Here is a 57671-nt window from a genome sequence, read left to right on the forward strand (position 1 = left end):
AAATCCTTGAACATCCATTTTCCGTCTTTACGGCGAATCAAAAGCGCCTGCGTATTGGAAATCGTATCGAGCTCAATACGTAGGTCAACAGATGATGATCTGCCGATTATGTTCTCCCAATGCGTGATTGGGAGTGTAACACCATCCTCAACAGATAGGTAACCCCAGACCTCTGGAGTCACCCTTGTTGAGAGTAGCGACATGATGGATTTCATAAGAATGTAAACTGCCAAAATTACAAAGACCCATCTCGATGCTGTCGTTATGTATTTTGCGAAAATAGGATTATTCTCGACAAAAGTAAGTACGGATGTAAATAAACTATCTATGGTCACCACCCCATTTACAGTAATCTCTATTTCTTCCAGGAGCTCTTGAGACTTACGATACTGTTAAACACCTTCTCGTAATCAGTCGTTAGCTCGCTATCCGCAATATAATACCCCTTGCGGAAGAACTGGAATCTCTCGCCAGCTTTGACATCAGAAACTGATGGCTCAGCATAGCCCCAGGTCTCGTGCAACGAATCAGGATTTAGTTCTAGATTGCCCTCTTCATTTTCAATCATGAGTGGCTGATACTCTCGTATCTTAATCTTCACTGCTGTAGAAGCCTCTACGAAGTGAATTGTGCCCTTTACCTTGCGATTTCCGCCTTCGGTTCCACTTTTAGTCTCTGGATCGTAAGTGCAGAGCAGTTCCTTGATGGAGCCATCTTCGTTCTTAACAACCTCCTTGCAGGTGATAAAATAACCACCCTTAAGTCTAACCTCGTTGCCAGGGAATAATCTGAAATACTTCTTGATAGGTACTTCCATAAAATCATCTCCGTCTATCCATAGCTCACGACCAAACGGAATTTTTCTCTCTCCAAGCTCTGGCGCATTTCTGTTATTCTCAACCTCGCAAGTCTCAATCTGACCTTCGGGATAGTTTGTAATCACTACCTTAATCGGATTCATTACAACATTGCGAGCTGCAACCTTAAACTGGAGATCGTCACGCACGCTAGTCTCGAGCTGTGCAAAGTCTACTGTCGAGTTGGACTTAGCTACACCGATATCGTCGCAGAAGCTTCTGATTGCCTCTGGTGTATATCCACGTCTTCTTATACCTGCAATTGTAGGCATGCGTGGATCATCCCATCCTGAAACAGTGCCTTCATCAACGAGTTTCTTGAGATATCTCTTACTCATAAGCATATTGGTAATATTGAGCCTTGCGAACTCAATCTGTCTTGGCTGTGGATTCCAGAAACCAACTTCATTGAGCACCCAATCGTACAGTGGTCTGTGATCCTCAAACTCGAGCGTACAGATAGAATGCGAGATTCCTTCAATCGCGTCTTCAATCGGATGTGCGAAATCGTACATCGGATATATGCACCATTTGTCTCCCGTATTGTGATGAGTAGCATGTGCAACTCTGTATATAATAGGATCTCTCATGTTGATGTTAGGTGAGCTCATGTCAATCTTGGCACGAAGCACCGCCTCTCCATCACTATACTTCCCAGATCTCATATCTTCAAATAGAGCTAGGTTCTCATCAATCGACCTATTTCTATACGGACTCTCCTTGCCAGGCTCAGTAAGCGTTCCTCTGTACTCCTTCATCTGCTCAGCTGTAAGCTCACATACATAAGCCTTGCCTTTCTTAATCAGCTCAATCGCTGCATCATACATTGTATCAAAGTAGTCAGAAGCCCATCTCTTCTCGTCCCACTCGAATCCGAGCCAGCGAACATCCTCCTCGATTGAATTTACGTATTCCATATCCTCCTTTACAGGGTTGGTGTCATCGTATCTTAGGTTGCATTTGCCGCCGTATTTCTTAGCAGTTCCGAAGTTAAGGCAAATGGACTTAGCGTGTCCAATATGCAGGTATCCGTTGGGTTCCGGTGGAAATCTCGTGTAAACCTCTTGGTACTTACCTTCCGCTAAATCCTCATCTATCATGTTGTGAATGAAATTGCTTCTCATCGTAGTTTCTGGTGAATGCTCTTTTTCGATAGCCATTACTGCCCTCCTCGGCTTAGTTTAGTGCATGTTCGCCAAGTCACGAACGCTAACCTCTACGCGGTTACCCGATGCGTCCACAACCTGGCGAATGCGTTAATTTTATTAAAATTATATCATAATCATGCAGCTTTCAAAAGCCGGAGCAACTCATAACCCCTAAAAACACTATGTAGATTATGTATCTATATATCCACCCTTGCCAATATCGCTGCCGGTGTCTTGCGCATCGTCTGGAAGACCGGCATCAATCCAACTATTAGGTTAAACAGTAGTAGAACTAGAAACGACAGAACTGCAACCCAAGGTGCAATATAAAACTTCGCTCCAAACAGTGCGGTGGTATGGCTGAGCACGTAATAGGTTGCTGCTATGCCTGGAATTGCTGTAATCATCGTTATTACTGCAATCTCACCTATAAACATCTTATAGATATCACGCTTCCTTAGTCCTATCGCTCTCATCGTGCCCACTTCCCTAATTCTAGAAAGTAATGATGACCTCAGCATCAGGAAAAGCTCTATTAGTGCAACTAAGATGATAATCCCTGCTGCGGTGACTGTACTTCTGAAGTTTTGCGCTTCTGAAAGCTTGTACTTCTCCTTATCTCGGTCATAATTGATTTGAACCGAATATCCCTGTTCGGTAAGTTTATCTGCAAGCGCACCTGGGTCATCTGAGTATACTGATACCACTCTCTGCTTTGATATATATCCTAGCAGGATAGTGTGATTAGTCGTGTAGTATGCATCATCATCCTGCGAATCTGTCGTGTAGTATCCGACTACCTTGAGTTTGTGATTATTTACCTTTGCGGTGATCTCCTTATTGAGTGGCATATCCTCTTCATGCGTATCGCGTACTACAACCTCGTAGTCGTTCGCTGGTGCCTTACCCTTCTTAATCTTAAGCGAAGAAGGTGCATAAGCATAATCTGTAATCGGATTATCGCTATCTTGATTGGATCCTTCATTCGCATCTTCTATTGGCATGCTAGAAGGTGCATCGAGTGTCGAGGTTGACTGGCTATACATGAGCACATCCTGGCAGCAGCTGTCTGCAAAGAATGCTGATGGCGAATTTATATTGGAGATTCCTGTAATTGTAAATTCTCCAAGATTCTTCACTTTAATTTTTCTTCCGATTAGGTCGGAGGTCTTAATCATACCTGCTTCCTGGACAACTCTCGATTTGAACATTTTGTCTACCAACATCTTGTCTATAACAATACCCTTATTGTCAGTCGGCAGTTTGCCTTTGTACAACTCTGATTTCTTGAGTACACTCACAGGTGTTATCGATGCTCCAAACTGCATCTCATAATTCGAAGTCTGAAGGTATTCAGTGAACGGCATCTTGAGTGTCACCTGCGTATTCCCTGCAAATGCAGCTCTCGCGCCCTCTACATTTCGCAGTGTTTCTACGAGTGTCTGATTCTTCTTGGTGTTATTTACAGTAATGTAGTTCGCATTAGTAGTGAGAAAATCTTTTTCTTTGATATCCAGTACTCCCAGCACATTACTTATAGCAATGAATGTAAATATCGAAGCAAACATAAATCCGATCAATAGCAGTTTCTTAAGTCTGTTGAATTTGGAGATTGTCCTTATCCCATTCGTAAACATCTTGATTGGCGAATAAAGCGAAGTGTATTTTGCCTTGTATCCTTCAGGCAGATACTTGTCATACTCGAAGCGATTGTTCTCGTAGATACTGGAATCCATCGCCGAGTAATGATCATCTATTAGTTCGATATTAGAATTCTCGTCTACCACGTTATATCTGCCACCTGTGTCTACGTACAGATTGCCAGCTCTAAGAACTAGCTTTATACCAGCCTCAGAAAGCCCGTCACTGTAAACATCAACCTGAATATCTTGTTTTCCATACGAATCATGCTTAGGCATGTCCTTGAGGTATATCTTATTCTCAAGCTGATAATCTAGATAGTTATCGGTATCATTTTCTCTATCACCAATTACCTTTCCATCCTTCATGTCTATGATTCTTGATGAATAGAACTCCGCTATTTTCTTCTCGTGTGTTACGAGCAGAACGAGTCTGTCCTTGGAAATAGTCTTGATGATGTTCATGACCTCGATTGTGTTCGCACTATCGAGGTTTCCGGTCGGCTCGTCGGCTATGATGATGCGCGGATTCTTGACAATGGCACGCGCGATTGCCACGCGCTGTCTTTGTCCTCCTGAGAGCGCATCGGTCGTCTTGTTTCTAAACTGATAGATTCCTACTGACTTTAGGCAGTAATTAACACGTTCTTTGATTACATGCTTATCTTTGATCCCAATCATTCTAAGCGCAATTGCGACATTTTCGAATACCGTCATCCTGTCAAGCAGATTGAAGTTCTGGAAAATATACCCTATCTTAGCATTGCGTATCGAATCTACCTTCGATGATCTCATCTTGGATATACACGCATCATCGATAAATATCTTTCCAGAATTAACCTTATCAAGTCCTCCGATAGCATTTAAAAGCGTCGTCTTGCCGCATCCAGATGGTCCGAGTAGCGCTACAATACCAGTCTCGGGTAACTCCAGAGAGGTGTCGTTAATTACATGTATTTCATTGGCTTTACGCTTATTGAAAAACTTATTTACATGCTGCAACTTAATCATTTTTAGTCCTCCTCTCTATAAATGTTCATCGCTGACTTCTTGAAAATTTTGCGCGAATATCTGTTTGCAATGAGAAGAGACATAAGCATAAGCGCTACCGTAAGAATAATATAATCCTTAAATTCTAGATATAATAGCGCATTTTTAAGTGCCTTTACGTTTACCAGTCCCTTCGAGGTAAGATAAATACCCACGAAATTTACCGCAAGCGCAATTACCATCATCATCAATAATTCGATGCGCAGAATCGCACTCGTATTCTTCCTCGTACCACCGAGAATTCTTAGTGTCGCATAGTACGAATTTCTCGACCTCATGATAAGTCTTATTATCATATAGGCGATAAAGAATAGCACCACAAACCCTATAGCCGTGAAAACAACCTGAACCAGTTTTACCAAGAATAGCTGTGGTAAAGGATCCTTGCTGATCATCTTCTTCATCGCGAATGTCTTGTATACGCCGAACCTGTCGATTGATGAAGCCAGAGTATTCACATTGAGGTCGTTATCTGCAAATACACTTATCTGATAATTCCCTCGATTGTATAAGGCGTTATAATCTTCAGGATTTATATAGACTCTCGCATTTTTTGTTTCATAATCATCCTTCGAAAGTCCGAGCAGCTTCTGTGCGCTACTCTTACTCACACTCTTTGTAGTTTTGAGTGTAATATCCGCAGAATAGTATATATTTGAGATTGAGATGTTAAGCGGTTTATTCTGCCATTTGTCGTCTTTGTAGTTCTTAGTCTGATCTTCATAGATGTATGATTCACCCTTTGGTACGTTGGAATTCGATTCTATATACGACCTAGCATTGGCTTTTTTAACCTTCTGACCGCTGAAGTCGACTACAGCACTTGACCTCGTGCTAAGTGTGTTCATTACTACTTTTCTCGCAAGCGCATCGCTGCAGTAGTACTTTACGGTTCCATTGCTTGGGTTGATTCCAGATTTAAATGTATCATCATAAACTATAACGCCCGTCACTCTGACCTTTCCAACTTGAAGGGTTTCTCCATCCTCGTCTCCCATAAGGTCAAATTCCTTGCCGAGAAGTTCGTCTCTATTACCCTTCAGCGCATCGTAGGTCATCGTAGACTTATCTGTTACCACGACTATGTCATTTTCCTGCTCGGGCAGCTTTCCATAGGTTAGTTCTTTAGCCTTTATCTTCTGCCCTGGATAGAGAAGTCCTGTCATAAAGATATTTGAATCAAGAGTAATTTTTGCATCCACAACTGGATCTTCCTTGATGATGCTTTTGACATGCTTTAGCTTTTTAATCTGTGCATAATCCTCATCCGTAAATGCAGAGTTATCTGACTTCTTTACGATGATTCGATCTGCACTAGTGTTGCTAAAATACTGATGACCAAGGCTATTGATATCTTGCCTGTGCAGTGACTCTTTCGTGGACGAATACTGTCCTAGCACCGATGTCGCAACGAATATATAGATTATGAACAATAGAATAAACTTGGTCGGTAGATTGAACGTATTCCTGATACCAAGTCTTAATTCATTACCTAGTCCCATCTCATCATGACGAGTCAATTTGGATGCATTATGCCCGGTTTTCTTATCACGCATTTCAGCGTACCTTTGAGATTCTACCCTCTCTGCCTTAACTTCCTTTTTCGCACCATCAGCCTCTTCAGCTTCTCTCTCCATACTTCTAGCCACTCTACCCCTACGCATAGGGGCTGGCGATACCTCATTGCCTTCAAGCTCTTCCCGTGTGATTCTATTTACAACGTCTGAGTATCTAGAATCTTCTGGCACGTCAAAATTGTTAGAATCTGCCGCTTCAAACTCGCCTTCCTCGACCCCAGGAATTATTAGTTCTGGTTCAAATGTATCGCTTTCCTTCTCTTTATTCTGACTAGTTTCTTGACTATGTCGCACCTCGCTATCCGTCTGTTCACCGGAACCCTGCTGCTCGTTATCCAGGGATTGCTCATTATCTGAATGGAACTCTATTGTTTGACGTTCTCTGACCTTTTTATCCTCTATTATCTTTCCGTCATGAACTGTTATCTTTCGGGTGATGAATTTTTCAACCTGCTCGTAGTTGTGAGTTACGATAACTACAAGCTTGTCCTTAGATATCCTGTAAAGTGTTTCAATAACCTTTGCAGCTGAAACCGTATCGAGATTGCCTGTTGGCTCATCCGCAACTATGATAGGTGCATCCTTGGCAAGCGCACGCGCAATCGCTACTCTCTGCTTCTGCCCGCCGGAAAGTCTCGATGCTTTAGTCCTTCTGTATTCACCGAGGTCTACGAGTTCGATAAGTTCATTTACATGGTCCTTGCACTCGCTGTGCTTCATACCGCACATCAGCATCGACAGCTCGATATTCTGATACACGCTATAGCTGTTCACAAGATTAAAATCCTGGAAAATATTTCCGATAAAGGTCTTCCTATATCTCTCGTAATCCTCCGTCTTGAAGGCGCTTGTGTCCTGTCCGCCAACGAACATTTCACCTTCTTCGTAAGTGTCAAGTCCAGAGATTACGTTAAGCAAGGTGGATTTACCGCTCCCACTTTCCCCTGTAATAGCAACGAACTCGCCCATGTCTAGGTTGAGATCTATTCTAGATAGTCCTGTACTGACGGTATCCTTGTTGGTGTAATACTTGGACACCTTATGCAGTTCAATCATGTGTGACATATGTTCCTCCTGCTCATAATTTAATAAAGAACACCCTCTGTTAATCCGATTGTAATGGGGGAAATAATTGTTTTCAACAAGATTCATATTCATTAATATATTGCTAATAGATTATTAATAATTGCATGTGATTCTTAATTATATGCACAGTGTTAATATTACGATTCATTCATTTGACCAACTCTGCCATTCGCAGTATAATTACATATGTAAACTCAATATCTATCTGCAGGTGTAGTTTAATGGTAAAATTCGAGCTTCCCAAGCTTGCGTCGAGGGTTCGATTCCCTTCACCTGCTCCATGCAAAGGAGGTGTAAATGCACCTCCTTTTTGTTATTCGTGTGGAATTGAATCCGAGACGCAAGCCATATAATCGGAGAGGAGGCGAATCTGGGTGTATCCTACCATAAGCAAACACCCAGAAAACCGCTGTCAAGGTGCGTAGCCCGCAGCGCGGCGCCGAAGGCGGCCTTGATAGTGGGATATTCCCTTCACCTGCTCCATGCAAAGGAGGTGCAAATGCACCTCCTTTTTGTTATTCCGATGGAATTACAACACCCTCCCTGCTGGATAGTTCAGTGGGGAGGGTGTTGTAATCTGTATTTTCTTATGCGCCTAGCGACTTATTTATTTCGATAATCTCTACGCAGATCCCCGTGCACTCTCTTTATCATATCTCCATACGGATTAAGAATATCGTCGATATCAAATTCATCGTATGGAAGCAGGCAGTAGTAATCATTTACACGAGTAGGTTCAGTAACACCTTTACGAGTTTCAGCAGACACTTCGCCTTTTCCAATTATGTATAGGACCTGAAACTCATCATCATAGATCATTTCCTCAATATCATCATCAGCTATGAAGAACGTGTACACCGTCAGCTTTTCCTGGTAGATGTAATAAATTCCTTCATCGCTCAACTCATATCTAACATTAAGTAATCCTTTAAAAGGCGGATTGCTGATTAGGTTGCGCTGTCTTCCAGCCATGAAAATTATGAGTGCCGCAGCCCAAATTGAAACATGTAGATACCACTGTGGAGCATTCACATGCTTAATTGTGTAATAAAGCATACCCAGAATTATTGCAGCTCCTAGTATGAGAGTCGCGCCTACAACGCCATTCTGCTTACTTCGGGTAGGATGTGCTTCTGCCCATCTATTGCATAGCATCTTTACCATTGGCAGCTGACAATAATATATATCACGTTCGTTGTTCTCCATTTTGACCTTTCTATTCATGTAAGTCGCATAGCTTTTGCTAAGCGTCCTTCATTGCTTTCAAATGCTTTTACCTTTTAAGCACGCATAAAAACTTACTTTTCAGCACCTGTCATCGCCATGAGATCTATCCACTCGCCGTATTCCTCGGCAGTGAATAGTCCAAGTGAAGTTCCAGCCTCGCACAGCGTCGAATTGTCTGCATGAGCTTTCTTTGCAACTTTTGCAGCATTCTCATATCCGATATACAGATTGAGCGCAGCAGCTACCATAAGCGAGCGGTGTGCATTTTCATCCATCTTATCTGTATTCACCGTGATGCCTCTTACACACTTTTCTTCGAGCGAAATTAGCGAATCAGCTAGTAGGTTAGCAGATTCTATAAATGCATCTATGAGCACTGGCATGAACACATTGAGCTCAAAGTTGCCCTGCGAGGCAGCCATTCCAACTACAGTGTCGTTGCCCATGACCCTTACAGCTACCATAGTTGCTGACTCCGTCTGAGTTGGGTTAACCTTGCCAGGCATAATCGAGCTTCCAGGTTCATTTTCAGGAATCTTAATCTCACCAAGTCCGCATCTTGGACCGCTAGATAGCCACCTAATATCATTAGCCATCTTCATCAAGTCCGCAGCAAGAGCCTTGAGCGCACCGTGGGCAAATACATACGCATCCTTGGAACTCAAGGAATGGAACTTGTTAGGTGCTGTGATAAATTCTTTCTTGGTCAGACTCGAAAGTGCTTCGGCAGCTCGCTCAGCAAATCCATCTGGTGCATTTAGCCCAGTACCCACTGCCGTTCCACCGAGAGCGATTTCTCTTAGTCCATCGAGCGACTTCTCAATGTTATCATAGTCATGCTCAAGCATCGACCGCCATCCACTTATTTCCTGCCCAAAGGTCATCGGAACAGCATCCTGCAGATGAGTTCTTCCAGTCTTTATGACTTTCATGTATTTCTCTTCAAGTGATTTGAGTGTCTCTATCATAGTAGTTAACGCTGGTAATACTCTATCTTCGAATACAAACACCGATGCAATGCTCATAGCTGTTGGGAATGTATCATTAGAGCTCTGTGACATATTGACATCATCATTTGGATGAAGTACCGCTACGCCAGCCATCTCCTTTGCACGTCCAGCAATGACCTCATTTACATTCATATTGGTCTGCGTACCGCTGCCAGTCTGGTATACGACGAGCGGGAAGTTATCATCTAACTCGCCATTCAGAATCTGATCGCAAACTATCATTATGTAAGAAGCCTTCCCAGGCGCAAGCCTGCCGAGATCCATATTGGCGCAAGCAGCAGCATTTTTAAGGTATGCAAATGCACGGATAACCTCAATTGGCATGCGCTTTCCAACCTTGAAGTTCATTGAACTGCGTTGTGTCTGTGCGCCCCACAGTTTATCTGATGGCACCTTTACTTCGCCCATCGTATCGTGTTCTATCTTGTATTCCATTTAGGCCTCTTTTCAAATTACTGGTAGAAAAATAGAGGATAGGCAATGCCACTCGACCTGGTCTTTGACCCCACACTTGCCTTGACCCGAGTTTCCCGGAGGACTTACTTCTAAGCTACGCCATGATCACTGCCATCTCCGCAGCAGCTTACGTGGATCCCTTTGCCCGTAGCTGGCTTGGACTTTCAACCACGAACATGCCCTTGCCATATCCTACTTGCTAGAATACCATTTTAAACACAGGTTTACAAACAGCATTTATACTGCCTCCTTTACCATGTCCGCTCCCGCCGCAAACGTCATGACGTCAACACGACTAACCCCTACCGCCTTGAGCAGCCTTGCGATTGAATCAACAGTTGCTCCAGTCGTGTAAATGTCATCGACTATAAATATATTTTTCCCGAAAATTTTCCGCCTCATCCCGTCATACACCTCAAATGCCGACCTCACATTGTTGAGTCGCTCCTCGGGTGAAAGCCTCTTCATCACCCCAGTGCTCTTGCACCGCATCACAATATCTGCTCTATACTCTATCCCCATTAGCCTCGCCAGTTCCTTGGCTATAAGTGCCGCTTGATTAAACCCTCGCTTTCGCTCCTTTGTCACATGCATGGGAACCGGGATTATGATATCTGGATATTCCTCAAGACCAGTCTCTTCAATCCGGTCATACATAATCTCTGCTATTATCGGTGCGATATACGTCTTGCGCTTATACTTTAGGTTAAATATAATCTCCTTCTCGTACATTCCGTACTCGGTGCATGTATGCCCTCTGTCAAAGGAGTGTCCGTGTTCCCTACAGTTATAACAAATTGAGAGAGGATTGTGGTCCCCGAGTAGCTTGCCACACTTGTCACAGGTCCGTATGTTCGCCCAGCTTATGTTATCTGAACAAGACTTGCAGAGACTGTATGGGACTGATGCGTCGATTAGCCTCCCACAGCAAATGCAATATAATGAGTGCGGATATATTAGATTTAATAAAGTATTTATCAATTAAAAAACCTCCTACGATATCATTTTCGATTCTATGATATCGTAGGAGGAATTCCCTTCAGTACAGATTTATATATGTGGCAATCAGAGTTTTACTTTCCAAGTGCTTGTACAACCTCTTCAACCGGTACATCATTGCTACAAAATACAACAGCATTATCGGAATTCATACCCCTTGTCTCCTTGTAAGTAACTCGATGGATATAACAACTTACGTGAAAGCACGCACTTATGGCTTATATGCACAGTATAAAATACCATCTTCTACACTTATTTAATAATATTAATTATATTAATTTTCTTACAAAAGACCGCCCATATCGACTTCCCTGAGCCTCGCCTCAAGTCCGGTATATCGCTCATCTATTCTGTTATTGTCAATCATCCTTTGCATGCGTTCCTCTGAACCGACTAGTATTACCAGCTTCTTCCCTCTAGTGATTGCTGTATATAGTAGGTTTCTCGTCGCTAGCATCGGCGGAAATCCTGATATCGGCATAATTACAACTGGGAATTCACAGCCCTGACTCTTGTGCACAGTTACCGCATATGCAAGCTCAAGCTCATCGAATTCCTCGCTATCGTAGGTCACAAATCTACCGTCAAAATCCACAACCATCTTGGCATTATCATTATCTATAGTATTGATTACGCCCATGTCACCGTTGAATATACCTCGACCACTCTGCCTACCGAGTTGCTGCCACTCCATCTGGTAGTTATTCCTAATCTGCATGACCTTATCGCCCTCGCGGAAAACCTTAGAACCAAACTTCCTTTCATTTATTTCTTCCGAAGCAGGATTAATTATGCTCTGCAGCATTTCGTTAAGGCTAGCAGTTCCAAGCCCACCTTTTCTAGTCGGTGTAAGCACCTGAATATCACCATTACCCCTAACGAAGTCGTAGTAACTTTCAAGCCTTCCAGTGACAAGTTCTTCGATCGTCTCTCTGATCTCTTCTTCGCCTCTTCTGTGCATGAAGAAGAAATCGCTATCTCTACCGCCCGATTCAGGATATTCGCCACTGTTAATCGAGTGTGCATTCACAACGATGCGGCTCTCACTCGCCTGTCTAAATATCTCCTCGAGTCTAATAGTTGGAACATAATCACTGTTAATCATATCTAGGAGCACGTTGCCTGCTCCAACAGATGGTAACTGGTCAGCATCGCCAACTATTATCAGTCTGCTCTCATCTTGTAGAGCGTTCAGAAAGCCGTCCATCAGCATAAGGTCAATCATCGAGGCCTCATCCACTATGAAGGAATCCTCTTCGAGTGGATTATCTGCATTTCTGCCAAATTCCATCTCGTTCTCATCCTCCGAGTACACGTACTCCAGAAGCCTGTGTATCGTCATCGCCTCAACCCCAGAGGTCTCCGTTATACGCTTAGCCGCACGTCCAGTAGGAGCAGCGAGTGCTACCGAGATACCCATTTGTTTGAAAATCCTTACGATAAGATTGATAATCGTTGTCTTACCTGTTCCAGGTCCACCCGTAATAATCGTAATCTTGTTGGTCAGAGCAGCACGAATTGCCCTTCTCTGATCACCAGATAGCTGAATCCTCTCTTCCGCTTCTGCGGCATTGATAAGGTTGTCTGGGTCAGCAGCAAGCGGCGGCATATAGCCATTCATAATCCTCTTGATATGATACGTCACGCTCTGCTCAGCCTGAAAGTAGAAATGCTGATACACGACAGGAACACCGTCAAGTGAATCAAGCTCTATCTCTCCACTAAAGGCAAGCGTCGTAAAATTTTCCTCGATTAACTCACTCGAGATATCGAGTAGCTTTATTGTATTTTCAAGCAAAATATCCTTAGGTACATAAGTGCTTCCGCTATTCGAAAATACCGACAGTGCATACTTGATGCCGCTCTGGATTCTAAACTCGCTCTCTGCCTCTATTCCAATTCTGCCCGCAATCTCATCCGCTTTATTAAAACTGATACCGTATATGTCTTCGACTAGTGTGTAGGGATTCTCCTCTACGACCTCGAGAGACTTATCTCCATATAGCTTGTATATCTTAACGGCCTGTGCCGGCTGAATTCCATACTCTCCGAGTCCGAGTGAAATCTTCGTAAATTCCCTTGACTCCTTGTAGGACTTTGCGATTTTCTCGACTGTCTTAGTCCCTAGACCATTTATGGATAGCAGCGCCTCTGGATTTTCCTCGATTACATCAAGCGCGTCTTTACCAAACTTATCGACAATTCTCTTGGCCATATTAGGACCTATTCCTCTGATGGCTCCCGATGCAAGAAATACCCTTATACCTTCCGTATCATCAGGAAGCTGTTCCACGTACGCGGACACGTTAAACTGCTCACCATAACGCGGGTGAATCTTGAAACTCCCCTCCAGCTTGTACGTTATCTCGGGATTTATCGCATGAAACATCCCAGAGATTTTAAACTGCTCATCTTCCGTCTCGAAAAGGCATATCGCAAAACCGTTGGATTCATTATTGTATATTACTTGCGTTATCTTACCGATCTTGGTTTCTGTCATTGCCATTAGTTGTTACTATGCCCCAATTTGTGTAAGCTGTGGTTTCAGCAGCATGCATCATTTATCTTGGTTCTCCACTAGAAAGTACGCTTATACAGCCTTCTATTATCTAGCGGCCACACACGGTCACCGAACTCACCGTCTGAAACTCCCTTGAGCCCTTCCTCCATATCGAACATCCTCGCATCGACAATGTCCAGGTAATGCAGCATTTCTGCCTCCGGGAACAGTGGCTTCTTAGGGCTTCCAAACTCGGGCTCGTAGTGATGAGATAGTATCATGTGTTCGAGCAGTACCGCCTTTTCTTCGTTGATACCGAGTTCCTTGCAAAGGTCATTTACAAGAGTAATTCCCTGTACGATATGTCCGAGCATCTGTCCCTTGAACGAATAGCCTGGCGATATGCCGTTCTTGTCCGACAGAATCTCATTAAGCTTCTCAATATCGTGAATCGCAACGCCAGCAACCAGAAGATCTCTGGATAGATTCGTATATACCTCGCACAGCTTGTTAGCACTCATCATCATGCGCTTGATGTGATAGAGCAGACCGCCGTACTCAGCATGATGGTTGGACATCGCCGCAGGATAGTACATGAGTTTCTCTTTATTGCCCTCATATAGATGCAGACATAGCTTCTTGAAATCTTCATCCTGCATAGCGTTGATCTCGCCGATAATGTATTCGTACATATCTATCGGCTTTTCAGGCGCTGACTTCACAAAATCACTCATATCTAGCTTATCCTCTTCAGTTGCAAGCCTAATCTGATTGATGCGCAGCTGAGTCTGTCCCTTCCAATCAGTCACAGACCCCCTCACCTTAACAAGGTCGCCGACCTTAAGTGACTTCAAAAATTCGATGTTATTCTCATCTACGTCCCATTTCTTGGCAGACAGGTCTCCTGTCGCATCGGTCAGCATCACATCCTGATACTCCTTACCGTTCGAGCCGACCTTAATCGAAGTGGCTTTAATCATAAAGAAGTCGGTGATGTTGGTGTTCGGTTTTATATCTATTACGTTCACATTTTTCATGTGTATACCTCCTAAATTCACCTTTTGATTATACAACACTTTTCTAGGTGTCGCCACACCACGCGCCCTCCATTGAGGGCAGTTTGGACATGTGGTAAAATTATAGGAATCATGAAGAAAGGGCTTGAAAATGGGATTAAATGATACTCCTTCGGGAAATAGATATACAATCGGATTATTCGGACCGAGAAATGTCGGCAAATCTTCGCTCGTAAATAAGCTTCTCGGGCAGGATTTAGTGCTTACCTCGGACGTTGCAGGTACTACGACAGACCCCGTCTCTAAAAGTATGGAACTCCTACCTATAGGACCAGTCTTGTTCGTAGATACTGCAGGACTCGACGATGAAGGCGAGCTCGGTCTGAAGCGTGTAGATAAGTCATATGAAACCCTCAGAAAGTGTGACCTGGCGCTGTTTGTGCTCGATGCGAGCAGGCAAAGCGGTAAATTCTCAGCGATGGCAGGACAATTCCTTAGAGAGTCTCGCAAGAGAAATATGCCTACTATAGTCGTGGTCAATAAATGCGAGAGTATAGAAGGTCATGTTTCATACAGAGAGTGCTTTGACATCCCTGCCGACGTCCCTATCGTCTGTACGGATGCACTCAGCGGTTCAGGCATCGAAGACCTTAAGCAGGCTATTATAAGATGTGCAAAGCAGGCTGACTCTCCTATCGGTTTAACGGATGGAATCGTCAATAAGGGTGATGTCGTTCTACTCGTCACTCCGATTGATTCTGCTGCACCTAAGGGAAGATTGATTCTACCTCAGCAGCAAGTCATTCGAGATATCCTGGATAAGGGGGCAATGGCTCTTGTGGTCAAAGAGACAGAAGTCAAGGCTGCTATTACTGCTCTCGGCAAGGCTCCAGATATCGTAATCACCGACTCACAGGCGTTTAAGTCAGTGGCAAACGACATACCATCTGATATGCCACTTACGTCTTTTTCTATTATATTTGCAAGACAGAAGGGCGACCTAGCGCAGCAGCTTCAAGGCGCACGTGCACTTGATGCACTCGAGGCAGGTGATAGAATTCTCATCAGCGAAGGCTGTACTCACCACCGCCAGTGTAACGATATCGGCACCGTCAAGATACCTAAGCTAGTTCGTAAGATTCAGCCAGATGTAGAATTCGACTGGACTTCAGGTGGCGAATACCCACGTGACCTCAGCAGTTATAAGCTCATAATTCACTGTGGTGCTTGCATGCTGAACAGGCGCGAGATGCAGTATAGACTCGGCGAGGCGGACACGCAGGGCATCCCAATCGCGAACTACGGAATGGTAATTGCATACTGCAACGGAATACTTGAGAGGGCGATTCGCCCGTTTTGAATATAGGAGGACATTATGGATTTTGATGCAAAAAAAGCTGTTGATGCAACCGTAAAATGGATCAGCGATTGGTTTCAGGTGAACGGCCCCGGCTGTAGCGCAATAATCGGGATCAGCGGAGGTAAGGACAGTTCGATAACTGCTGCTCTTCTGGTTCAGGCACTCGGCAAGGAACGAGTAATCGGAATCATGATGCCTAACGGAGAGCAGAGCGATATGGATATGGCGCTGCTCCTGATTAATCACCTCGGCATAGAGAGCCATGTCATCAACATAGAAGCGGCATACAATGGTGCAGTTAAGGACATCGAGAGTGCGATTGGAGAGTTAAGCAAGGATTCTCTTATCAATCTAGCTCCCCGCCTCAGAATGGCAACTCTATACGCTGTCGGTCAGTCGAGAAATGGTAGGGTTGCCAACACCTGCAACCTTTCCGAGGACTGGGTTGGCTACTCAACTAGATACGGAGATGCGGCAGGTGACTTTAGTCCGATTTCATCTTTTACAACTGCCGAAATCCGCGCAATGGGCCGCGTGCTTGGAGTACCCGAAGTCTTGATTGAGAAGGTCCCTTCTGATGGTCTTAGCGGAATGACAGATGAGGATAAGCTCGGCTTCACTTACGAAGTTCTCGACCGCTATATCAGAACTGGCGAAATCGAGAATCCTAAAACTAAGGAGCGAATCGACATGCTTCACGAGCGCAATCTGTTCAAGCTGCGCTATATGGATAGTTTTAAGTATGAGTGGTAGTGGTTGTTATACTTATATAATTATTGATTATTAAATATAGTGAGGAGCTAGATAATCTTCCAGCTCCTCACTAATTCATTTTATTAAATTATACTCAATACACGCTTTAAATTAGAGATTTATAACTCTATCTGAATATTTAAGCAACTCTTCATCGTGCGTGACCATTATTATAGTGCTACCATTTTTCTCATTAATTGTTTTAAGCAGATCCATAATTTTATCTCGGTTTTCGATATCGAGATTACCCGTCGGTTCGTCTGCGAGAATATATTTAGGATTATTCGCTAAAGCCCTTGCGACAGCTACTCTCTGCATTTCACCACCAGATAGCTGTAAAGCCTTGTTATTTTCTTTTCCTTCTAAACCAACTAGCTTTAGTAATGCTTCCGCTCGTTCCTTACGGCTTGCTTTATCGACCTTTGCATATTTCATAGGTAAACTAACATTGTATATAACACTTTCATCTTGAAGCAAATGAAATGCTTGAAATATGAACCCTATATCGCGATTGCGTATCGCTGCATATTCGCTGGGCTTGAGTTTAGAAATATCTTTGCCATCAAGCATGTACGTGCCCTCTGACATGCTGTCAATCAATCCGATTATATTAAGAAGCGTACTTTTGCCGCATCCTGATCTGCCGTGTATAGCAACGAATTCGCCATCTTCAATTGCAACATCAAATCCATTGAATATTACATTCTCAGTAAATCCATTGTCATATTTTTTTACTAAATTCTCTATCTTTATCATCTATTCTTGCTCCGTTAAAATAACACTAGGTAAATTACCTTTTATTTTCATAAAAACAGTCAAAATGCTTATTGCAATAATTATGAGAACCCACGCTAAAGATATAATTAAAGTCCAATAAGAGAACCCAATCGTAAACATTGCATCAAACGCATATATATTTCTTAGCACTTCTCCGAGCATTACCCCAAGCAGTGTCCCTACTGAAAATACAATTGAAAACTCGACAACAAATGCATTTAACATACAAGGTATTTGTTCGCCTAATGCCATCCTGATTGCGATTTCTTTCTTGCGACGTCTAAGTATATTCTTTAGATTTCCAAATATCCCCAGGCTGACAATCAGCAACATTACAAGTCCCATTTTCCCTAGATAAGAAGGAATAAGTCCTATATATTGATTTAGACGTTGTCCTTCCTTGCGAGTGTTTTGAAGGATAAATGTATGCTTGCCGCCGTCAATGGAGGCGAGTTTCTTAAATACTCCATTAAGCACTTTACCATCCTCTGCCAAAACATCTTTATTAAAAGATATATTTGTACTAATGTAATTGTCATTTTTTGAATCTCTGTAATCAGAATATGCCTGAGAATTATCTAGCGGAAATATTATGCCAGACGATAGCTTAATATATTTACCATGTTCATCCACAATAATTTTGCGGTTTCTGATTTGCCTTGGCATACGTCGCACTTTGTACTCTCGTCCATGATATATCAAAGACCCTTCTTTAAAAGAAATATCATCTGAAAGCACATCGCACTTACTAAGCTTATGTATTAGTGTGCTTGATGCATATACTTCATTTCCTCTTAATCCTAGCCCTGAACAAAAAATATTGTTATATTCTATCGGAGTTTCACCTTGAAATCCCGTCTCATTTGTATATGCAGAGAACATCATCGTTCCATGCGATACCTCACGCAGTTCTGCAATCTCCTGATTTGTTGGTGCAAATCCAATACCATCAACATTTTTTCCATTCGTATATATTTTAAGCTGTAAATAGTATTCACCTAAATCAGCATCCATCTTACCAAGTGCTTTGCGACCTGAAAAATAATGGTCTAAGCCATAAGTTGTAACCGTGAAGCATATTAGTAGCTCAAATATTATCAAAATGTAGATTTTTCGCTCTTTTATGATTCTATGCATAACATCGCCTAGCATCCGTTTCCACCTTCTTTCAATAGTATTTGAAGAGGCTTCTTCTCTATATACTTTACGCCTAATGCTGACACCATAACGAGAAGAGCTACTGATGCTATAAATACAGCTATTATAGCTGGATAGTCAAAGTAAATCTCATCCGATAGATTGAACACTGTGCTTACCCTCTTAAATGAAGTAATCATGAGAATAGCGGCAGCTATTATGTCAAATAGATATCTATTAACTAAATCAATAAATACGTGTCTTCTTCTCGCTCCTACTGCTAACATTAGCGCATATCGGCTTTTTCTTTCCTCTATTTCACTTACCATCAGAATAAATATATTGATAACGCCTGCTGCAACTGCGAATGTGCCTGCAAACATCCTTGTCCCAATCATCTCGAGTATAAAATTCTTCGCTTGATTTCTTTCACTAAGCTTGTTCTCTGTTTCAAAAATCATTACATTCTCATCCATCCCTTCAAGGGATCTCTGCACGTCCTTCAAGGAGGATTTATCACCAGTGAAGTTATGTTGATAATAACATCCATCATAAATCTGTCGCATTGTGCCATAGCTCATTTTAATAGATTGATCATTTGTGATTGAGGAATAAATGCCTGATATTGTGATATTTGTTCCCCTGATATTAATTGTATCTCCCGTATTTTTTCGTAATTGTTCTGCCAACTTTTGAGAAATAATACACGTAAGCTTTTTTCCACTTTTATCACTACGTAGAGAGTGCCCCTTTATGATGTTTTCATTTAAAGAATTGTAATTTCTCATTCCAATTACTGAAACTGGTAATCCACTACTATAAGGCAAGGTGTCATCGATTGATACTTTAACATTCCAAGCTTTGCCATCTTGCAATTTATTTACTTTATTAATTTCTGCATCAGTAAGAAACCTTGAATTACATATAAGTTCAGCATTTAAAGCCTTAACATTCTTAGTCTCCATTTTATACTGTAAATAAAAACTTCTAGCACTAGAAAAACAATATGCAGGAGTTATTAAAGAAAAATAGACACATATAATCAAAATTATATGTGTCATTTTTTTACTTTTGTTGTTCGTGTTTTTCATTGCAGCTTCTCCAATGATATTTTTAAGATTTTGCCTTTTTCAGGTTCTGTAATATACAAATCACTGCCATATATTGAAGCATATGTTTTATAATCCATTTTATCAACTTCATATATATTGCTCATATATTTTCCATTTTTCATATTAAATACCATCACTGCCGAATGAAAAGGACTGCAAATTATGAGATTATCCCTTAATAATTCGAAACTTCCCGCATTCAGACCAGCAGGTAAATTAGAGAGCTTTTTTATATTTCTTCCATCAAGTCTCCAAAGAGCATTAGGTCCTGCTCCGCCTGTAATCTCTTTTTTTTCGAAATCAACATATATCCTGAACTGGTCTACCGCATACACTTCTCCATCGAACTCTTTTAAGCTCCCATAAAAATACTTTTGTACATTTTCAAATTTCTCTTTTCCCAAATTATACCTATATAGACCTGAGTCGTATAAATAACTACCGGATATATATATATCACCTTTGTCATTAATTGCTATATCCGTAAACTCTTTCTCTGGCTCTCTTTCGCTTTTTGGTAATTTCAGCTCTTTTGTATAGTTAAATTGACGGTCAAGAATAACTATTCGTTTATTACCTGAATCAATCACATAGTAATATCCATTATGATATGTGCATCCAGTAGGTTTTTGAAATTGATTTGGTCCATTTCCAAGTTCACCAATTTTTCTTACTAGATTACCAGAATAATCGATTAGATAGAGGCAGCTTTCACCATGGTCAGCTAGCAATATTCCTTCAGGAAAACAAGCAATTCCATACGGAGCTTTCAATTTTACTCCAGTTACAGCAAATTCATTACCAGACGACATAAGCTCATCTTTCTCTTTGAATTTAATTGCTTTTTTTGAATATCTATCAGCTTCTTCCCATTTTTTTACAGAGAATGTACTCGATGCTGAATCCGTTACCATTTGTTTTAGTTCCGCACTAACTGGATCAGGGTTGATAAAATGGTTCCATAAAAAACTCCCAGTTCCAACAACTACAACAATAATTAAAATGGCTGCATATTTTCGCTTCATGGTGAACCTCTGTTTACTAAAAAAATTGCAACATATTTTTCCATTGCCCTCGTAAAATAAACTATATAGATGCATATTCTGTATTTAATTATAAACATTATTACATAATAGGAGAGTATCACCCCCCCCCATAAGTTTGTCAATATGCATTATACTGAATAAAAAAAACTAGACATTATGCCTAGTTTCTAAGATATTTTGCTTTGCTCGCAGCAACCTAATTACTTATCCGCCAAAACCGCCTTTATAATTTCTACAAGCTCATCCATCTGCTCCTTGGTTCCTATCGTTACTCTTATATAATCATCTATCCTAGGTTTAGCAAAGTGGCGCACAAGTACCCCACGTTCCTTAAGCTTCTCGTATAGCTCTCGGCCGCCGAAACCATCCATCTTCATGTAAAGAAAATTTGCCTGAGATGGCAGTACATCGAAGCCTAGAGCATTCAGCTTATTCGCTGCATAATCCCTCGCCTCAATGATCCTCTGCAGGTTCTCCTGATAGTAGTCATCCGCTTCAACTGCCGCCTCTGCCAGAATAAGTGACATAGCGTTGACCGCATAAGGATTTGTCGAATACTGCATCTTGGTCAGATCCTCGATAAGAGCAGCATCTCCTATCGCAAAGCCAAGCCTTCCTCCCGCAAAGCTCCTCGACTTCGAGAAAGTCTGCACGACAAGCAGATTGTCGTACTCACGAGTGAGAGGAATTGCCGATTCAGCACCGAAGCCTGCATACGCTTCGTCTATAATTACTACATTATCGGGATTCGACCTAACGAGCTCTTCAATCTGGGTACGGGTGAGTGCGATTCCAGTCGGAGCATTTGGATTAGGCAAAACTATATTCTTATCTATTCCTATGTATCCTTCCATATCTACAGTCAAGTCATCACGTAGCGGCTTAATCTCATACTTTATCTCATGGAGACGTGCCACAACCTCGTAAAAGCTATAGGTAACATCGGGGATGACGATACTGTCATTCGTGTCGTTCCACGCCATGAAAGCGAAGTTCAGAATGTCGTCTGAGCCATTTGACAGAAACACATTCTCTGGCTGCACTCTGTAGAGCTCAGCCATCTTGACCTTGAGTTTCCTGCCTGTCGGGTCTGGATAAAGGCGCATCTGCTCCATGTCAGCATCACGCATAGCTTGGTATACGGCAGGTGCAGGTGGGAACGGCGACTCGTTGGTGTTGAGCTTGAGATATTTCCTATCCTTGGGCTGCTCGCCCGGCGTATATGACTTGAAGTCCTTGTATAAATCTCTGATAAATCTGCTCATGACTATTACTGTTCTTCTGTATATCCGTTTTCTTCAAAATTATTATTTTTATCCAGCACAGTTTTGTACCCGCCCTCTCCGTACATAAGGCATTTGTTGACCCTCGTAATCGTAGCGGAGCTTGCACCAGTTAACTTGCTGATTTCATTAAAAACTTTGCCATCTGTAAGAAGTCTAGCTACCTCGAGTCTGTGCGCTAAGTCCTGAAATTCTTTAATCGTACAAATGTCCTCGAAGAACTTTATGCATTCCTCCTCAGTCTCTAGCGACAGAATCGCGTCAACAAAGTTCTGTAGCCATCTTGATTCAACTTTATTCATGTTCGATACCTCGATTTTTCTCAGTGTAATATATGAATTCATACTATCACTTTAGTGCGCTAAATTCAAACAGCAAGTTAGACTGACGATTTTGGAAAAATGTATTATTCAAAATGTTCATAGATGATATATCGGAAAAATACACATATATTTTATGTTACAAATTCTTACATGAAAAGCAAAATTATCATTTTTAACATATGTCATAATTGTTGACTTTATTTGGCCATTGCTGTATTATGATGATGACATATGTCAGTAATAGCAGATGGAGAGTACCATGCCCGGAAGAAAGACAAAACTAAGAAATGTTGAAACTGTACCTGAATACACGCATTTCGAGCCGCAAGGTATTACTTACGGCGAACAAATTATCCTCTCTGTAGATGAGTTTGAAGTGATAAGACTTATTGATCTTGAACACCTAAACCACGAAGAGACAGCGAAAAAGATGAATGTAGCACGAACTACAGTTACGGCTATATATGAACGCGCAAGAACAAAGCTAGCTGACGTGATTGTAAACGGCAAATTTCTTGTAATAGAAGGAGGGCACGTACATCTGCAGTCCGACATTATTGATTACAACATAGGAACAAAAACTTATAAAGGAGACAGAATCATGAGAATTGCAGTAACATATGATAACGGAGACATCTTCCAACACTTTGGTAAGACTTCACAGTTCAAGCTTTATGATGTAGAAGATGGGAAAATTATCGCTTCACAGGTTGTCGATACTAACGGTGCCGGTCACGGCGCACTTGCAGGATTCTTAACGACTAATAATGTTGACACTCTTATCTGCGGCGGAATCGGCGGAGGTGCACAACAAGCACTAGCAGATGCTGATATCAAGCTATTTGGTGGTGTTTCCGGAAATGCAGATGAAGCTATTGATTTGCTACTCAAGGATGAACTTAAATTCAATCCTGAGGTTAAGTGCAATCATCATGGCGAGCATCATCACCACGAGAGTGGATGCGGAAATCATGGTTGCCATAATTAATTGTTTAGATTATAAAAAGTGGGGTATCGCGTTATGCGATATCCCACTTTGTTGTATAACCTATTTTATTAATTATTCGTCTGTCTCAGAAAACATATCCTTGCTAACGTCGCAAAGAGGGCAAGCCCAATCATCTGGTAGATCCTCAAATGCAGTTCCTGGCTCGATTCCGTTATCTGGATCACCAACTGCTGGGTCATAAACGTATCCACAAACGTCACATACATACTTCTGCATATCAATATCCTCCTCTAAAATTAAATCTAATTTTGTAATCAATTGTTTATAAATCGATTGTATCACATTTAATTTAATTGTAAAGTAATTTTGTGTTTTATATATAAAACATTTTATATTAAACCTCCTCACTTCTATGACTATGTCTCATCTCACTTGTAGAATTCCCCCTGTAATGATAGATTTAATTCTATAGAAAGGAGCCTCTGAATTGAAGATTAAAATCATAGCAATTATATGCGCGCTGGGTTTCATGGTATCTGCACTTCTAACGGCAGCTGATATGACTATGTATCACATTCCAGGATATTATCGATATCAGTTTGAAGGTCACGAAGTTCTAGGCGACTTAAATCGAGATATGGATATGAAAAATGCCCTATATGCATTTGACGAAATGATGGAGTACCTGCGCGGCAATCGAGAAAATCTAAATATAGAGGTAACTGCCGATGGAGCTCGGCAGGAGTTTTATAATGCGCGTGAAAAGGCTCATCTTAAGGATGTGCGAAACATCGTTCTTAAAGCTTACCGCTTGAGGTTTATAGCCGCTTTAATATGTTTGATATCTCTTATCTATATTATTATACACTGTAAACATCATCAATCTGCAAGGTTTTCTATCCGTAAAACATTTGTAGCAACATGCATAATTACAAATGCCGCTTTCCTGCTGATAGTCGGAATAGCGGCGGTAAATTTCGATAAAGCATTTACGATATTTCATAGGGTTCTATTTGCCAATAATTACTGGAGGCTTAACCCGGACGAAAGCGATTTCATCAACTTGCTACCACAGTCGTTTTTCGAGCAAACGGCACTCGTGATATGCGTAATCTACTTTGTCGTGGTTGCGATTGCTGTTGTTGTGACGTTGAAATTGCGACCTCGAAACTAATTGAATCGCTTATAGTACTTCTTGTTGAACTCTTTCTGCATGTTAATAAGTGGTTTGCGATTGACATTGGCTTCGACGAGGAAGCCGAAGTTCTTATAAACTTCCTTATATAATTCTTCTTCGTCGATATCACTCTTCTCTGGATCCAGATTTGCTGAATCGTGATTGTAAACAATTTTTAGAGTAAAATCAGCATTAAAAATATAACTATTATTATCGTGGCTTACGTAAAGATATTCTGTATTTTTCTGAACATAAGTTGCACAAATCTAAGGCGCAATACCATTATTTTTATTTCTTTCGTTATACACTTTCGCCAGTCCATCATAGTCATATCTTATTCCTCTACTCTCTGGTGTATGTATAACCTTTATGTTCTCTAATGCCATTGCCATTTCTGGATGTGTTCCCTTCTTATGCTCCATGTTGTGGGCATAATAAACGGAGTATTTCCTGAGATTGTAGTCGATGTATAGGTTGGCAACTATTAATAATATCCCCATAGTTAGCACTAATATACTAATGCCTATTATTCTATTTTTATTCATGCTTAATCTACTTCCTTTTAAATAATGTTTTCAGCTTCTTTGTCAGTTTAGATACAACTTTCTTTTTTTGTTTTGCTATATACTTCATTGTTGTTCTTACTATTTTTTTGCACTTATTTTTCGCTACATTAGTTAATTTCTTTATTACCTTTACGCCATTTCTTATACCTTTTTTTACACTACGAATTACTCTAGTTGCTCGTGCCTTTATATTTTTTATTCTTTCACCAATAAACGAATGGCTTATTTTCTTTTTATAAATCTTAATAGCCTTTTTTAGTATTTTACGCTTATTCTTTTTAGCAGCATTTATTTTTTTAATTGTTTCCTTATCTTTTTTTATGTATCCAAAATATATTAGTAGTCCAATACCTCCTATTGATAATGTTGCAGAAAAATTATTTAAAAACAATTGCTCATCAGCCGTTACTCCAGGTCCTGCTTGTTTTTCCAAAATTTCTTTGAACAGCTTCTCCCTTTTTTCATCAAGATTATCCTGGCTGTAGTAGTCTATTATGCTTTTGCTATATAGCTTCCCTTTGTATTTTGGATGATATTTTAAGATAATCGCATCTTTATCAGATCTTAAATCCTTTTCGTCCATATGCGTCCAATAATCCCCTGTATAAGAATTTAGATAAAAGAACTTATCTTTTCCTGTAACTGCGTATGGTCTATCTGCTAGTATATTTTTAATCCCTTTCATTATCTTGCTTTTTTCATAATTCACTAAAGGTCTTGCTGCTCTCGCTATTGTAAGTTCTTTTATTTCATAACTGTTATTGGCAAAGTTGCTAGACCCTTTTTAAGTTCTTTTCGTATGCTACTTCTTTCATAGCTCCCTAATGGAGATGCCATATGCGAAAGGTCGACTGGGTATTTGTCATCTTGATATATTTTATTTAAAGTTTCATCTGCATTTTTATAAGTTTTTTTCGATACGTCTGGTTTTATCAGATTATTCGCATTTGATTGTAATCTATCTCCTTTATATACTGGATATATTATCGCATTTGCGACCTCGTGATTTATCTTATCTCTATTATTCCCGTATTTCTTTCTCGCATTCTTCTCTACCTCTTTGAGATATTGTATGAATGCCTTCTTTTCCTCCGCATTCATTCCTGTATTTACTAGGAATGGGTCTTTTTTAGATGACTTAGATTTGGTATATGATTTCGCACTGCTGCTAGTTGCCGCTTTATATGTTCTATTAGTTTTTACAGCATTACTCTGTATGCTTCTTCTGGTCCTTTTTGCACGATTTTGTGGTGCTATGCTGTTTGCGGTGCTTTCCTGCACTGGATTTTTCCTGTATACAAAGCGAATTATCGGTTTGTTTATATTACTTATATCCTTTTGTACACCAATTAAGCTGTAGTTTAGTATATCTGCTTTATCTATCCTATAGCTATATCCAGTTATTCCTTTTAGATTTGTAGCTTGCTTTATAGGGGTTCCTTGTTCATCTATATACTCTATCCTTATATGCTGGTTAACCTTTGTTTCTAGTTTTGCCTGCAAGCTGCTACCGAATAGGGCATACCTTACTGCCATTGAATAATTAAATGAATTACCATATCTTGGTGGCGCAGGAGAATAGAATGTATAGTTAAAAGCGGACAGGAATCCAGCTCCAAGGTAACCTCCTCTTGGCAGATCCCTAGCACCATTTAGTCCTACTGTCCCAGGTGTAGCATCATAGATGATATCGTTATCCTTTACAAGGTTAGATGTGCTTGGTATTAGTTCAGCTAGATTTGCAAGGTCAGTAGATACACCTTGTGCTGTATCTATATCTGAAGATATGAAGCTCAGTACTACTTGATTCATCCATAGTACCGTGCTTTACTATTTTGTAGTTAATAGAAATGTTATTGGCATTGTTATATAATACTGATATAGAGTTTCCGATAGCATTAGGAAAGAACTGCTCTCCTGAGAAACCAATTCCTCTAATGCTTCCGTGCCTATTTAATCCAGAGTTGGCTTCCCAATCGTCTTTATCTGAATCTTCAATCTCCCAGATTAAATCTAGGTCTATTCCTGATTTTGTCTTTCCAACATAAGTTATTCTTCCTGATGATCCGTTATCTGTGCTGAACATTTTAACTGGAACACTAGGTCTTTCAGATCCAAAATTAGAGCTGGAATTCAGATGCCCAACCTCCCTGTCCGATATGAGCTCAACTTCTGTTTTATCCGTCCATCTTAGACCTTCTTCAGTTAGGAAGTTGTCCTCCGTAAGATTCTCTCCTATCAAATCAATTTTGATATTCTTAAAATAGTCAGGACCACGAGTACCCTCATTAAAGTCACCAGAAACATTCACACCACTTATGCTGGGTGTGTTATCTGCTGTTTGTTCTGTTTCTTCTGATAAGCTTCCGTTTGCTGCTGATGAATCACCAAGTTCGGCATAGTCTGCTGCCATAACGATTGGTGTGATATTAAATAAAATAATGCAGACTAAAATAACAATAGATGAAATCTTCTTTATCATGATACACACTTCTCCAATTTTTATTAGATATAAAAATTGTATAAATTTTATATCTATAATTGTATTTTAGCAAGTACTATATGGAACATATTGCACTTCATATTCTCAGTCACCTCTATTCAAACGCCTAGAATAAAATAGTAGAAAGTGTGAGGTTTCGGCAAGTTCAAGGTTTGCGCTGTAACAAATTAATGAAAGCGAGAATTGTCTCAGCGCATCAAGTTTCGCAGCTTTCATATAATTCGTCAAGCAAACGAGACTCTTTGCCGAGGCTCACGCTTCACTTTTTTATTGAAACATCATTGACAGCGAATCATCCGCAAAGAACGTATTCGCATTATAAAGGAACAGCACATCGGTTATCCCCTCCGATGCAATAAGATCATCGACATTATCAAAGTAATATCTCGGATCCACAACCACAATCTCGCGGTAATGCTGCGCCAGCATCGGAATCACACTGTTCGCATACGAGTCCTTAATCAGGAGCAGCCTCCTGTTAGACTCTGTCGGAGTCTTGACCGTGTACATCGGATGGTTGCTGCCTCCAAATACCGTATACGCATCCTTCTTATCTAGGTTCTTAAGCTGATAGAACTTAGTGGTCTTCTTCTTAGTGTCACCATAATAGATGACCGACGGTTTTGCCGCTTTCTTATTTTTAGGTAAATTTATCTTGATACTATCGTATCTTCCGCCTGTAAATCCACTCTTCGAGTACATCGTTCCCGCAAAGTCGTTCTTAACAACCTTACTCTCAAACTCCATCGGCATACCTGCACCTAGTGCTGGTACAATAGCCTTGTACGCGAGGTAAGCGCCATCGCTCGTCCAGTGGTGGTCAGTCCTGTAATAAAGCTGTACATCTTCTTTCTTCTTATTGAAAGTCTTCCTTACATCTATAGTTTTAATTCCTGAAGCCCTGATATTCTGGTAAAAATCATCCATCATCTTGTTCTGATCCGCCAGTCTGACAGTTATCGGTAGCTTGTCGGACATGATATTCCCTGCATTTGGAGCGAGGAGGAATGTCATACTTAGCTTAGGATACTTGGTCTTGAAATTCTTGAGCGCAGTTTCAACAGAGCTAATTGTCTTCTGATCTGGAGTCACTATATCCTCGATCAGGTATCCATCACGAGCTCTATACACCCCGTTAGCCTTGAGTTTCCCTTCAGTCACATCAACAGCCGACTTAACCTTGATAAAAGACCCCCGCAGAAGGAACTGGTCGTCCACGTAGCTTTCCATCTTGGATTCTAATCTACCGCCAAAATAGTTCGAAACAGATATGCTCGGAAACTCCTGCAGCATGCGGTTTTCAGAAGATGAGAATGACTTGTCTGGAACTATGAGATTTATAAGAAATACAGCCGCAAGGACAAACACAAATATGACACCAGTATACGCTGCCATTTTGTTCTCCGAACTTTGCTCTAGTTCGGCCTTTATTTCATTTCTAAAACGGTTAATCTTCTTCAAAACTTACTCCTCTACGCTAGAATCTGAAGTACAGGAACGGATTGTATGAACCATATACTAGATATGCGACAGAAACAATGAGTACTGCGAACACCAGCGCAGTTCCTACCGCTGGTTTCTTCTTATATAGCTCTCTGAATTTCTCAATTGGATATGGTGTTGCCACGCACGCAGAGGCAGTCAGAATGATGAAATTCGTTCTTATGTAGTACAGTGCTGTAACATTTATGAACGAAACCTTACCTAGTCCAAACATGACAGCGAGATACGATAGCGCCTTGCTGATATCTGTGATGCTGAAAAACACCCAGCTTATCATAACTATGACGATCGCATATACGTGCCTAAACCAGTTTGGCGCCTTCTCGAGATATTTACCATACACATACTTTTCGAGTATCAGCAGCACTCCGAAATATGCGCCCCAGAGCACGAAGTTCCAGCTCGCACCATGCCATAGACCAGTCAGCGACCACACTATGAGCAGATTTAAAATGTGTCTGTGCACCTTTACTCTGTTTCCGCCGAGCGGAATGTACACGTACTCACGGAACCAAGTAGATAGCGACATGTGCCATCTGCGCCAGAAATCCGTGATAGTCGATGCAATATACGGATAGTTGAAGTTCTCGTCAAACACGAAGCCGAACATCTTACCGAGACCTATCGCCATGTCGGAATATCCGCTAAAGTCAAAGTATATTTGTAAGGTATAAGCCACAATTCCAATCCAGTACAGTACCACCGAGACCTGACCATGTGGCAGACTCGAAATTTCTGTATAGAGCGAACCGAGTGCGTTGGCAAGAATTACCTTCTTGCCCAGTCCGAGTATAAATCTCGACGAGCCCTCACCAAACTTAACAAGGCTAGTCTCGCGATTGTCTATCTGAAGTTCAACATCCCTGTACTTAACGATTGGTCCAGCGATGAGCTGTGGGAAGAACGATAGGTATAGCGAGAACTTGAGCAAGCTATACTGCGGTGTAACCTTTCCCTTGTACACATCAAATACATAAGACATCGCCTGGAATGTGTAGAACGAAATTCCGATTGGCAGTGCGAGTGAAGTGTAGTGAATGTGCCATCCTGTAATCGATGTAATGGTATCCATAAGAAACCCGAAATACTTGAAGAATCCGAGTATCAGAAGGTCCACAACCACCGTAAACAGCAGGTTTCTCCTGCCGGTTCCCCCATACTTCTGCTCGTTATGAATTTGAATAGCCATGAAGTAGTTGAAGAACGCGCTATACAGCATCAAGAATAGGTATACTGGTTCTCCCCAGCTGTAAAAGAACAAGCTGGCAACGAGCAGCACAATATTGCGCTTTCCCGTCTGCTCCTTCGGAATCAGATAGTATACGAGCATCGTAATCGGGAGGAAATAGAATATGAAGATAATACTGCTAAATAACACTTAATAGTACCTCCTCATATTTATCTGGATCCTTGGCAACTCCATAGAATACGTACTTGCCCCTAGAAGTCACGATTGCATTCTTAAGCTCCTTGACCTGCTCAGGCCCATAATTGTCAAATGCCTCTATCTGGCTTGTGATACGCTTTTCTACAGCATCTTTGACAGCTTTAACATCAGACTTGTTCTTGACCTTGATGACGAGAACCTCATCAACAGATAGAGCCTCCTTGCTCTTGTAATACAGAACGGCCTCATAATTATTAGCATCTAGCCTTATGAACTGCACGAGGTCACGAGGCTTCTGCTTCTGTAGCTTCTCTATATTAGTCTTCTTGATAAGCTGTGCATCTATCTTATCCATGGAGACATCCTTTGCATTTTCGCGGCTATACACGATAGCGAGAAATGCAAACAAGATAACGAGAAGTACACATTTTAAGATTCTACCATATCTTATAATATCTCTGCGTGATTTACTATTCATCTACAGTTCTGCCTCCTCAATCATCCTATCTAGCCAGTACGGATAATACGCAGCTTGAGCGTGAATGCCATCACCAGCGTATAGCTCTGGATGCTTCTGCAGAATATCTGCAGTTGGAATATATACGTACTTATTCTTATTGCACATCTTCTTGATTGCGCTGTTAAATTTCTTATAATTGCTAATCGACTTATTCTTAGCCATCGCTGAATCAGTAGGTGCCGAAATACCGCACACACAAATCTTCGTCTTAGGCGAAGCCTTGTGAAAAGCCTTTAACCTTGCTGCGTACTTCTTGATAAAGGCTTTTTCGTCACCTCTATAATTACCCATGTCGTTCATTCCAAATGCGAAGAACGCAGTACTTGGATAAGTTCCCGCAGCACTCGAGAATAGGTCATCTCCAGTCATTACACTTGAACCAATCTTGCTAAATACCTGATCATCGCTCAGCCAGCCATATACACTTAGTCCCTCAGTTACCGAGTCACCGACAACGATGCTACCCTTGAACTTGCTCATATATCTAGCCTTATTGCTCTGACCATTTGCAGACACCTCTCCGCCTAGTGCCGAAACAGCCTCTTCAACGCTAGTTACAGAGCTCTTCTGTAGCGCCTCAACGCTCTTCTTATTCCTCTCAATATCATCCTTTCCTACTGGAACCTTGCGGTTGAACTTCAGTAGGTTGAATAAAAAAACGACAAGAAAAAGCAGCAAGATGATACTTGCCACTTTATTCTTATCCATGTCTTTGATGTATTCTTTTGCTACATTTGTAGCTTGCTTATTATTTTTAACTCTAGCCATATTCCCCCTTCTAGGTAAAATCCTCAGACTATATAGTACCATCTATACCGCCTTTTTGTGGCTATTTTTTAATCTAACTCATGAATTTTTTATGCCCTTTTGAGCATGTGATAGAACAGAGTTCCGTACTTATTTACAATCTCTATTACCATGAATCCCATCGCAATTCCTAGGCAGTTCAGGACCAGCTGCTTGCCCTCACTTGCGGTCTCCTTAGGCATATCCATTACCATAGCGTACATTACGAAGTAAAGGTTGTTTCCCGGTACTAAAGGAAATGCGCATACACTCTGGAATATTGTTGCAGGAGCTTTGTTAACTCTAGCCATAACCTGCGCATAGCCCGCTACAAATATAGCACTGACAAGTGTCGCCAGAAAGTAATTGTGGAGAATTTCATCGGAAATCACGTACATTCCCCATGTGCAGAATGCTCCAATTCCGCAGAAAAGCACCTGCTTCCCTCTAACGTTAAACCATAGACCGAAGCCCACACAGGCAGCGGTACACGAAATGAATTGTATTATGATACTTGGATTTAATTCGGTCATCTTAGAACACCCCCTTGAATAATAGAATTGCTGAAGCTATTCCGAAGGCGATTCCTGCCGCTCCGATTATAGCGTTTGAAATATTAAGTATTCCAGCAAGTGTATCCTTGTGAAGTAGGTCGCTGATTCCATTCGTAAACCCAAGCGCACTTACGAGGAGCATTACTACACCAACTGTGATGTTTCCTGACTTTTCCGCAAAGCCTACATATACGGAAAGGATAATGAATACCTCTGTGATAAAGGACTGAATGAAGTTGGAAATCAGAGGATTACTCTCTGTCTTCGCTAATTTCCTGCCTAGGAAAACAATGATTATCGAAGATATTGCAGCGATAATCGCATCCCTAACTCCGCAGTTGAAGAACACGCCGAATCCTGTTCCTCCGAGGATTCCTGCCAGATACTCTAGGCATGCGGGCTGAGGTTTTCTATCCAGAACCTCTTGTAGCATGTTTGCAACCTCATCTGGGCTTGGTTTCTGACGACATACGCGTCTTGATAAATTGTTGAGATAGTCGAGCTTATCAAAGTTCGATGAAGTAGAAGGTATATGTCTAATCTGCGTTATGATATCGCCCTCCGCTGTCTCAACTGTTGCCTGAATGTTACTGTAGATAACCCAGATATCTGCATGCATGAAGCCGTAGCTCTTGCACATTCTGTACATACTGTCTTCAACTCTACTCACCTCAGCGCCTGCGCGAAGCATCTCTCTGCCTATGTTCAGAATTTCCTTAAGAATCCTCTTGTAATCCATTTCTTTCCTTTCCTAAAAATATTATTTAAACGCCTTGAATAGCGTCCATAAACGCTGGTATGAGCTGTTTCTTTCTCGATAGCAACCCGTCTATCTTAAACCCTCCATCTGTCGGAACTGCCAATGGAAATGCACTCATTATCATCTCTCGGGCATGTTCCCCAGCATAAAGCATCTCTGACGAGGAATGTTTGATATCGGTAAGCAGAAAGAATACCATTGATACTTTGTTCTTGCCACACTCATGCTCCATGAGCGGAAGAAGCATCTCTTTTATATTGCTAAGCTCCCCTTCGTTCATCGAGCTTATCTGTCCAACACCGAAGCTTGAGCTTCCGAATGTGAACTTCTTATAATCCTGATAGAAAATCTCCTCTGCCGACTTATCCTTGAGATCCGAGCCTGCTTCGAACATCTCTGTGGCAAATGATTCTATGTCAATACCCGCAATTAACGCTAGTGCACCAGCAGCCATCTTATCCTGTGTCGTGCATGTCGGCGACCTGAACATAAGTGTGTCAGAAACGATTGCCGCACAGAGTAGCCCTGCAATGTGCTTAGGTACATCGATGCCTCGCTCTATATACATCTGGTACAGAATTGTCGCCGTACAACCTACTGGCTGCAGGTTAAAGAATATCGGTTGAAGTGTCTGGATAGTCCCTAATCTGTGGTGGTCCACAATCTCAAGGATGTCCGCATCATCGATATTATCCACTGCCTGTGATTTCTCATTATGGTCTACGAGAATGACTTGTTTCTTTCTGATATTTAGAAGATTACGCCTCGAAACTGTTCCGATGTAGCGACCTTTGCTGTCTGTAACAGGGAACGCTCGATGCCTAGTAGCTCCCATCTCAGCCTTCACACTGTCCGTATAATCATCCAGTTTAAAGCCCTCGATACCGTCTGATGTCATAAATGCTTCTAGAGGGACGCTCTTGTTGATTTCTCTTGAAACTGAGAACGTGTCTAAATCAGTTTCAATGATGACCGCCTTCTTATCCTTGGCAAGATCCGCGACTTCCTTAGAGGCTTTCGCACCAAGACATAGGATGATACATCCTGCACCTGCCTCAAGTGCCCCAATCTGATTTTCCTTGCGGTCAACAAGAATCACTAAATCATGCTCCTGAACTACGCCTTGCATCCTCTCGACCAGTGCCGCTCCTACAAGGACCTTTCCCTTTTCAAAATGGCGTTCTCCATCGCCGACTACAATCTGTCCGTCAATCGTAGTTGCAATATCGCTGAACCTAGGTGATGTGCTTGAGAGGAAAGCACTGCTCTCTGCATCCATGAACGTACGTGCGATATCACCCTTTGTAATAAGTCCGATAACCTTATCTGACTCAGTTATCGGTTGGGTTACCGCCTCGCTTTTGCCCATGATGCTCCAAGCTTCCTTGATTGTCATCTCCTTAGGAACTCCAGGAGTATGCCTAATCTCCATATCCCTAACCTGAGTGGCGACATTGTCCACGTATTCAGGCACCTTAACACCGAATCTCTGTAGCACAAACTCAGTCTCACCGTTAATTTCACCAGCACGGCGAGCGACATAATTATTGGTATTCGTAATTCGATTCTTAATCTCAGTGTAACCAATCGCTGAGCAAATAGAATCGGTGTCGGGATTCTTATGTCCAATTATTATTATCTTCTTATCGGATTCCACGAGCACCTCCGGATATCTTAAAAATTGGGAACGCCACACTCGTAGGAGTGCGGCGAATCTTCGAATATAGCAGTTCGAAATGCTCCGATACCTGCATATGAAGGCATTACTACTTAATTGTAATAGTCTTGATTATCTGATCTTCGTTAGGTTTATCCATCATGTTGCGTGGAACAGAAACGATGCGGTCTGCTTCGTCCATGCCTTCTGTAACCTTGCCAAAGGCAGCATATTGTCCATCCAGATGCGGTGCATCCTCAACCATGATGAAGAACTGTGAGCCAGCTGAGTTAGGATTCATCGATCTAGCCATAGAGAGAACTCCTCTAGTGTGCTTGAGGTCATTCCTGAATCCGTTAGATGAGAACTCGCCTGGAATGCTGTATCCAGGACCACCCATACCAGTTCCATCTGGGCATCCACCCTGAATCATGAAGCCTGGAATAACTCTGTGGAAAATAAGGCCATCATAGAAGCCCTTCTCACAAAGTTCTATGAAATTTTCAACTGACTTAGGTGCGATATCCTCGTAGAGCTCACCGCTCATTGTTGCACCATTTTCCATCTCAATTACGAAATGTTTCATCTATATCTCCTTCATTTTTGTACAAAAATCAAATGCTAATTTGTTCAACTTTATTAATTTTACATCATGCGTATGTTCGCCGCAAGATACAATAAGCTTTATTTAAAAATAATCACTCTTTAGCTTTTTTCAGTACTTCTCATCTAAAAAATGAGATTAATTAGGCCAAGTACGAAACCGATTAGCGCACCCAGATTAACGATAGTAGTGAGCTCCTTCGCCATCACCTCCATGACCATGTCTTCAAGTTGCTCAACTTCCATATCCTCGATCTTCGACCTGACCATACCAGCGATATCCATTTTAGTTATAAGCTCTGGAACCACAGCTTTGATAGTCTTCCTATAAATATCTCTTACCTTCTCTCTCAGCTCCTCGTCGCTCACACCACTACCTGTTATAATATCGTAAACGTTATCGCCACGCAGCTTCTCCATACTACGGCTAACCTCAGGTGCTAAGAATTTGTAACAGTGGTCATCTACATATCTTCCGATATTGTCTGAAATCGAATCAAGAATACCGTCTATCATCTCCGGATTTATGAACATACCAAGCATCGAACCGCCGAGTTGCTCGCCGATTATCTGACCGCCCTTCACCTTGATGATATCTGCAAAATTGATGTTCTTAATCGCATCCACCATTCGAAGAGTGACCGCATAGTCGAGGTTTGTCGTAATCATCTCATATTCCTCTTCAGAGGACGAAATCGCTCTAAAACCACTATCTATATCTGATTTCAGCAACTTCATGATTCGTTCAGCTACAGCTGCTTCTGTATCTTCATTAAGTGCCTTGCTCTCGATATCTTCGCTCGTGACGAGATGATTCGATATAACATCTCCTACAGCCTTTGCAAGCCTAGTCTTTCCCTTTGGAATAGCTCCAGGTGTCAGCGGCACCTTGTGACCGAAGATGTATTTCTCACGGCGCGGTCTGAACAGCATCTTGACCGCAATATAATTGGTACAATATCCTATAAGTGCTCCGATTAGCGGAGCAGCGATATATTTAAACATCATTAAAACCTCCATTGCATACGAACGAAATTATATCACTAACTGGACGTAGTTTGCATAATAATGTAAGATATTTCAGTGATTTATTGCAATATATTTTAGTGATTTGACTTTGTAAGTTTCGGTATAAAGCACGGGGGTTCGAGTCCCCTGCGAGTATATGATTAATCAATTTTCAAGAAGTGAATTAATATATGGAAAAGACGCAATCGAGACCCTGAAAGGCTGCCGAGTTACGGTATTTGGCGTCGGCGGCGTCGGTGGTTACGTAGTGGAGGCGCTCGCTAGAGCTGGTGTGGGTGCTCTCGATATCATCGATAACGATGATGTCAGCCTGACAAATATAAATAGGCAGATAATCGCCACCCATGATACTATCGGCGAAAGCAAGGTAGCAGTGTGCGAGGAGCGAATTAAGCAGCTCAATCCCGACTGCGAGGTGCGAGGACGCCAAATGTTCTACTTGCCTGAAACTGCGGAGCATTTTGACTTCACCGAGTACGACTATGTTGTGGATGCCGTCGACACTGTATCAGCAAAGCTCGACATCATCGAGAGATGTAAAGACATGAGAGTTCCGATAATTTCCTGCATGGGGTGTGGAAACCGTGTTGACCCTACGAAGCTAGCCATTATGGACATCGCAAAGACATCTATGGATCCGCTTGCCAAGGTTATACGAAAAGGGCTCAAAGATAGGCAAATTAAAGGTGTAAAGGTTCTCTGCTCCACCGAGGAGCCTATCGTGCCAATCATCCCGGAGGGCGGAGAGGCTGAAGGCAAAGGAACTGCCGGCAGAGTGGCTCCTGGTTCAACTCCATTTGTCCCTGCTGCTGCAGGGCTTGTAATAGCTAGTGAAGTCGTGAAGGATCTCACGGGCTTCGATTCACAAAAACGAACAAAAGGTGGACGCTAGGTCCACCTTTTGTGTTGCAGTAATATCTTGTGTGTTGTGAGTGCTTATCCTATGTTTGCTCCTTGTTTATATGCTGTTTCTTCTACGTATAGCCAGAAGCGTACCAAGTGAAGCCACGGAAAGCATCATTAATAAAATAAATGGTGCTACCTCACTCTCGTCTCCGGTTCTTACTGGGCGAGACCCATAGCGAAGTTGCTTCGCTGCTATCTTACCTCTTGTTGGGATAATCTGAGCATTTGGATTGTCTTCAGATACACCAGTTTCTCTTATTGCAAGCTTAACCTTTACATCACCTTTGCCGGTGGCTATCAAAATGCTGTGGTTCCCTACAGAAAGTGAATCCAGATAGGATTTATTAAACCCTATTATGATACTACCTTCTCGCAGCGAATATGCATCACCTTTTGAAATAGCTTTACCGTCTACCTTAATACTAATATTGCCTTTATCTGATGCAAAGTTAAGTCCGCGAATCCTGAGTTCCGCACCTTTTGACTTTCCTTTTATGTAGATAAGCGTATCGCCACTAATTTCAATTCCTGTGTCCTTGTTGACTGTTGGATCATTCAGGTCAAGCTTCACACTATCTTCAGCACCGGGGTCTGGCTTTGGAACTTTGCTTAGTGCATTTTTAATAGCTTCATGAATTCCGTCTGTGCTTACAGTGGCGCCGGATACCGCATCTATACCAACATCTTTGCTAAGCTTGCTATCAAGAACATCCTTTACCTTCTTACCCTTGTACTTTGACAGATTTTCGATAGCTCGTTTGAAATATCCACCGTTATGCTCTTCATCGTCATTTGGATCATCTGTAATTGTACCATTATTTATAACATGAACAATTACACCATCCTTCACCCACACCTTTACTTTGATAGTATATGGTTCAATGTAGTGAGTTTTCTTTATTGCAAACTCGCCTTCATAAGCAGTCGCACCTTGTAATTCGTCAGTACTCGAGTCTAGTGCCTTAAGTGCAATAGAGAGTGTGTTTATAAGGTGATCCAGCTTGGCGTCGCTAATATTGACGTAGAACAGATTTGTATCTGCATCTTTGTATGCAGCTTCTACATTTGCCCACTTCTCTGCGTCAAATTCATCCTTTCTGGCATCAAGTGCCTCCTTCTCGTACATTAACCTGTTCAGTCTTGCACGATTCAGTACCCACTTAATTTCCTTTATGCTGCCATTTACGCTTGCCTGCGATGCATTTTCATCTGCATATATTGACTTGCCTTCTTTAAGCGTCTCATCAAACAGTGGTTTAAACTTCTTAGTAAGTTTGTTGTTATCAACCTTCTCAGCTCTTTCAATCTCAGCCTTGAGAGCAGCTTTTTCCGATTCACTTGCCTTTACTTTAGGATCGATTACAAAGCTCTTACCCTGATCGTCTGTAAGCCCGTTAAGATTCTTACCCCCAGGTGTATGAATAATTACCGGTACCGGATTTTTCTTACTTGGATTGTTTACGAATGCCTGGAACTCAATTTTCTTGAGTGATGCAGGCACATTTATCTCCTTGAATCCGTTATCTCCAAATGCCTGGCTCCCTATAAATTCTATTCCTTCCGGAAGGTTAATATCAGTGAGACTATTGTCTGCAAACGCCAGACTCTCTATCTTTTTAAGCTTACTACCTTTAGCGAAGGTTACTTCAGTTAGTCCGCATTTTCTAAACGATGCATTCATCACTGTTTCAACTGATGCCGGAACCTCAAGCTTGCCGAGTTCACACATATAGAAGCACGCCTGATCAATATATTCGATTTTCTCGTTCCACTCTATCTCTTTTACATTGGACATCATGAATACACCCATTCCAAGTTTCTTGAGATCTCGTGGCATTTTTACCTTGCGAATATCATTGAATTGAAATGCATAGTCTCCAATTTCAGTCACTGTTTCAGGAAGCTTTATGCTCTCGATATCGTATCCGGCATTGAGATTTCTAAACGCATCTATGCCTATCTCTGTAACAGCTTCTCCTTTAGGTGTCTTATCCGGAACTACCAGATTCTTGTTTTTCTTGTTCTTGAGTATACCTTGTTCTGAGAACCCTGTTACTGCAGTTCCTTTGTATTCAAAATCACTTGTTTCCCACTTGCTGTAATTGATATGAGGCTCCTCACCGGGATTTTTAGGGTCAATCAAGTAATTCTCTGCATCTGCCAGTTTGTTTGGATTTGTTCCTGACACAGTACGAATAATCAACTTACCTTTGTACTTATCGGATCCATTATTAGTCGTAAATGCCTGTGCCCCAATCTTTTTCACAGAATCAGGGATTGTGATTTCCTCAAGTCTATTTTCAGAGAACGAGAGCCTATCAATGGACTTTAAGTTGTTTCCCTTAAATACCACTTTATTCAGCTTGTTTCCTCTCATCATAGAAGCAGGGATTGATTCAAGACTCGAAGGCACAACTAGGCTTGTGAATTCATTTCTGAAGAATGCAGCCATGCCTACATACTTGATGCTTTCCGGCAGAACCAGTTCTCCCCCGCATCCATTAAACGCAAATGCCATCCCGCCTATGTATACGTAGCCTTCAGGAATTTTCAGCGTATTAAGCCTCTTATCTCCATATGATGCTGTAAACGCTTTATCGGCAACCGCTTCGACTTTCTTGCCTTTTGTATCAACTGTAGGCAACACCAAATCTTTTTCTGATTTTAGCTTTTTAATTCCAATGTCAGAAAATCCTGTTACGGCGTATAATTCTACAATTCCACTATCTGCAGTCTTGAGCTTAATAGTACCGAAGGTGAAATCTTCTGCAGTCCACTTTGATTCGCCCGGCGCAGGTGACTCTGGCATTTTAGGATCAACAACATAATTACCTCTATTTACAATCTTGTTAGGGTTATTCTTTTCAGGCGTCCAGAGGATGACCTTGGATTTGCCTTTTTTAGGTACATTCTCTACCCCGGGATTGTCATCAAAAGCATCTGAATATATCCCATCAAGTCCATTTTCTTTGTTCTTTATGCTCTTAGGAATATTGACTTCTTTAAGCTTATTCCCGGCAAATGCCTTTCCGTAAATCCGCTTCACTCTGGAACCCAGCTCCACCTTTTCAAGCTTGTTGTTCATGAAGCTCTCCGGTCCAACGGTCTCACATATCTCCGGAAGCTTTAGCGATTTAAGGTTATTCCCTTTAAATGCTGCTTTTGATGCGTATTTGAAAGTGGTAGGAAGCGACAGTTCGCTTATAGCATTGTTCTCGAATGCAGAATCATTTGCATAAATCAGTCCTTCATGCAGAATGACTTTCTTCAGTCCACAGCCTTTAAACGCATTATTCTGGACATGAGTATAGTTGCCGGGAATCTCAACGCTCTCCATCTTAAGCCCTTTAAATGCATCTTCATTTACCCACACAGGTGATGTTCCTTTTGCATCCTGCTTAGGTAGAACCACATTTTTAAGTGAGCTAAGCTTGGCTTTACCTTTTTCAGAAAGTCCCCTGACTGAGTATTCATATAGATAGAAATCATCGTCCGGATTGCCGAGTTCATAATAGCCAAACTCAAAATCTTCGGCGCACCACTTATCATGTGTGTATTTGTCCTTTAGCTTTACCTCTATCGTCACAGCTTTTTTAGGCATGGTAAATGTGTTGTCTTTCACAGTAACTGTGCTATACTCTCCACTCTTTACCTTAATGTACATAAGCTCTTTACTGCTATCTGTGATATTGTAAGAGATTTTAATCGATTCACCTGCAGAAGCTTTACCTGCCGGGCTAGTTGTTACACTTACGCCGTTATCTGCTTTGATATTGATATCAAATGACTCCTTAACTCTCAGGTATTTAATCTTAACATTGCTGTCAAATGCCTGAAAATCCAATTTTACAAGCCCTTTGTAATTATCTATCTCGACTTCACCCAGTGAATTTCCTCCAAATGCATTCATCCCAATTTCTTTAACAGAGTTAGGAATTAACAACGTCGAAATATCATTGTAACAAAATGCATTTTGCTCAATTGTTCGGAGCTTTGACGGAAGTGCTACGGACTTTAGCGCATTACCACCAAACGCACTATCCTCTATTTTAAGAAGATTATTTGGCAGCTTTACTGAGGTTAACTTTACAGTTGATGATAAATCGCGTTCCAGAAATGCATTTTTACCTATAACCTCAACATCCTTACCGTCTATCTGATTAGGAATGACCAAGTCGAGGTTCTTCGATAGCTTCGTTTTACCTGAATTCGATAAACCGGTAACCTTGCATACGTTCTTTTGAAGGCTTTTATCCCACACTGTCTCATGTACGAAATCCTCTGCCACGTATCTATTAGGATTTGAAGCCTGCGGCACGATTTCATATTTGTCCGCATCACGAGGTTCGATTGTGAGTTTATTCGGATTTTTAACTAAAAGTCTAAGCTTTCCGTTAGAATTTGTGCTTATATTGTTTTCAAATGCATTGTAGTTAATCTTGACCAGCCCATCTGGGAGTACAACCTCATCAAGATAGTTGTTTGCAAATGTAAATCCTAATATTTCTTTTAGTTTCTCTGATAGTTTAAGCTTTTTTATCCTATTATTGCTAAATGCACCATATCCTATCTCGGTGATAGTATCCGGTAATGTCAGGTTGCTAATTTCGTTATTATAAAATGCTTGTGGTCCAATTTCCGTGATAGATGACGGGAAGCTAACTGTTTTAATAGCCAGATTCTTGAAAGCATTATCTCCAATGCGACTTACATAATTCCCATGTTTCGTCCTAATGCGAGGAAAAACCAGGGTTCCATTACTTGCCTTGAGCTTTTCCTTTCCAGAATCCGTTAAGCCGTTAAAGTTCACTCCAGAAATATAGAAATCATCCTCGTTAAACTGCTGATTCCCGCGATCCGTAGCGCGTGTCTTGAGCTTCGCATTATCTGCTTTATCTTCTGCGGCTTTGTTTTCAACCGCTTGGGAGGTTAAAGCGTTGTCCTGCAAATCTTGCTTGCCATCAGACAAATTTGAGACAGCTTTGCTATCCTGTTTTAACGCTTCGACATTCTCATGAATTACTGTTGTATCATTGCTATCAGCCGTCTGTCCAACCTCTGCAAAAGCCGAAGCCGGGCTGAAGCTTAGCATAAGCATTATCACAGTGAGGAATAAGCTGATTCTCTTCTTATAATCTCTCATAACTTATCCTTTCTTAAATCAATGAGTACTGACTGTTCATAGCACACAAGCGCACAAAATATAGGTTTGGTCATATACTATATCTGATGTCCGGTGTGCAGAAATACATGCTTAAACTTGAGTAGTAAAAGAAATATAGGTATATTAGTTAGATGCATCTAACTAATATACCGTTAGTCTACCATATTAGTGATTAATTTATCAAGTCATGCTTTACACATTTGCAATACAAAAGAGAGCATATCACTATGTGTGTTCATCTCCCTTTAATTAATATCTGTTAAAACTCCGGCACTACTCCTGACACTCAGGGCAGTACACACTGCTCCTGCCTGCAATCACAGTTTTCTCTAGCTTGCTTCCGCACTTTGGACATTCCTCTCCTGCATGATTATAAACATGTAGGAATGGGGTGTTTCTGTAATCTGTCCCCTTTCCAGCTAGGTAATCCTCTTCAGAAATCTGGTTCCTCTCTATCATGAAATTCATCATCGTCGGTATCTTGTCAGCGAGAGCCTGCCACTCAGAATCGGTAAGCGAATTACAAGCTCTAGTCGGAACAATTCCGCAGCGGTATAGGACTTCGTCGGTGTAAATATTTCCAAGACCTGCGATAACGCTTTGGTCAAGAAGCCCCGTCTTGATGGCAGACTTTCTCTTCGCTAGATGACTCTTTAGATACTCTCCATCAAGTGTGTCGTCCGTCGCCTCTGCTCCGAGCTGTCCGATGCCAGTCGCTCTAAATTCAGCCCCTGTCGTTATAGCCCATATACCGCCAAACTGCCTCTGGTCGACATAGCGGAGTTCTTTCTCTGTGCCATTATCATCTCGCAGCTTAAACACTATATGCGTGTGCTTAAGTTCCTCATACCTTGGATGTGTCACCAAGAGAACCCCGGTCATGCGGTAGTGAGCTACGAGTTTGAGCTCCTCTGGCGCACCTTCATGCTTCGGTGTGAGCATGTTGAAAATCAGGAATTTACCACGGCGTAGTACGGTGTCAAACTTGCTTCCAATCACTAGCTTCTTGAACTCACCAGCGCTATAATTCTTTATACTCTTTGCAAGCCTAACCTCGACATCTTCGATTGTGCAGCCGCTTAGCTGTGGTGCGAGAACCCTTCTCGCAGTTTCAACCTCTACTAGTTCAGGCATCTAGTCTACTCCCTTCAAACTAATTGTAATACATGCTGAGTGAAATAATGCAAATAAAATAGTCGGTGCACAGCCTTTAGTCTGCCTCATGCACCAACCTATCTTCAGTTATATCTCTCGTCTTCCTTCCATCGCCTTGAGAAGCGTGACTTCATCGGCATACTCGAGATCTCCGCCGACAGGAATTCCGTGTGCGATTCTCGTCACCTTGATGCCAGACGGTTTTAGCAGCCTAGCTATGTACATGGCAGTCGCCTCACCCTCGATATTAGGGTTAGTTGCCACGATTATCTCGTCGATTTCGTCGTGCTGCTGGAGCCTAGTAATCAGCGATTTGAGATTGATGTCATTAGGACCGATGCCCTCTACCGGCGAAATAGCACCGTGAAGCACATGATACAGTCCCTTAAATTCTCTTATCCGCTCCATCGCAATCACATCCTGCGGTGTCTCGACAACACATACCTTAGTCCTGTTTCGCAATTCATCACTACAAATCTCGCACGGATCGGTATCTGTCAAGTTTCCGCACACAGAGCAGTAATGAAGGCTTCTCTTGGCATTCACGATTGAATTTGCAAGAGCTGTTGCCTCGCTCTCCTCGAGCGCAAGGATGTGGAACGCTAGTCGCTGTGCTGTCTTGCCGCCAATTCCAGGTAGTTTAGACAGCTCATTTATTAACTTGTTCAGTGGCTTTGGATACTGCCTCATCTGAACGCCTTTCTACAGTCCTAGTCCAGGGATGTTGAGCCCACCTGTAACCTTGCCCATCTCATTTTCAGCGATTGCATCGATCTGGCGCATGCCCTCATTCACAGCTGCCATGATGAGATCTTGAAGCATTTCTACATCATCTGGATCAACAACGTCTCTATCGATTACGAGCTTTGTAATCTCCTTGTTGCCGTTAACAGTAACTTCCACTGCACCGCCGCCAGCAGTTGCAGTTGTCTCCTGCTCAGCGATAGAAGCCTGTGCAGCCTCCATATCGCGCTGCATAGCCTGAAGCTGCTTCATCTGCTGCTGCATGTTTCCTGCACCGCCGCCAACCTTCTTTTTCTTGCCTGCTCTCATACCTTTGCCCATGATTTTTCCTCCAATATGTGCTATTTAATGTCTATCTTATCTACGCCAAAAAAGTCAGCTACATCCTTCGCCACTTCCCTGGCTATCTCATCTTTTTCTTCTGCTGCCTCAACGAGTTCCTCATCGAACCTCTGAAGCCCAGGTTCTTCAACTTGGCTAAGCTCCCTTGCATCTGCCGGATTATACTCTACAACTCTAAACGTGATGTAGAACTTATCACCATATAGTGCCTTAGTTATCCTGTTGAGCTCGTCTAGCGCATCATCAGCCATAAGGCTCTTGGTCTTCTTGACCTCTACGGTAAGTTCGCTACCGTGTAAATCGACCAGTCTCGTATACTTTGCAACCATCGCCATGAACATTGCATCTGTTCTAGCCATTTGGTCACAGATTCTATCCCACATCTCATCAAGATTATGATTTGCTTCAAACTCCACGATGTGCCTATCTGGCGGAGCTCCTTCTAGCGGATTGAATTTCTGTTCGAATAGAGGCTTCGGTCCATCGGCATCTTGCGATCTCTCCGCACTGGCATTTACTTGGGACTGAGCCTGCGGTTGTGCTTGCGGCTCACTGGCACAAGTAGTCTCTGTCTCTAGCTCCTCCTTTGGTGCTCCTGATTGCGAAGCTTCTGCGCCTCTTGATTCTGGTCTATGCGTCTCTGCCTTAGTATTCACCTGCTGTGCACTACTCGTCGCTTGTACATTCCCTGCCTCGGCTCTTGGAGCCCTAGCACCCATAGAGATATTCGTATTTATACGAATTGGCTCAGTCTTGACTTCCGCACTCTCACCTATGATGAGTTTAATAACACATGTCTCTAACAAAATCCTCGGCATAGTCGAGAACTTTGCCTTGTTGACGGTGTCCGAAAGTAAGCAAATACCGTAATTTATCGCTTCGTCGCTCAGGGACTTTGCCTGTGTGACGATTCTCACAGTGTTCTCACTAGAGGCATTTACAAGCTCCGAAGGATCCTGCACATACTTGCAAATCATCAGATTTCTATAGTGCATTAGCCAGTCTGCAAGCAGCTGCTTGGCATCCTTACCTATCCTCACCATGCTATCTATATCAGCAAGCGCCATTCCAGCTTCGCCTGCCCTAATCGCATCTGTTAGCTCTATGTAGAAATCATCTCCCACGCCACCCGTATACTCCAGCACTAGCTCTCTGGTTATAAGCTCATCCCCAGCGTTTATACACTGCTCGAGCAGACTGAGCGCATCTCGTACGGAACCGTCTGCCTTGCGGGCAATAACTGCTAAGGCATCTTCCTCGATTGAAATCTCCTTCTTCTGGCAAATTCTTTTCATGCCTTCCAGAAGATCATTTTCCGAAACATGCCTGAAGTTAAACGTTAAGCACCTTGATTTTATCGTCGCTTTAATCTTCTCTGGGTTGGTTGTAGCCAGTATGAATATTACGTGTGCTGGTGGCTCTTCTAGTGTCTTGAGGAAAGCATTTTCCGCCGAATCGGTGAGCATGTGCGCCTCGTCTATGATGTAGACCTTGTACTTTCCAACAGTTGGCGGATATTGCACTGATTCGGTAATCTGCCTTAGGCTCTCCACACCATTGTTGGATGCCGCGTCCAGCTCTACAACATCGAGAAATCTCCCCTCTGTAATCGCCCTACAATTAGCGCACTCACCACACGGTAGGTCTACGCCGGGATCGTTGCAGGTGCAGTTAACTGCTTTTGCAAGAATCCTCGCGGTCGTCGTCTTACCCGTGCCTCGAGTTCCCGCAAACAGATACGACTGGCTCACCGTTCCCTTCTTGATCTGATTGCGAAGTATCTTCACAATATGCTTCTGTCCAATTACCTCTTCAAAGCGTTCCGGCCTCTCCGACCTGTATAGTGCCAGATGCATATCGTACCTCCTTCTAGCAACCTGGTGCGCCTATATTACGCAACCCTATATAGTAATTGAGCTCTTAGACACCTTGCGATCGGTAGGAGGCGAATCTGCGGCACATGAGATGTCCCGCTTAATGCTGCTTCCTCTCGGACCTGACATGGTTCACAGTATCCCATTGCGCAGGACCCCCTACAAACCGCAAGCTGCCTAAGAGCACTTGAATATTATATTATCTAAATCCATTAGTGTCAATTATTGTACATGTACGTTCTCTTAATACTCTTATAATATGCAATTCCTTTTTATATAAGTATTTTGTATGTAAAAAGGGTTCTCCTCTCGGAGAACCCCTTATTATAATTATATCGATTAGCGACAGCTCTTATACGAGCTCGAGATATACGACCTCCGCATTATCTCCCTGTCTAGGTCCTAGCTTAAGAACTCTTGTGTATCCACCGTTGCGCTCAGCGTACTCTGGTGCGATCTCATCAAAGAGCTTTGTAACTACATCTTCGTCGAAAACGTATGCGAGAACCTGTCTTCTTGCATGAAGATCTCCACGCTTAGCTAGAGTAACTAGCTTCTCAGCTTCACGACCTGCTTCCTTCGCTCTATCTAGAGTTGTAGTAATTCTACCTTCTCTGAATAGATCGGTTACGAGGTTTCTTAGCATGGATTTTCTGTGTGCAGAATTTCTGCCCAGCTTCTTGTAACCATTCATCAGTCTCTACTCCTTTCAGTTAGTTTTCGTCATTAGGCTTAAGGCTCAATCCGAGCTCTGTAAGCTTATTTTTTACTTCTACAAGCGACTTCATTCCGAGGTTTCTAACCTTCATCATGTCTTCTTCAGTACGCTGAGTTAGTTCCTGAACTGTGTTGATTGAAGCTCTCTTGAGGCAGTTAAATGAACGAACCGAGAGCTCTAGCTCCTCAATTGTCATCTCAAGCGCCTTCTCCTTACGAGCTTCACTCTTCTCGACCATGAAGTCCATCTCGTTCACCTCAGATCCTAGTCCAATGAATAGGTTGAGGTGCTCTAGCATGATTTTTGCACCGATGGAAACACCCTCTTCAGGAGTGATTGAACCATCTGTCCAAAGCTCAAGTGTTAGCTTATCGTAATCAGTCACCTGCCCAACTCTTGTATTCTCAACTGTGAAGTTAACCTTCTTAACAGGTGTGAATATTGAGTCTACTGGAATAACTGCTATAGGAGTTGAATCTGTCTTATTCTGCTCTGCAGGCACATATCCTCTTCCCGAAGCGATATTCATCTCCATTACCAAAGTTGCATTCTCTGCAAGAGTTGCAATGTGTAAATCCGGATTGAAAATCTCTGTGTCGGAATCAACGATAATATCCGCTGCTGTTACTTCTCTAGCACCAACAGCATTGATAATCGCTCTCTTCTCCTCGTCACCATTGATTCTTACAGCAAGTCTCTTGAGGTTCAAGATAATCTCTGTAACATCTTCCTTGACGCCTGGAATAGTTGAGAACTCATGTAGTACACCGTCAATCTTTACAGAAGTGATAGCTGCTCCTGGTAAAGAGCTGAGAAGAATTCTTCTCATGCAGTTTCCGAGCGTTGTACCGTATCCTCTCTCGAGAGGTTCTACAACGAACTTTCCATACTGTCCATTTTCATCGATTTCCTTAGTAATTGTTGGCTTTACTATCTCAATCATTTTGTTCCTCCCATAAATCTACTGATCTGACGATTAATAATTAGTGCAATATATGCAAGCGTATTAATTAATCGAGCAACTATCTTGAGTAGAACTCAACGATGCTGTGCTCTGCGATTGGTAGATCAATGTCTTCACGGCTTGGTGCTGTAACGATTTTACCCTCAAGCTTATCTAGATCAATGCTGATCCACTGTGGAGTTGTGATAACCATATCCTTAAGTTCCTTGAACTTAGGGGATGACTGAGACTTTTCCTTTACAGTGATTACATCTCCAGCCTTGAGTTCCATTGAAGGGATGTTAGCCTTCTTGCCATTAACTAGGAAGTGTCCGTGGTTAACGAGCTGTCTAGCTTCTCTTCTTGTAGCTGCAAAACCCATTCTGAATACAACGTTGTCAAATCTGCTCTCGAGCATTACGAGAAGGTTTGTACCAACCTGTCCAGGTCTCTTTTCAGCCTTAGTATATAGATTTCTAAACTGCTTCTCCTGAAGTCCGTATACGAACTTAACCTTCTGCTTCTCGTTGAGCTGAAGCCCGTACTCACTCTTCTTTCTTCTGCTCTGCTGAGCCTGTCTCTTAGATTTCTTATTTATACCCATGTACTGTGGCTCAATGCCTAGTGCTTTAGCTCTCTTCAGTACTGGTTCTCTATTTCTAGCCATGTATTGTTACTCCTCCTTCCGCTTAGACTCTTCTCTTCTTAGGTGGCCTGCATCCATTGTGAGGAATTGGCGTAATGTCCTTAATCATTGTTACATTGAGTCCAGCAGTCTGAAGTGCTCTGATAGCAGCTTCTCTACCGGAACCAGGACCCTTTACGTATACCTCTACTGTCTTTAGACCATGCTCCATAGCTGCCTTTGCTGCAACCTCAGCAGCGCTCTGTGCAGCAAAAGGTGTCGACTTTCTCGAACCTCTGAAGCCATTTGAGCCAGCGCTTGACCATGATAGTGCGTTTCCGTCCATATCTGTTAGAGTAACTAGTGTGTTGTTAAATGTGGACTGGATGTGAGCCTGGCCTCTTTCAACGTTTTTACGTTCTCTTTTCTTTTTTCTAACTGTCTTCTTAACAGCTGCCATATTTCTCTACCTCCTTGTCCTTATTTCTTCTTGCCAGCAAGACGCTTAGGACCCTTACGAGTTCTTGCGTTTGTCTTGGTCTTTTGGCCTCTAACTGGGAGACCTCTTCTGTGTCTGATTCCTCTGTAGCTTCCAATCTCCATCAGTCTCTTGATGTTGAGGGAAACTTCTCTTCTAAGATCACCTTCTACGATATGCTCAGTCTCAATAACCTTTCTAATCTTTCCGGCATCTTCTTCTGTAAGATCTCTTACTCTGATGTCACCATCCACTCCTGCTTTAGCGAGGATATCCTTGGATGTTACTAGACCGATTCCATAGATATAAGTAAGACCGATTTCGATTCTCTTATCTCTAGGTAGGTCAACTCCGGCAATTCTTGCCATTTCTTCCTCCTTTCCTATCTTCCGTCACCAACCCGGGGGTGATATAGACAGGGGTTACATTTAATAAAGCTGTGCTGAGTTCCCGGCAAAACAGCACGTCATAATATTATAACCTATTTTACTAGCCTTGTCTCTGCTTATGCTTAGGATTTTCACAGATTACCATGACTTTTCCATGTCTCTTGATTACCTTGCACTTTTCGCAAATTGGCTTTACTGAAGCTCTAACTTTCATATTAGCTCCTCCTTTAATTAGTTCTTATCACGCCACGTGATCCTCCCACGTGTTAAATCATAAGGTGATAATTCTACCTTTACTTTGTCACCCGGCAGAATTCTGATGTAATTCATTCTGATCTTACCGGAAATGTGGGCGAGGACTTCGAAGCCGTTCTCTAGCTTAACCTTGAACATAGCGTTTGGCTGTGCGTCGATGACCGTGCCCATTACTTCTATCGAATTCTTTTTCGACATAAATTCAGTCTCCTTATATCAACGTGAGCAGCTCAGGCTCTCCGTCTGTGATTACTACGGTATTCTCATAGTGAGCTGCCAGCAGTCCGTCGTCTGTAACAACCGTCCAGTCATTACCGAGAACTCTGGTTCCGTAGGAACCTTGTGTAATCATCGGCTCAATTGCCAGAACCATTCCCTCTTTGAGGTGTGGTCCAGTGTGAGCATCCCCATAATTAGGAACCTGCGGATCTTCGTGTAAATCACGTCCAATCCCGTGTCCTAAATACTCTCTAATGACACCGAATCCGTTGGACTCAGCATATTCTTGAACAGCGTGTCCTATGTCGTGTAGTCTGTATCCTACCATCGCATATTTTACGCCTTCAAAAAAGCTTTGCTTCGTTACGTCAATCAGTTTACGAGCCTCGTCACTGATTTCGCCTACAGCATATGTTCTAGCTGCATCGCTACAATAGCCCTTGTATGTTGAACCTGTATCAACGCTTACAATATCACCTTCTTTGAGAACTCTATCTCTAGAAGGTATTCCATGTACTACCTCATCATTAACAGATACGCAAGCCGCAGCAGGAAATCCGCCATATCCTTTAAAGGTTGGCTTCATCTTGTAGTGAAGTATTCTCTCCTCTACAAAATTATCGATTGCATGTGTTGTCATGCCAGGCTTGATGAATCCCTCGATATCTCTAAGGATCTCACCTGTAACCTTGGCAGCTTCACGCATGATGTCAATTTCTCTTTTCGACTTAATTATTATCATGATTATTTTGCCTCAATTGCCTTTACGACATCTTCGAAAACCTCGTTGTGAGTTTTCTCTCCGTCGAAGTTGGCGAGCACGTTCTGCTTCTCATAGTATCCAATGAGTGGAGCAGTTTCGCTCTCGTACACATTAATTCTGTTTTCTACAGTTTCGCGATTATCGTCCTTGCGCTGGAACAGTTCTCCACCGCACACGTCGCATATTCCTTCCTTCTTAGGCGGAACATTCACTACATGGAAGCTTGCACCGCAGGATTTGCATACGCGTCTTCCTGCAATACGCTCTATGAGAACGTCCTTTCTAACTTTGAAGTTAAGAACTATATCTAGCTTTTGACCGTTTTCAGATAGGAATTTATCTAGCTGCTCGGCCTGGAAGATAGTTCTTGGGAAACCATCTAGGAGAAATCCTTCCTTGCAGTCGTCTTTCTGAAGTCTGTCTGTAACCAAATTAACTACTAGTTCATCTGGTACCAGCTTGCCCTCGTCTATGTATCCCTTTGCCTTTTTACCAAGCTCTGTTCCTTCCTTGATGTTAGCGCGGAATATATCTCCAGTTGAGATATGTGGAACATTGTATTTTTCTATTACCTTAGCCGCCTGCGTGCCTTTACCAGCTCCAGGAGGGCCAAGTAAAACAGCTCGTAGCATGTTATGTGCCATCCTTCCCTAAACGATTATTTAAGAAATCCTTGATAATTTCTATTGAGCATTTGATTCTCAATCTGTTGTACTGTATCTAGAGCTACACCTACTGCGATTAGAAGTGACGTTCCACCGAACGAAAGCTGTAACGGTGTGAATTCACTGACTACAGTTGGGATAGTCGCTACACCTGCCAAGAATATTCCTCCTACAAGGCATAGTCTTGACATAATTCTAGATAAGTACTCCTCAGTTGCTGCACCAGGTCTAATTCCCGGAACGAAACCGCCACTCTGTCTCATATTATCCGCAACCTCTTCTGGCTTAAATGTGATAGCCGTGTAGAAGTACGTGAAGAACAGTGTCAACGTGATATTTAGTATTGCGTAAACCCAAATTCCTGGATTCCCTGATGGAGATAAGTACTTCGACATCCACTGAGCAAATGAAGACTGTGGAACGAAGTAAGTTATCGTCAATGGGAACTGAAGTAATGATAGCGAGAAGATAATCGGAATTACTCCTGCCTGGTTAACCTTAATTGGAATATGGGTTGACTGGCCACCATACATCTTTCTTCCAACCATACGCTTTGCGTACTGTACTGGAATTTTTCTTGTTCCCTGTTGCATCAGTATGATTACGACAGTGATTAAAACTGCCACAACTATTAATGCAATAACAGCAACTACACTTAGTGCTCCTTCTTTCACCTGCGTGTGAATTCCTCTAACTGCTGTTGGAATTCTTGCGATAATGCCGCCGAAAATAATCAACGAAATGCCGTTTCCGACACCGTATTCGTTAATCTGTTCTCCTAGCCACATTAGGAACGCGGTTCCTGCTGTCAGGACTGTTATGATTACTATCATCGAAAAGGCATTCTGGTTGACAATTGCCCTTCTAAAAAGACCAATCGTCAAACCTGTTGCCTGAATCAATCCTAACACTACGGTTAAATATCTCGTAATTGTCGCCATTTTCTTACGACCTTCATTGCCTTCCTTCGAAAGTCTCTCAAAGTACGGAAATGCTATTGTAAGAAGTTGGACGATAATCGAAGCGGTTACATACGGAGTGATACTCAAAGCAAATATCGTAAAATTGCTGAATGCTCCTCCGGAAAATAAATCAAACAAGTCGAGAAGTCCTGTTTGACCCTTGAACATCTGAGCAAGATAATCTCTATTGATTCCTGGAACTGGTATATTTGATCCAATTCTGAAAACAAGCATTATCATGAGTGTAAAAAGAATTTTCGAACGAATTTCTTTTACATGCCATGCATTAGAGAGTGTCTTGAGAAGTTCCATGATTAGATAACCTCTGCCTTTCCGCCTGCCTTTTCAATCTTTTCAGCAGCGCTCTTGCTGAATTTCTCAGCCTTTACAGTTAGCTTCTTCTCTAGTTCGCCGTTTCCTAGAACCTTAACTCCATCCTTTACCTGCTTAACAAGTCCAGACTGAAGCATTAGGTCGAAATCTACGACTGTTCCATCTTCAAATCTATTTAGATCTGCAACATTAACTTCTGCATATTCCTTAGCAAAACGATTTGTAAATCCTCTCTTAGGAATCCTTCTATATAGTGGCATCTGGCCACCCTCGAAACCTAGACGAACACCGCCTCCGCTTCTGGAGTTCTGACCATTCATACCTCTGCCGCCAGTAGTTCCGAGACCAGTACCCTGACCGCGACCTCTTCTCTTGCGAGCTTTGGTTGCACCCTCAGCTGCCTTTAATTCGTGAAGTCTCATTGTCCTACACCTCCTATAGCTCTTCTACATCAAGAAGATGAGAAACCTTAGCAATTGCGCCGCGTGTTGCGGACGAATCAGCTAGCTCAACCGAATGATGTAGCTTCTTGAGGCCAAGAGCTTCTACTGTCTTCTTCTGCTTAGGAGTTGCGCCAATAACACTCTTAACTAAAGTAATCTTTAATGCCTTTGCCATTTGCGTCTTCCTCCTATCCTAAAATTTCTTCAGGTGTCTTACCACGACGCTTAGCAACTTCTTCTACTGTTGTGAGGTTTCTCAGTCCCTCTAGAGTTGCAAGTGCCATGTTTCCTGTGTTGCTCGAACCAAGCGACTTAGCTCTAACGTCCTTGAGTCCACAAGCTTCTAGTACTGTACGTACAGATGAACCTGCAATAACTCCAGTACCTTCTGCTGAAGGCATTATTAAAACTTTGCCTGCTCCGAAAATTCCTACAGTCTGGTGAGGAACTGTTGTTCCTACCATAGGTACGAATATTAGTTTCTTCTTAGCATCTTCAGTTGCTTTTCTTACAGCTTCAGGAATCTCCTGAGCCTTTCCAAGGCCAATACCTACGTGGCCTGCGCCATCTCCAACTACTAGAGTAACGGAAAACTTCATGTTCTTTCCGCCCTTTACAGTCTTCGAAACACGTCTGATGTTAACGATGGTTTCAGTAAGTTCAAGCTTAGATGCATCTATTCTCGTGCGCATTCTGTATCCTCCCTTAGAATTCTAATCCTGCTTCACGTGCACCATCAGCGAGTTCCTTAACTCTGCCATGATAAAGGTATCCGCCTCTATCGAAGCAAACCTCTTTGATGCCCTTAGCTACAGCTTTTTCGCCTACCGCTTTGCCTACCTGCTTAGCTGCGTCTTTATTTCCACCGTTTGCAATACTTGCCTTAAGATCCTTATCGAGAGACGATGCGGATACAAGAGTTGTTCCGTTAACGTCATCGATGACCTGAGCTGAAATATTGCTGTTAGATCTAAATACGCACAGTCTTGGCTTCTCGGGAGTTCCAAAAACGTCTTTTCTGACTCTGGCATGTCTCTTGAGTCTTCTGTCATTTCTGCTTGCTTTTGCCATTTCTCAAATCCTCCCTTCTCTATGCGGAAGCTCCGCTCTTTCCTTCCTTCTTATGTACAACTTCTCCATCGTAGATGATGCCTTTGCCCTTATATGGCTCAGGCTTTCTCCAAGCTCTGATGTTAGCAGCATAGTTTCCTACCTCTGCCTTATCGCAGCCCTTAACTATAATTGTCGTAGCATCAGGAGTCTCTGTTGTGATTCCTGCTGGGTCCTTCATCTCTACTGGGTGCGAGAAACCGAGCTTCATAACGAGTGTATCTCCCTGCTTTGCAACAGTATATCCAACACCGTTAACCGTCATCTTTACTTCATAACCCTTGGAAACACCCTCAATCATATTGTGAATGAGCGTTCTTCCGAGTCCGTGCTGAGACTTGTCCTGCTTTGATTCGGATGGTCTCTTAACTGTTAGAACGTTTTCCTCGATCTCAACAGTCAGGTTTTCAGCGATTGGCTGGCACAGCTCACCCTTAGGGCCTTTTACCTTAATTACATTATTATCCTCAACCGTTACTTCTACGCCGGTAGGGATTGTAATTGGTCTAACGCCTATTCTTGACATATTTTATACCTCCTACCAAACGTAACAAATAACTTCTCCACCAACTCCAAGCTTACGAGCTTCTTTATCGCTTATAACACCCTTAGATGTTGAAACGATAGCGATTCCCAGACCGCCGAGCACCTTAGGTACCTGGTCAGCCTTTGCATAAACTCTGAGACCTGGCTTCGAGATCTTCTTGATCCCGTAAATTGTCTTTTCCTTATTTGGGCCGTACTTTAGCTCTACAGTGATAGTTCCCTGTGCATTGTCCTGAGCTACTGAAAAGTCCTTGATGAATCCTTCATTCTTAAGGATTTCTGCGATAGACTTCTTCATCTTGGATGCTGGGATTTCTACCTTAGCATGTCCGGCTGTGTTGGCATTTCTAATTCTAGTTAGCATATCTGCTATTGGATCTGTCATTGCCATTACAGTGTTTCTCCTTTCTCCACGTGGTTCCTGCACGCATTATGCGTGACAGGCCTGCGCAAAATAACCTACCAGCTTGCTTTTCTTACACCTGGGATTTCACCCTTGTAAGCAAGCTCTCTGAAGCAGATACGGCAGATACCATACTTCTTCAGAACCGAATGTGGTCTTCCACAAATCTTGCATCTTGTATAAGCCCTTGTTGAATACTTAGGCTTTCTGGTCTGCTTAACTTTCAGTGAAGTCTTAGCCATGTTCCCCTCCTAAATTACTTCTCAAAAGGCATTCCGAGGAGCTCAAGTAATGCCTGTGCTTCCTCATCTGTCTTAGCTGTTGTAGTGAATACAATGTTCATTCCCTTGATGGTCTCTACATCATCGTAAACGATTTCTGGGAAGATGAGCTGCTCTCTAATTCCCATGGAGTAGTTACCTCTTCCATCGAATGAATTCTTGCTTACACCCTTAAAGTCTCTAACTCTAGGAAGAGAAAGATTGAAGAACTTATCTGCAAATGCATACATTCTGTCACCTCTAAGAGTAACCTTAGCTCCTACTGGCATTCCCTGTCTAACCTTGAAGTTAGCGATGGACTTTCTAGCCTTTGTAACAACTGGTCTCTGTCCGGAGATGAGTGAAAGTTCCTTTACAGCGCTCTCGAGGATCTTTGAATTATCCTTAGCTTCGCCAAGACCCATGTTGATTGTGATCTTCTCAAGCTTTGGCACTTCCATTGCGTTGGAGTAATTGAACTTTTCCTTAAGTGCTGCAAAAACACTTTCGTCATACTTTGTTCTTAGTCTATTTGCCACTGTCTCTCCTCCTTTCCTAGTCTACTACGGCATTGGTCTTCTTTGAGTATCTAACCTTCTTGCCGTTCTCAATCTTAGTTCCAAGTCTTACACCCTGCTTGCTCTCCTTTTCGTAGAACATAACATTTGATGCATCGATAGGACCTTCTACATGCTTAATCTCGGATGCGGATGTTCTTGTAGCCTTTGCATGCTTAGTCTGCACGTTAACGCCCTCAACAACAACCTTATTAGCCTTTGGAATAGCTCTTAGAACTGTTCCAACCTTGCCCTTATCCTTGCCCGAGATAACTACTACTGTATCGCCTTTTCTAATCTGCATTTGTACACCCCCTATAATACTTCCGGTGCCAAAGACACAATCTTCATAAAGCCGTTATCTCTAAGTTCCCTAGCAACAGGTCCGAAAATACGTGTTCCTACAGGGTTCTTATCGCTTCTGTCTTTGATAATTACAGCAGCATTCTGGTCGAATTTTACGTAGCTACCGTCATCTCTTCTAGCGCCACTCTTCGATCTAACAACTACCGCTTTTACAACGTCACCTTTCTTAACAACTCCACCTGGAGCAGCATCCTTAACGGAGCAAACGATGATGTCTCCAATATTCGCATACTTGCGGCCTGTACCACCAAGGATACGAATGCAAAGGAGCTCCTTTGCTCCGGAATTGTCGGCAACTCTCAATCTTGTTTCTGTCTGTATCATGATTTGTCGCCTCCCTATTTAGCTTTCTCAACGATCTCGACAAGTCTCCATCTCTTATCCTTTGAAAGAGGCTTTGTCTCCATAATTTTTACTCTATCGCCGATGCCACACTCATTGTTCTCGTCGTGAACCTTGAACTTCTTAGTTCTCTTAACAGCCTTACCGTAAAGAGAATGTCTTACTGAATCCTTTGTAGCAACAACAATTGTCTTATCCATCTTGTCGCTTACAACTACTCCAGTTCTGGTCTTTCTGCTATTTCTTTCCATTGTACATCCTCCTTCCTTTAAGCTTCAGGCTTTTCCATTTCCCTGATTATGGTCTTAACTCTGGCAATATCTCTTCTGATTTCTCTCATCTTCACAGGGTTGTCGAGCTGTCCGGTAACGTGTTGGAATCTCAGATTGAATAGCTCCTGCTTCATTCTTGCAAGCTCGGCAGTTCTCTCCTGATCAGTCATTTTTCTTATTGTATTCAGATCCATTATTCGTCACCACCCTTTGCTTCCTGGTTCTTGACAACGAACTTGCACCTTACTGGTAGCTTGTGAGAAGCAAGTCTCAAAGCTTCCTTAGCCTGTGCTTCAGTTACGCCCTCAAGCTCGAACATTACTCTGCCCGGCTTAACTACTGCCACCCAATACTCAGGTGAACCTTTTCCGGAACCCATTCTTACTTCTGCTGGTTTCTTTGTAATTGGCTTATGTGGGAAGATTTTGATATAAACCTTTCCGCCTCTCTTGATGGATCTTGTCATCGCGATTCTGGCAGCCTCGA

The 57671-nt window shown here is 42.2% G+C and carries 62 protein-coding genes, 1 tRNA gene and 1 other RNA gene (2 of these 64 only partly in view); 6 read left to right on the plus strand and 58 right to left on the minus strand.

What is annotated here, in order from left to right; translation table 11 throughout:
- The 4 genes from QU661_RS06965 to QU661_RS06980 all read right to left on the minus strand — a co-directional run.
- Positions 1 to 233, minus strand: partial view of an FtsW/RodA/SpoVE family cell cycle protein gene (locus tag QU661_RS06965; protein ID WP_304989523.1) — the start only. 1396 nt of this gene lie to the left of the window's left edge; 233 of the gene's 1629 nt are visible here — the first part of the coding sequence; the start codon lies at positions 231 to 233; its stop codon lies off the left edge, out of view.
- A 122-nt stretch (positions 234 to 355) separates the two neighbouring features.
- Positions 356 to 2017 carry a glutamine--tRNA ligase/YqeY domain fusion protein gene (locus QU661_RS06970; RefSeq protein WP_304989524.1) on the minus strand — a complete coding sequence of 554 codons (1662 nt, stop codon included), beginning with the start codon at positions 2015 to 2017 and terminating at the stop codon, positions 356 to 358.
- A gap of 185 nt (positions 2018 to 2202) precedes the next feature.
- Positions 2203 to 4656 (minus strand): ABC transporter ATP-binding protein/permease, encoded by a 2454-nt coding sequence (locus tag QU661_RS06975; RefSeq protein WP_304989525.1) that lies wholly within the window; start codon positions 4654 to 4656, stop codon positions 2203 to 2205.
- 2 nt (positions 4657 to 4658) lie between these two features.
- Entirely contained in the window at positions 4659 to 7337 is a 2679-nt protein-coding gene (locus tag QU661_RS06980; protein ID WP_304989526.1) for an ABC transporter ATP-binding protein/permease, read from the minus strand.
- Positions 7338 to 7565: 228 nt separating this feature from the next.
- On the opposite strand from QU661_RS06980, the gene QU661_RS06985 reads away from it, so the two are divergent.
- Positions 7566 to 7639 (plus strand) — tRNA-Gly (locus tag QU661_RS06985).
- Positions 7640 to 7961: 322 nt separating this feature from the next.
- Here QU661_RS06985 and QU661_RS06990 read toward each other — a convergent pair.
- The 5 genes from QU661_RS06990 to QU661_RS07010 all read right to left on the minus strand — a co-directional run bounded on the left by QU661_RS06990 (position 7962) and on the right by QU661_RS07010 (position 14587).
- Entirely contained in the window at positions 7962 to 8564 is a 603-nt protein-coding gene (locus QU661_RS06990; protein WP_304989527.1) for a hypothetical protein, read from the minus strand.
- Positions 8565 to 8656: 92 nt separating this feature from the next.
- On the minus strand, positions 8657 to 10030 hold the full coding sequence (locus QU661_RS06995; RefSeq protein ID WP_304989528.1) for a class II fumarate hydratase: 1374 nt from the start codon (positions 10028 to 10030) through the stop codon (positions 8657 to 8659).
- Positions 10031 to 10288: 258 nt separating this feature from the next.
- Positions 10289 to 11032: a ComF family protein gene (locus QU661_RS07000; protein ID WP_304989529.1), complete on the minus strand. Its 744-nt coding sequence runs from the start codon at positions 11030 to 11032 to the stop codon at positions 10289 to 10291.
- Positions 11033 to 11333: 301 nt separating this feature from the next.
- Positions 11334 to 13556, minus strand: a complete 2223-nt coding sequence (gene recD2 / locus QU661_RS07005; RefSeq protein WP_304989530.1) for an SF1B family DNA helicase RecD2 — start codon at positions 13554 to 13556, stop codon at positions 11334 to 11336.
- A 71-nt stretch (positions 13557 to 13627) separates the two neighbouring features.
- On the minus strand, positions 13628 to 14587 hold the full coding sequence (locus QU661_RS07010) for a 3'-5' exoribonuclease YhaM family protein (RefSeq protein WP_304989531.1): 960 nt from the start codon (positions 14585 to 14587) through the stop codon (positions 13628 to 13630).
- 130 nt (positions 14588 to 14717) lie between these two features.
- Here QU661_RS07010 and hydF point away from each other — a divergent pair, with 130 nt between their 5' ends.
- Positions 14718 to 15926, plus strand: coding sequence for a [FeFe] hydrogenase H-cluster maturation GTPase HydF (gene hydF / locus QU661_RS07015; protein WP_304989532.1), 1209 nt, complete (start codon positions 14718 to 14720; stop codon positions 15924 to 15926).
- A gap of 15 nt (positions 15927 to 15941) precedes the next feature.
- Positions 15942 to 16679 carry an NAD(+) synthase gene (gene nadE, locus QU661_RS07020; protein ID WP_304989533.1) on the plus strand — a complete coding sequence of 246 codons (738 nt, stop codon included), beginning with the start codon at positions 15942 to 15944 and terminating at the stop codon, positions 16677 to 16679.
- Positions 16680 to 16790: 111 nt separating this feature from the next.
- Here nadE and QU661_RS07025 read toward each other — a convergent pair whose 3' ends face one another.
- The 6 genes from QU661_RS07025 to QU661_RS07050 all read right to left on the minus strand — a co-directional run bounded on the left by QU661_RS07025 (position 16791) and on the right by QU661_RS07050 (position 22336).
- Entirely contained in the window at positions 16791 to 17435 is a 645-nt protein-coding gene (locus QU661_RS07025) for an ABC transporter ATP-binding protein (RefSeq protein ID WP_304989534.1), read from the minus strand.
- A complete protein-coding gene (locus QU661_RS07030; protein ID WP_304989535.1) occupies positions 17436 to 18608 on the minus strand; it encodes an FtsX-like permease family protein in 1173 nt (390 codons plus the stop codon).
- On the minus strand, positions 18602 to 19684 hold the full coding sequence (locus tag QU661_RS07035) for an FtsX-like permease family protein (RefSeq protein WP_304989536.1): 1083 nt from the start codon (positions 19682 to 19684) through the stop codon (positions 18602 to 18604). The genes QU661_RS07030 and QU661_RS07035 overlap by 7 nt, the downstream gene beginning before the upstream one ends.
- A complete protein-coding gene (locus QU661_RS07040) occupies positions 19681 to 20730 on the minus strand; it encodes a 6-bladed beta-propeller (protein WP_304989537.1) in 1050 nt (349 codons plus the stop codon). The genes QU661_RS07035 and QU661_RS07040 overlap by 4 nt, the downstream gene beginning before the upstream one ends.
- Before the next feature lie 221 nt (positions 20731 to 20951).
- Positions 20952 to 22016, minus strand: coding sequence for a histidinol-phosphate transaminase (gene hisC, locus QU661_RS07045; RefSeq protein ID WP_304989538.1), 1065 nt, complete (start codon positions 22014 to 22016; stop codon positions 20952 to 20954).
- A 5-nt stretch (positions 22017 to 22021) separates the two neighbouring features.
- On the minus strand, positions 22022 to 22336 hold the full coding sequence (locus QU661_RS07050) for a YerC/YecD family TrpR-related protein (RefSeq protein ID WP_304989539.1): 315 nt from the start codon (positions 22334 to 22336) through the stop codon (positions 22022 to 22024).
- Positions 22337 to 22616: 280 nt separating this feature from the next.
- On the opposite strand from QU661_RS07050, the gene QU661_RS07055 reads away from it, so the two are divergent.
- Positions 22617 to 23345, plus strand: coding sequence for a DUF134 domain-containing protein (locus QU661_RS07055; protein ID WP_304989540.1), 729 nt, complete (start codon positions 22617 to 22619; stop codon positions 23343 to 23345).
- Between the two features lie 72 nt (positions 23346 to 23417).
- Here the strand turns inward: QU661_RS07055 and rd are convergent, their stop codons facing one another.
- Positions 23418 to 23582: a rubredoxin gene (gene rd, locus QU661_RS07060; RefSeq protein WP_297968318.1), complete on the minus strand. Its 165-nt coding sequence runs from the start codon at positions 23580 to 23582 to the stop codon at positions 23418 to 23420.
- 211 nt (positions 23583 to 23793) lie between these two features.
- On the opposite strand from rd, the gene QU661_RS07065 reads away from it, so the two are divergent.
- Entirely contained in the window at positions 23794 to 24480 is a 687-nt protein-coding gene (locus QU661_RS07065; protein WP_304989541.1) for a TIGR01906 family membrane protein, read from the plus strand.
- A 269-nt stretch (positions 24481 to 24749) separates the two neighbouring features.
- Here the strand turns inward: QU661_RS07065 and QU661_RS07070 are convergent, their stop codons facing one another.
- The 13 genes from QU661_RS07070 to QU661_RS07130 all read right to left on the minus strand — a co-directional run bounded on the left by QU661_RS07070 (position 24750) and on the right by QU661_RS07130 (position 36330).
- Positions 24750 to 25028 (minus strand): hypothetical protein, encoded by a 279-nt coding sequence (locus QU661_RS07070; protein ID WP_304989542.1) that lies wholly within the window; start codon positions 25026 to 25028, stop codon positions 24750 to 24752.
- A 7-nt stretch (positions 25029 to 25035) separates the two neighbouring features.
- Positions 25036 to 25758 (minus strand): hypothetical protein, encoded by a 723-nt coding sequence (locus QU661_RS07075; protein WP_304989543.1) that lies wholly within the window; start codon positions 25756 to 25758, stop codon positions 25036 to 25038.
- A 35-nt stretch (positions 25759 to 25793) separates the two neighbouring features.
- A complete protein-coding gene (locus tag QU661_RS07080; protein ID WP_304989544.1) occupies positions 25794 to 26861 on the minus strand; it encodes a MucBP domain-containing protein in 1068 nt (355 codons plus the stop codon).
- Positions 26797 to 27531 carry a hypothetical protein gene (locus QU661_RS07085; protein WP_304989545.1) on the minus strand — a complete coding sequence of 245 codons (735 nt, stop codon included), beginning with the start codon at positions 27529 to 27531 and terminating at the stop codon, positions 26797 to 26799. The genes QU661_RS07080 and QU661_RS07085 overlap by 65 nt, the downstream gene beginning before the upstream one ends.
- Positions 27532 to 27819: 288 nt before the next feature.
- Entirely contained in the window at positions 27820 to 29013 is a 1194-nt protein-coding gene (locus QU661_RS07090; RefSeq protein ID WP_304989546.1) for a DHHW family protein, read from the minus strand.
- A gap of 16 nt (positions 29014 to 29029) precedes the next feature.
- Positions 29030 to 30433 carry an MBOAT family O-acyltransferase gene (locus QU661_RS07095; RefSeq protein ID WP_304989547.1) on the minus strand — a complete coding sequence of 468 codons (1404 nt, stop codon included), beginning with the start codon at positions 30431 to 30433 and terminating at the stop codon, positions 29030 to 29032.
- Complete coding sequence (locus QU661_RS07100; protein WP_304989548.1) at positions 30423 to 30920, minus strand: DUF4358 domain-containing protein; 498 nt, start codon at positions 30918 to 30920, stop codon at positions 30423 to 30425. Before QU661_RS07100 ends, QU661_RS07095 begins: the two co-directional genes overlap by 11 nt.
- A complete protein-coding gene (locus tag QU661_RS07105) occupies positions 30921 to 31730 on the minus strand; it encodes an SGNH/GDSL hydrolase family protein (protein ID WP_304989549.1) in 810 nt (269 codons plus the stop codon). It abuts the gene before it with no gap.
- A gap of 89 nt (positions 31731 to 31819) precedes the next feature.
- Positions 31820 to 32281: a threonine/serine exporter family protein gene (locus QU661_RS07110; protein ID WP_304989550.1), complete on the minus strand. Its 462-nt coding sequence runs from the start codon at positions 32279 to 32281 to the stop codon at positions 31820 to 31822.
- Position 32282: 1 nt separating this feature from the next.
- Complete coding sequence (locus QU661_RS07115) at positions 32283 to 33041, minus strand: threonine/serine exporter family protein (RefSeq protein WP_304989551.1); 759 nt, start codon at positions 33039 to 33041, stop codon at positions 32283 to 32285.
- 25 nt (positions 33042 to 33066) lie between these two features.
- Positions 33067 to 34719: a putative manganese-dependent inorganic diphosphatase gene (locus tag QU661_RS07120; RefSeq protein ID WP_304989552.1), complete on the minus strand. Its 1653-nt coding sequence runs from the start codon at positions 34717 to 34719 to the stop codon at positions 33067 to 33069.
- Positions 34720 to 34828: 109 nt separating this feature from the next.
- Positions 34829 to 35305: a peptidylprolyl isomerase gene (locus tag QU661_RS07125; protein WP_304989553.1), complete on the minus strand. Its 477-nt coding sequence runs from the start codon at positions 35303 to 35305 to the stop codon at positions 34829 to 34831.
- A 143-nt stretch (positions 35306 to 35448) separates the two neighbouring features.
- On the minus strand, positions 35449 to 36330 hold the full coding sequence (locus tag QU661_RS07130) for a DUF445 domain-containing protein (RefSeq protein ID WP_304989554.1): 882 nt from the start codon (positions 36328 to 36330) through the stop codon (positions 35449 to 35451).
- A 157-nt stretch (positions 36331 to 36487) separates the two neighbouring features.
- On the opposite strand from QU661_RS07130, the gene QU661_RS07135 reads away from it, so the two are divergent.
- Positions 36488 to 37243 (plus strand): tRNA threonylcarbamoyladenosine dehydratase, encoded by a 756-nt coding sequence (locus QU661_RS07135; RefSeq protein ID WP_304989555.1) that lies wholly within the window; start codon positions 36488 to 36490, stop codon positions 37241 to 37243.
- Between the two features lie 66 nt (positions 37244 to 37309).
- Here the strand turns inward: QU661_RS07135 and QU661_RS07140 are convergent, their stop codons facing one another.
- From QU661_RS07140 to rplP, 29 genes are all read right to left on the minus strand, one after another.
- The gene (locus QU661_RS07140; protein ID WP_304989556.1) at positions 37310 to 42400 is read right to left on the minus strand and encodes a leucine-rich repeat protein; all 5091 of its coding nucleotides are present in this window, start codon (positions 42398 to 42400) and stop codon (positions 37310 to 37312) included.
- A 294-nt stretch (positions 42401 to 42694) separates the two neighbouring features.
- Positions 42695 to 43555, minus strand: a complete 861-nt coding sequence (gene mutM, locus QU661_RS07145) for a bifunctional DNA-formamidopyrimidine glycosylase/DNA-(apurinic or apyrimidinic site) lyase (protein ID WP_304989557.1) — start codon at positions 43553 to 43555, stop codon at positions 42695 to 42697.
- A gap of 108 nt (positions 43556 to 43663) precedes the next feature.
- Entirely contained in the window at positions 43664 to 44266 is a 603-nt protein-coding gene (recR, locus tag QU661_RS07150; RefSeq protein ID WP_304989558.1) for a recombination mediator RecR, read from the minus strand.
- Positions 44267 to 44278: 12 nt separating this feature from the next.
- On the minus strand, positions 44279 to 44641 hold the full coding sequence (locus QU661_RS07155) for a YbaB/EbfC family nucleoid-associated protein (RefSeq protein WP_106057495.1): 363 nt from the start codon (positions 44639 to 44641) through the stop codon (positions 44279 to 44281).
- Positions 44642 to 44661: 20 nt separating this feature from the next.
- A complete protein-coding gene (dnaX, locus tag QU661_RS07160) occupies positions 44662 to 46518 on the minus strand; it encodes a DNA polymerase III subunit gamma/tau (protein ID WP_304989559.1) in 1857 nt (618 codons plus the stop codon).
- A gap of 53 nt (positions 46519 to 46571) precedes the next feature.
- Positions 46572 to 46761: signal recognition particle sRNA large type (ffs, locus tag QU661_RS07165), an RNA gene on the minus strand.
- A 127-nt stretch (positions 46762 to 46888) separates the two neighbouring features.
- A complete protein-coding gene (rplQ, locus tag QU661_RS07170) occupies positions 46889 to 47230 on the minus strand; it encodes a 50S ribosomal protein L17 (RefSeq protein ID WP_330667053.1) in 342 nt (113 codons plus the stop codon).
- A 19-nt stretch (positions 47231 to 47249) separates the two neighbouring features.
- Entirely contained in the window at positions 47250 to 48197 is a 948-nt protein-coding gene (locus tag QU661_RS07175; RefSeq protein ID WP_094233356.1) for a DNA-directed RNA polymerase subunit alpha, read from the minus strand.
- Between the two features lie 79 nt (positions 48198 to 48276).
- The gene (rpsD, locus tag QU661_RS07180; protein ID WP_304989560.1) at positions 48277 to 48864 is read right to left on the minus strand and encodes a 30S ribosomal protein S4; all 588 of its coding nucleotides are present in this window, start codon (positions 48862 to 48864) and stop codon (positions 48277 to 48279) included.
- A gap of 22 nt (positions 48865 to 48886) precedes the next feature.
- A complete protein-coding gene (rpsK, locus tag QU661_RS07185; RefSeq protein WP_009644391.1) occupies positions 48887 to 49282 on the minus strand; it encodes a 30S ribosomal protein S11 in 396 nt (131 codons plus the stop codon).
- Between the two features lie 20 nt (positions 49283 to 49302).
- Complete coding sequence (rpsM, locus tag QU661_RS07190; protein ID WP_094233358.1) at positions 49303 to 49668, minus strand: 30S ribosomal protein S13; 366 nt, start codon at positions 49666 to 49668, stop codon at positions 49303 to 49305.
- 121 nt (positions 49669 to 49789) lie between these two features.
- On the minus strand, positions 49790 to 49903 hold the full coding sequence (gene rpmJ / locus QU661_RS07195; protein WP_009644389.1) for a 50S ribosomal protein L36: 114 nt from the start codon (positions 49901 to 49903) through the stop codon (positions 49790 to 49792).
- Positions 49904 to 49920: 17 nt separating this feature from the next.
- A complete protein-coding gene (gene infA, locus QU661_RS07200) occupies positions 49921 to 50142 on the minus strand; it encodes a translation initiation factor IF-1 (protein WP_009644424.1) in 222 nt (73 codons plus the stop codon).
- 13 nt (positions 50143 to 50155) lie between these two features.
- A complete protein-coding gene (gene map / locus QU661_RS07205; protein WP_106057508.1) occupies positions 50156 to 50905 on the minus strand; it encodes a type I methionyl aminopeptidase in 750 nt (249 codons plus the stop codon).
- Between the two features lie 2 nt (positions 50906 to 50907).
- Positions 50908 to 51558 (minus strand): adenylate kinase, encoded by a 651-nt coding sequence (locus QU661_RS07210; protein ID WP_273451197.1) that lies wholly within the window; start codon positions 51556 to 51558, stop codon positions 50908 to 50910.
- A 26-nt stretch (positions 51559 to 51584) separates the two neighbouring features.
- On the minus strand, positions 51585 to 52865 hold the full coding sequence (secY, locus tag QU661_RS07215) for a preprotein translocase subunit SecY (protein ID WP_304989561.1): 1281 nt from the start codon (positions 52863 to 52865) through the stop codon (positions 51585 to 51587).
- A gap of 2 nt (positions 52866 to 52867) precedes the next feature.
- A complete protein-coding gene (gene rplO, locus QU661_RS07220; protein ID WP_106057511.1) occupies positions 52868 to 53308 on the minus strand; it encodes a 50S ribosomal protein L15 in 441 nt (146 codons plus the stop codon).
- Positions 53309 to 53321: 13 nt separating this feature from the next.
- Positions 53322 to 53504: a 50S ribosomal protein L30 gene (rpmD, locus tag QU661_RS07225; protein ID WP_094233363.1), complete on the minus strand. Its 183-nt coding sequence runs from the start codon at positions 53502 to 53504 to the stop codon at positions 53322 to 53324.
- A gap of 13 nt (positions 53505 to 53517) precedes the next feature.
- On the minus strand, positions 53518 to 54021 hold the full coding sequence (gene rpsE, locus QU661_RS07230; protein WP_304989562.1) for a 30S ribosomal protein S5: 504 nt from the start codon (positions 54019 to 54021) through the stop codon (positions 53518 to 53520).
- A 13-nt stretch (positions 54022 to 54034) separates the two neighbouring features.
- Positions 54035 to 54400: a 50S ribosomal protein L18 gene (gene rplR / locus QU661_RS07235; RefSeq protein ID WP_273279886.1), complete on the minus strand. Its 366-nt coding sequence runs from the start codon at positions 54398 to 54400 to the stop codon at positions 54035 to 54037.
- A gap of 19 nt (positions 54401 to 54419) precedes the next feature.
- Positions 54420 to 54965, minus strand: coding sequence for a 50S ribosomal protein L6 (gene rplF, locus QU661_RS07240; RefSeq protein ID WP_281522464.1), 546 nt, complete (start codon positions 54963 to 54965; stop codon positions 54420 to 54422).
- Between the two features lie 12 nt (positions 54966 to 54977).
- Positions 54978 to 55376 carry a 30S ribosomal protein S8 gene (gene rpsH, locus QU661_RS07245; protein WP_106057514.1) on the minus strand — a complete coding sequence of 133 codons (399 nt, stop codon included), beginning with the start codon at positions 55374 to 55376 and terminating at the stop codon, positions 54978 to 54980.
- 68 nt (positions 55377 to 55444) lie between these two features.
- A complete protein-coding gene (locus tag QU661_RS07250; protein ID WP_094233368.1) occupies positions 55445 to 55630 on the minus strand; it encodes a type Z 30S ribosomal protein S14 in 186 nt (61 codons plus the stop codon).
- A 14-nt stretch (positions 55631 to 55644) separates the two neighbouring features.
- Positions 55645 to 56187: a 50S ribosomal protein L5 gene (rplE, locus tag QU661_RS07255; RefSeq protein ID WP_094233369.1), complete on the minus strand. Its 543-nt coding sequence runs from the start codon at positions 56185 to 56187 to the stop codon at positions 55645 to 55647.
- A 16-nt stretch (positions 56188 to 56203) separates the two neighbouring features.
- A complete protein-coding gene (rplX, locus tag QU661_RS07260) occupies positions 56204 to 56509 on the minus strand; it encodes a 50S ribosomal protein L24 (protein ID WP_273136849.1) in 306 nt (101 codons plus the stop codon).
- Positions 56510 to 56520: 11 nt separating this feature from the next.
- On the minus strand, positions 56521 to 56895 hold the full coding sequence (rplN, locus tag QU661_RS07265) for a 50S ribosomal protein L14 (RefSeq protein WP_009644425.1): 375 nt from the start codon (positions 56893 to 56895) through the stop codon (positions 56521 to 56523).
- A 14-nt stretch (positions 56896 to 56909) separates the two neighbouring features.
- A complete protein-coding gene (gene rpsQ, locus QU661_RS07270) occupies positions 56910 to 57164 on the minus strand; it encodes a 30S ribosomal protein S17 (protein WP_106057516.1) in 255 nt (84 codons plus the stop codon).
- A gap of 17 nt (positions 57165 to 57181) precedes the next feature.
- A complete protein-coding gene (rpmC, locus tag QU661_RS07275; protein ID WP_094233373.1) occupies positions 57182 to 57379 on the minus strand; it encodes a 50S ribosomal protein L29 in 198 nt (65 codons plus the stop codon).
- Positions 57379 to 57671, minus strand: the 3' portion of a protein-coding gene (gene rplP, locus QU661_RS07280) for a 50S ribosomal protein L16 (protein WP_094233374.1). The gene runs 139 nt beyond the window's last position; the window shows 293 of its 432 coding nt (coding positions 140–432); its start codon lies beyond the right edge, outside the window; the stop codon is at positions 57379 to 57381. Before rplP ends, rpmC begins: the two co-directional genes overlap by 1 nt.

It is taken from the genome of Mogibacterium neglectum, assembly GCF_030644205.1.
Classification (GTDB): domain Bacteria; phylum Bacillota; class Clostridia; order Peptostreptococcales; family Anaerovoracaceae; genus Mogibacterium; species Mogibacterium neglectum.

Excerpts from the sequence above, each read along its gene's own strand:
- QU661_RS06970 (WP_304989524.1), bottom strand. The coding sequence starts at position 2,017 with ATGGCTATCGAAAAAGAGCATTCACCAGAAACTACGATGAGAAGCAAT.
- QU661_RS06975 (WP_304989525.1), bottom strand. The coding sequence starts at position 4,656 with ATGATTAAGTTGCAGCATGTAAATAAGTTTTTCAATAAGCGTAAAGCC.
- QU661_RS06980 (WP_304989526.1), bottom strand. The coding sequence starts at position 7,337 with ATGTCACACATGATTGAACTGCATAAGGTGTCCAAGTATTACACCAAC.
- QU661_RS06990 (WP_304989527.1), bottom strand. The coding sequence starts at position 8,564 with ATGGAGAACAACGAACGTGATATATATTATTGTCAGCTGCCAATGGTA.
- QU661_RS06995 (WP_304989528.1), bottom strand. The coding sequence starts at position 10,030 with ATGGAATACAAGATAGAACACGATACGATGGGCGAAGTAAAGGTGCCA.
- recD2 (WP_304989530.1), bottom strand. The coding sequence starts at position 13,556 with ATGGCAATGACAGAAACCAAGATCGGTAAGATAACGCAAGTAATATAC.
- QU661_RS07010 (WP_304989531.1), bottom strand. The coding sequence starts at position 14,587 with ATGAAAAATGTGAACGTAATAGATATAAAACCGAACACCAACATCACC.
- hydF (WP_304989532.1), top strand. The coding sequence starts at position 14,718 with ATGGGATTAAATGATACTCCTTCGGGAAATAGATATACAATCGGATTA.
- nadE (WP_304989533.1), top strand. The coding sequence starts at position 15,942 with ATGGATTTTGATGCAAAAAAAGCTGTTGATGCAACCGTAAAATGGATC.
- QU661_RS07025 (WP_304989534.1), bottom strand. The coding sequence starts at position 17,435 with ATGATAAAGATAGAGAATTTAGTAAAAAAATATGACAATGGATTTACT.
- QU661_RS07030 (WP_304989535.1), bottom strand. The coding sequence starts at position 18,608 with ATGCTAGGCGATGTTATGCATAGAATCATAAAAGAGCGAAAAATCTAC.
- QU661_RS07035 (WP_304989536.1), bottom strand. The coding sequence starts at position 19,684 with ATGAAAAACACGAACAACAAAAGTAAAAAAATGACACATATAATTTTG.
- QU661_RS07040 (WP_304989537.1), bottom strand. The coding sequence starts at position 20,730 with ATGAAGCGAAAATATGCAGCCATTTTAATTATTGTTGTAGTTGTTGGA.
- hisC (WP_304989538.1), bottom strand. The coding sequence starts at position 22,016 with ATGAGCAGATTTATCAGAGATTTATACAAGGACTTCAAGTCATATACG.
- QU661_RS07050 (WP_304989539.1), bottom strand. The coding sequence starts at position 22,336 with ATGAATAAAGTTGAATCAAGATGGCTACAGAACTTTGTTGACGCGATT.
- QU661_RS07055 (WP_304989540.1), top strand. The coding sequence starts at position 22,617 with ATGCCCGGAAGAAAGACAAAACTAAGAAATGTTGAAACTGTACCTGAA.
- rd (WP_297968318.1), bottom strand. The coding sequence starts at position 23,582 with ATGCAGAAGTATGTATGTGACGTTTGTGGATACGTTTATGACCCAGCA.
- QU661_RS07070 (WP_304989542.1), bottom strand. The coding sequence starts at position 25,028 with ATGAATAAAAATAGAATAATAGGCATTAGTATATTAGTGCTAACTATG.
- QU661_RS07080 (WP_304989544.1), bottom strand. The coding sequence starts at position 26,861 with ATGAATCAAGTAGTACTGAGCTTCATATCTTCAGATATAGATACAGCA.
- QU661_RS07085 (WP_304989545.1), bottom strand. The coding sequence starts at position 27,531 with ATGATAAAGAAGATTTCATCTATTGTTATTTTAGTCTGCATTATTTTA.
- QU661_RS07100 (WP_304989548.1), bottom strand. The coding sequence starts at position 30,920 with ATGAATAGTAAATCACGCAGAGATATTATAAGATATGGTAGAATCTTA.
- QU661_RS07105 (WP_304989549.1), bottom strand. The coding sequence starts at position 31,730 with ATGGCTAGAGTTAAAAATAATAAGCAAGCTACAAATGTAGCAAAAGAA.
- QU661_RS07110 (WP_304989550.1), bottom strand. The coding sequence starts at position 32,281 with ATGACCGAATTAAATCCAAGTATCATAATACAATTCATTTCGTGTACC.
- QU661_RS07115 (WP_304989551.1), bottom strand. The coding sequence starts at position 33,041 with ATGGATTACAAGAGGATTCTTAAGGAAATTCTGAACATAGGCAGAGAG.
- QU661_RS07125 (WP_304989553.1), bottom strand. The coding sequence starts at position 35,305 with ATGAAACATTTCGTAATTGAGATGGAAAATGGTGCAACAATGAGCGGT.
- QU661_RS07130 (WP_304989554.1), bottom strand. The coding sequence starts at position 36,330 with ATGATGTTTAAATATATCGCTGCTCCGCTAATCGGAGCACTTATAGGA.
- QU661_RS07135 (WP_304989555.1), top strand. The coding sequence starts at position 36,488 with ATGATTAATCAATTTTCAAGAAGTGAATTAATATATGGAAAAGACGCA.
- QU661_RS07140 (WP_304989556.1), bottom strand. The coding sequence starts at position 42,400 with ATGAGAGATTATAAGAAGAGAATCAGCTTATTCCTCACTGTGATAATG.
- mutM (WP_304989557.1), bottom strand. The coding sequence starts at position 43,555 with ATGCCTGAACTAGTAGAGGTTGAAACTGCGAGAAGGGTTCTCGCACCA.
- recR (WP_304989558.1), bottom strand. The coding sequence starts at position 44,266 with ATGAGGCAGTATCCAAAGCCACTGAACAAGTTAATAAATGAGCTGTCT.
- QU661_RS07155 (WP_106057495.1), bottom strand. The coding sequence starts at position 44,641 with ATGGGCAAAGGTATGAGAGCAGGCAAGAAAAAGAAGGTTGGCGGCGGT.
- dnaX (WP_304989559.1), bottom strand. The coding sequence starts at position 46,518 with ATGCATCTGGCACTATACAGGTCGGAGAGGCCGGAACGCTTTGAAGAG.
- rplQ (WP_330667053.1), bottom strand. The coding sequence starts at position 47,230 with ATGAATGGTTACAAGAAGCTGGGCAGAAATTCTGCACACAGAAAATCC.
- QU661_RS07175 (WP_094233356.1), bottom strand. The coding sequence starts at position 48,197 with ATGATTGAGATAGTAAAGCCAACAATTACTAAGGAAATCGATGAAAAT.
- rpsD (WP_304989560.1), bottom strand. The coding sequence starts at position 48,864 with ATGGCTAGAAATAGAGAACCAGTACTGAAGAGAGCTAAAGCACTAGGC.
- rpsK (WP_009644391.1), bottom strand. The coding sequence starts at position 49,282 with ATGGCAGCTGTTAAGAAGACAGTTAGAAAAAAGAAAAGAGAACGTAAA.
- rpsM (WP_094233358.1), bottom strand. The coding sequence starts at position 49,668 with ATGGCAAGAATTGCCGGAGTTGACCTACCTAGAGATAAGAGAATCGAA.
- rpmJ (WP_009644389.1), bottom strand. The coding sequence starts at position 49,903 with ATGAAAGTTAGAGCTTCAGTAAAGCCAATTTGCGAAAAGTGCAAGGTA.
- infA (WP_009644424.1), bottom strand. The coding sequence starts at position 50,142 with ATGTCGAAAAAGAATTCGATAGAAGTAATGGGCACGGTCATCGACGCA.
- map (WP_106057508.1), bottom strand. The coding sequence starts at position 50,905 with ATGATAATAATTAAGTCGAAAAGAGAAATTGACATCATGCGTGAAGCT.
- QU661_RS07210 (WP_273451197.1), bottom strand. The coding sequence starts at position 51,558 with ATGCTACGAGCTGTTTTACTTGGCCCTCCTGGAGCTGGTAAAGGCACG.
- secY (WP_304989561.1), bottom strand. The coding sequence starts at position 52,865 with ATGGAACTTCTCAAGACACTCTCTAATGCATGGCATGTAAAAGAAATT.
- rplO (WP_106057511.1), bottom strand. The coding sequence starts at position 53,308 with ATGAGACTTCACGAATTAAAGGCAGCTGAGGGTGCAACCAAAGCTCGC.
- rpmD (WP_094233363.1), bottom strand. The coding sequence starts at position 53,504 with ATGGCAAAGGCATTAAAGATTACTTTAGTTAAGAGTGTTATTGGCGCA.
- rpsE (WP_304989562.1), bottom strand. The coding sequence starts at position 54,021 with ATGCGCACGAGAATAGATGCATCTAAGCTTGAACTTACTGAAACCATC.
- rplR (WP_273279886.1), bottom strand. The coding sequence starts at position 54,400 with ATGGCAAAAGCAAGCAGAAATGACAGAAGACTCAAGAGACATGCCAGA.
- rplF (WP_281522464.1), bottom strand. The coding sequence starts at position 54,965 with ATGTCAAGAATAGGCGTTAGACCAATTACAATCCCTACCGGCGTAGAA.
- rpsH (WP_106057514.1), bottom strand. The coding sequence starts at position 55,376 with ATGGCAATGACAGATCCAATAGCAGATATGCTAACTAGAATTAGAAAT.
- QU661_RS07250 (WP_094233368.1), bottom strand. The coding sequence starts at position 55,630 with ATGGCTAAGACTTCACTGAAAGTTAAGCAGACCAGAAAGCCTAAGTAT.
- rplX (WP_273136849.1), bottom strand. The coding sequence starts at position 56,509 with ATGCAGATTAGAAAAGGCGATACAGTAGTAGTTATCTCGGGCAAGGAT.
- rplN (WP_009644425.1), bottom strand. The coding sequence starts at position 56,895 with ATGATACAGACAGAAACAAGATTGAGAGTTGCCGACAATTCCGGAGCA.
- rpsQ (WP_106057516.1), bottom strand. The coding sequence starts at position 57,164 with ATGGAAAGAAATAGCAGAAAGACCAGAACTGGAGTAGTTGTAAGCGAC.
- rpmC (WP_094233373.1), bottom strand. The coding sequence starts at position 57,379 with ATGGATCTGAATACAATAAGAAAAATGACTGATCAGGAGAGAACTGCC.